Genomic DNA, 57,671 nt, shown 5'->3' with positions numbered 1-57,671 from the left:
CCCATGTTGTACGGACTGTTCTTCGAGGAGATCAACCGGGCGGGCGACGGGGGACTATACGCCGAGATGATCCAGAACCGCTCGTTCGAAGACGCTCGGGGGCCGGTGGCCTGGACACTGGTCAAGGGCGAAGGCGGTGACGGGCGACTCTCCCTCGACAGGAGCGTCCCCCTCAACGACCGAAACCCGACCGCGCTGCAGCTCGAGAGCCTCTCAGCCAGCGGTTCGGTCGGAGCGGCCAACAGCGGCTTCCACGGGATTGCGGTTCGCGAGGGCAAGGCCTGCCGGCTCTCGGTCTACGTTCGCGGCGCGGAAGGCTGGAATGGCGAGCTGACCGCCTACCTGGAGAATACCGACGGCACGAAGACGTATGCCGAGTCAGCGATCACAGGCGTTTCCGGCGTGTGGAAGCAGTTCTCCACCGCACTTCAGCCCACCGCCACCGACCCGGCCGCACGCTTGGTCCTGCGGGTCAAGGGGCCGGGCAAGGTCTGGTTCGACATGGTCTCGCTCTTTCCGAAGGATACCTTCAAGGCCCGCCCGAACGGCCTGCGGGCCGACCTCGCCCAGATGCTGGCCGACCTCAAGCCGGCGTTTGTCCGTTTCCCCGGCGGCTGCTACGTCGAGGGCAACAAGCTGGCCAACGCGTTCCGATGGAAGGACTCGATCGGTGACCTCGCCCGCCGGCCGGGACACTGGAACCTCTGGGGCTATCGCTCCACCGACGGACTGGGCTATCACGAATACCTGCAGATGTGCGCGGACCTCGGCGCCGAGCCGCTGTACGTCATCAACTGCGGCATGGCCCACGAGGACTTCGTGCCCCTGGACAAGATGGGGCCCTGGGTACAGGACGCTCTCGACGCGATCGAGTACGCCAACGGCGGCACCGATACCCCGTGGGGCAAGCTGCGGGCCGAGGCCGGCCATCCCGAACCCTTCCACCTGAAGTACATGCAGATCGGCAACGAGAACGGCGGCCCACGCTACCACGAACGCTACGCCCTTTTCTACGACGCCATCAAGGCGAAGTATCCCCAGGTCACGCTCGTGGCAAACGAATGGCAGGGCCGACCCACCAACCGGCCGATCGAGCTGCTTGACGAACACTACTACAACAACCCTCGCTTCTTCCTGAGCCAGGCCGATCGCTATGACTCATACGACCGCCACTCCCACAGAATCTACGTCGGGGAATACGCCGTCACCCAAGGCTGCGGCCACGGCAACCTGGCCGCCGCGATCGGCGAGGCGGCGTTCATGACCGGCATGGAACGTAACTCGGACGTGGTGGCGATGGCCTCGTACGCCCCGCTGTTCGTCAACGTCGGCTGGCGACAGTGGAATCCGGATGCGATCAACTTCGACAGCGCCCGGGCGTACGGCACGCCCTCGTACTATGTTCAGAAGCTGTTCGCCAACCACCGCCCGGATGTGATCCTCGCCACCGAAGCCACCGCACCGGTCACGACCTCCAAGTCAATGGTCGCAGGGTGCGTCGGCGTCGGCACCTGGTCCACGCAGGCCGAGTTCAAGGACATCCAGGTCCGCCGCGGGGACCAGGTCTTGTACAAGTCGGACTTCAGCAAGGACACGACCGGCTGGAGAACGCTCGGCGGCAAGTGGGAAGTCAAGGACAACGCCTTCCGGCAAACCTCGCTGGACACCAACGTTCGGGCTTTCGCCGGCGATCGCGACTGGACTGACTACACGCTCAGCCTCAAAGCCCGCAAACTGGGCGGCGAGGAGGGCTTCCTCATCAGCTTCCGTTCTCGCGACGAGAACACCAAGAGCTGGTGGAACCTGGGCGGCTGGGGCAACGTTCGCCATGCGATCGAGGGACCCGACGGCCCTGTCGGCGACAGCGTGGCCGGCAGAATCGAGACCGATCGCTGGTACGACATCCAGGTCGAAGTGGCCGGCTCTTCGGCCAAATGCTACCTGGACGGCAAGCTGATCCACGACGTAAAGCTGGGCAGGGCATCGAAATCGCTCTACGCGGTCGCCGGGCGGACAGAGTCATCCAGGGAGGTGATCATCAAGGCGGTCAATGCCGCTGAGCACCCGCTGGATACCCGGTTCGAGTTGCGGGCAGCCAAGGACGGGCCGCACTCGGTGAGTCTCACCGTCCTGACCTCGGCCGACGCGGGCGATGAGAACTCGCTGGAACAGCCGACCAAGGTGGCTCCGAAGAACCAGGCTTTCATTGTTACCGGCCCTGAGTTCCGCCACACTTTGCCGGCCCACAGCGTCCACGTACTGAGAATCAAGGCGGAGTGACACGGGCCGGCAGAAGCTCGCTCATACTGCCGGCTTTCGGGAGCCGGCGAAACGAGTGATGCGGTCGTTTCGACCGGTCACCGATGCGGAGGCAAGCGACGGGCCGATTCCGGGCCCCGTCTGAACGACTTGCCTTCCCGTGTCGCCGGACTGGTGCTAGAATCCCCTCGGTGTGAGATCGGTTGTCCATAGGGTCTTTCAGAGGATTGAACGATGCGCGGGACCATGGGTGCGATGATTGCAGCGGCGACGATGGTGTGGGTGTGCTCCCCGGCCTCGATGGCCGCGCCGGCCTGTTGTGCAAAGGATGCCGGCACGATCAACTGCGGGCCGAGCTGCAGCGGATCTTGTGCGGGGTGCGCGGGCATGAAACTGGGAACGCAGGCCTATACCTTCCGGCTGTTCACCTTCTTCGAGGCGGTCGACAAGGCCAAGCAGCTCGGCCTCGACTTCATCGAGGTCTTTCCCGGCCAGCAGGTCTCGAAGGACATGGGTGACGCCAAGATGGGTCCCGACCTGACCATGGCCCAGATGGCCAGAATCAAGAACAAGCTGGATGAGGCCGGTATCCGGGCGATCGGCTATGGCGTGGCCGGTCTTGGCAAGGACGAAGCCGAGAATCGCAAGGTCTTCGACTTCGCGAAGGTCATGGGGATCACCACGATCACCGCGGAGCCTCCCGAGGACAGCCTCGAACTCATCGACAGACTCGCCAACGAGTATCAGATCAACGTGGCCATTCACAACCACCCCAAGCCGTCGCACTACTGGAACCCGGACACGGTACTCAAGGCCATCAAGAACTGCAGCAAGCGCATTGGTGCCTGCGCGGACACTGGGCACTGGGTCCGTTCGGGACTCGACCCGCTGGAGTGCCTCAGGCAACTTGAAGGCCGCATTCTCTGGTCGCACTTCAAGGACCTGAACGAGAAAAACCCCAACGCCCACGATGTTCCCTGGGGCACGGGGGTCTGCAATGCCAAGGCTTTGGTGACCGAACTGCACCGCCAGGGCTTCAAGGGCGGCGTCATGGCCGAGTACGAGCACAATTGGGAGAACTCCGTGCCCGATTTGGCCAAGTGCGCCGAGTTCTTCACCACGACCTATGGGGAGCTCGTCAAGCAGGCCAAGGCCAAGGAGACCGCCCAGGAGAAGGAAGACGACAAGCAGCAGTAGGATCGCGGCGAGCCTGCTTCTGCACACTCCACGGGATGGAATCACACGGGCCGACCGAGCACGCACCCGGTCGGCCCGACTCGTGCGCCGGCGTTGCGAAACGCATCCGCAGGGGTTAGGCTTCCCCCTTTTGACACGTTCCAGGACCGAGGACGGAGCACCTTCAATGGACCAGCCGATTTCGCCCGCCGGCATGCGGGCCTCCCGGGCCTTGCTTGGAGCAGTGGTCCTGCTCTCGGCGTCTGGGCTCATGTTCGAGTTGACGCTCACGCGGATCTTCTCCGCAACCATCTGGTATCACTACACTTTCGTCGCCATCTCGGTGGCCCTGTTCGGCTGGGGATTGGGCGGGTTCCTGGTCTACATCCTCCGGCTGGGTCGGCACGGCGACACCGTTCGCCAGATTCTGGTTGCCCTCTCGTTGCTGCTGTCGCTCACTCTGGCCTTGTTTCCGTGCGGCATCCTCAAGTTCCCGCTCTCACCCGAGCGGCTCAACTACTACCTCCTGTTGAGTGTGCTGCCGTTCCTGACCGGCGGAGCCGCGTTGAGCCTGGCCTTCGAGTCGCACGGCAAGGACTCCAATCGCCTGTACTTCGCCGACTTGGTTGGAGCGGCACTGGGTACGCTGGCCGTGCCGGCGGCGATCAGTCTGCTCGGGGCCGAGACCGCGGTCATGGCCATCGCGGTTCTGCCGGCCCTGGGCGCGGTGCTGCTCAGCTCCTCGATCGCCACCCGGTCGCGGGGGCCCTGGACCGCACTGGCCGGCCTAGCGGTCCTGGGCACGGCGGCTTTCAGCGTCTGGAACTTCAAGACCCAAACGTTCACGATCAGCAACGCTCCCGAAAAGGCCCTCTACAAGCTGCTCGCCGCCCATCCCGGAGCTCAGATCACCAGCGACAAGTGGAACGTGTACTCTCGGATCACCTCCGTGCAAGGCTTCGATGAGTTCCACCTCGCCCGGTTGTTCATCGACAGCGATGCCGAGACGAGTGTCCTCCGCTGGGACGGATCGTCGGACCAGCCGGAGGATGCCCGCAGCTGGTTCCGAGCCTTTCCCTTCCGCCTGGCGAACGAGCCGGAAGTGCTGGTCATCGGGCCGGGCGGCGGCACCGACGTGGTCATGGCGATCGCGGCCGGCAGCCCTCGCGTCACCGCGGTGGAGATGAACCCGCTGATGATCGACTGCGTCCGCCGCCTGGGCGACAAGGCCGGCAATCTCTACGACCATCCCAAGGTGAATCTGGTCCTGGACGAGGGCCGCAACTTCATTCAGCGGACGGACCAGAAGTTCGACTTCATCGTCCTCGGATTCGTCGACTCGTGGGCCTCGGTCGCCAGCGGGGGGCTCTCGCTGACCGAGAGCTACCTGTACACCCGCGACGCCCTCGAGGCCTACTACGACCGTCTCACCGACAGCGGCGCGCTGGTGATCATCCGCTGGCCGACGGACATCCCTCGGCTGGTCTCGAACTCGGTTTCCCTGCTCTCGAAGCGGGGTATGCCCATGGAGGAGATCGGCAAACACATCCTGGCCGCCAGCATTCGCAAGAGCGAGGGGGCCGAACCCGTCGAGACCGTCTTCATGTTGACGCGTTCGCCCCTCTCGCCCGAGAAAGTCGACCGGTTGCTGGCCGGACACGAGAAGGCCCACATCTACCACGCCACCTCGCGCGTATCAGAGCCCGTTTACGCTGACCTGTTCTCCGGCAGGATTGATTTCGATCGCTACACGGATAGTTTCGATACTCTGGCGACACCGGTGCCGGACGATCATCCGTTCTACTTTGCCACCGACAAGCCGTACGGAATCGCGAGCTTCGTGACCCGATTATTCACCCCGTTCGTGGTGGCGGTTCTGGTGGTCACCGCTGTGATCCTGGGCGGCGGTCGGGTGCTGGGATTCCAGGCGCCGGGTGGACGAGCGGTGGCCTACTTCGGGGCTCTGGGCATAGGATTCATCATCTGCGAAGTCTCGCTCCTGCAGCGACTCATCCTCTTATTGGGCCATCCGATCTACACCCTCGTGGTTCTGCTGTTCACCCTGCTCGTGGCCGGTGGCCTGGGAAGCCTCTTCGCCCGGCGGCTGGACCCCACCCGGATCGGCAAGGCGCTGGGCTGGATCATTCCGGCGATCGTGTTACTCATCGCCTTGGCCGCGTTCGGCTTGCCCACCCTGGTTCGGGCGGCTCTGCCGCTGGACCTGAACACCCGGATCGCGGTGGCGGCCGCGTCGGTGTTCCCGTTCGGCTTCCTGATGGGCATGCCGTTCCCCCTCGGTCTGCGCCGATCGGCCCAAGAGGAGAACGGCCCGGCCGTCTCCGCCCTCTGGGGCATCAACGGCGTCGCCTCCGTGGTCGGTTCCATCGGCGGCACCATGCTTGCCGTGGCCGCCGGCTTCACCTGGGTCTTCCTCGCGGCCGCGGCATGCTACGCGATCGCCTGGACGGCCCGACCGCGCTGAGGCGGCAATAGCGGAACGGCGGCGACGTTAGTATGGAGGTTGACCTTGGCGGCTGCCGCCGGGGTCGAGACGGGGTTGCGCGGGGCTGCGCCGTTCATAACTCTCGAATCCACAAGGAGAAACATGATGTCTCGGGTCACAATTCTGACCGCCGGCCTGTTGTTGACGATCGGCCTGGTGGCGAGCGCCGAGCTTCGGAGCGTCGCACAGGCGGCCGATCAGGCCGCTAAAAGGCGGGACGCCGTTGCCCAGAAGGCCGCAGGACCGGACCGGGTCAAACTCCTCCAGAAACACCCTGAACTGGACGGCAACCATGACGGCGTGCTCACGGACCAGGAGTTGAAGGACGGCCGGGCCAGGATCAGAGATGCTCGCGGCCTGAAAGGGGACAACTTCAAACCCGATCCCCGCATGTTCAACTGGTTGATCGAGCATCTCGCAGAGATGGACCTCGATCGGAACGCGCAGCTGAGCCGCGACGAACTGCTGAGGGCTCGGGATCAGTACGGAGCGATGAACCGGGCTGCCGCGGCCAACCCGGAGGCAATCCTCAAGCAGTTCCCCGAAGCCGACACCAACGGCGACGGCATGCTGAGCCGCGAGGAGTACAAGGCCTTCACCAGCACCAACCCCGCAGCCGCCAAGCTCATCTTCTTGCAGCGACATCCCCAGGCGGACACCAACGGCGACGGCACGCTGAGCGACGAGGAGTATCAGGCTGCTCAAGGCAAGGCGAAGCCCGACGCCAAGGCCGCCAAGAAGCCCGCCAAGAAGAAGAACCGCGACCCAGAAGCCGCTGACTCGACCCAGCCATAGGACTCCGGGACCGACTTCTCACTTGGCGGAAACGACCGTCGATCATCGCCCACCGGGGATCACGCCCCGCCCCGCCCTTCCAGCTTGACGCCCGCCAGCCCGTTGATTGCTGGCAGGGGTCAGCAGGTTCGGCTATCCTTGAGCAGCCTGGGTGGCCTGTTTCATGAGATCGGCAGGCCCGCCGGCAAGGCGGCAGGTCCGGGATCTGCCCCATCTCAGGAGACGGGATGGCTGGAAGTCTGCCCTACGCGTCCGTCACGCCCCCCGACTCTCTGCCCGTGCGCCCACCCAAGTTCCGTCTCCGGCGGGGACGAAACTGGTTCTTCATCGGACTGACCTACGCCTCCTACTATTTCAACCGATACAATCTGGCCATCGCCAAGACGGACTTCTGTCAGGCCTTCGGCTTCAGCAATGTTCACTACAGCTACATCACGGCCGCCCGTAGTTGGAGCTATGCGGTCGGGCTGGTGGTGAACGGCCTGTTGGCCGACCGGTTTGGCGGCAAGACCACCATGGCCGTCGGCGGGTACGGCACGGCCGTCATGAACCTCCTGTTCGGTCTGGCGGCCTACCAAGGGCTCATGGGCCCGATGTTTGGCGTCCTCGGCTGGTTCGTACTCCTCCGCGGGATCGACGGGTATCTTCAGGCGTTCGGCGCCCCCGGCATGGTGAAGACAAACACCGCCTGGTTCGCGCGTCGGGAACGGGGGCGGTTCGCCGGCATCTTCGGGCTGATGATCAACCTGGGGCGATTCATTAACAACACCATCAGCCCGCTTCTGCTGACGGGATTCACGATCTGGAGGTATCAGTTCCCGGCTTGCGGTTGGCAGTGGGTGTTCTTCGTTCCGGCCGGCTTCGTGACCGTCATCACCACGCTCATGCTCCTCCTGACCCGGAACACTCCGGAGGAAGCGGGGTATGTCGGCGTGGTCCAACATGAAGACGGCGCGGACCAGGACCGAGAACCTCTCTCCCTGATCGCCGTCGCCCGCACGATCATAGTCAACCCGTTCATCTGGCTGACCGCCGGGGCTTACTTCTGCACCGGTGTGGTGCGTTATGGCGTGGATGACTGGTTCCCGGCGTACTTTCGGGAAGTCCAGAAGGTCTCCCTGACAAGCTTCGCTTTTCAGCTTGTCGCATGGGGCCTGCCTCTGGTCGCAACGATGGGCTCGATCCTGTCCGGATATGTCTCCGACCTGCTCTTTCAGGGTCGGCGGGCTCCGGTGGCAGCCGCACTTTACTTCATCGAGACGGTCATCATCCTGATCGGAGCTCAGGCCGGATCGAGTTGGAGCATGACGGCATCGCTGCTGTGCATCGCCTTCACCTGCAACTCCACTCACTCGATCCTGGGTACGGCGGCCCCGATGGACATCGGCGGGCGGAAAATGGCCGGCTTCGCCACCGGATTCATCGACGCATTCCAGTACCTGGGGGCAGGCGTAGCGGGGCTGGTCATCGGGTGGCTGATCGACCACTACGGTTGGGGCTCCTGGCTGTATAGTATGGCTGGTTTCGGTGTGTTGGGTGGTATTCTGATGTTGATCATGTGGTCCGGCGAGCGTCGACAGGGTGGTGTGGCATGGACTCGGCCACCGCAGGTCAAGGCTTGACGCTGCCGGCCGCCCAACGGCGTTGAAGGTCCACGCACATGGCCAACCTGGAAGGATTGCGTGTCACTTGCTTTGAGGGCCGGATGGCCTCAGAGATGGTCGGGCTCGTGGAGCGTATGGGCGGTTCGGCACGGTCCGCGCCGGCAATGCGCGAGCTGCCTGTACCCGTCGGGCCGAACATGCGGGCTTTCGCGGGGCAGCTGATCGCCGGCCAATTCGACATTGTCATCTTCCTCACCGGGGTGGGCGCAGGGGCGCTCATGTCACTCGTCGAGCCGTACTATCCTCGCCACACCGTCATCGAAGCCCTGTCCAAGACGGTCAGCGTGGTTCGCGGCCCCAAGCCGCTGGCCGTTCTGCGCGGCTGGCACCTCAAGCCGACACTCCAGGCCGGCGAACCGAACACCTGGCGCGAAGTCGTCGAGGCTCTAGTCAAGGCCGGACCACTGACCGGCAAGCGGATCGCGATCCAAGAGTATGGCGAGCCGAATCTCGCATTGGTCGAGACCTTGGAAGCGCATGGGGCCAGAGTCACTCCCGTGCCGGTTTACATCTGGGGGTTGCCCGAGGATCTCGAACCGCTCCGCGAGGCAATCCGGGCTCTGTGCGACGGCCGGACCGACGTGGTTGCCTTCACCAGCGCCCAACAGGCCCGCAATGTTCTTCAGGTGGCCGCGGACATGGGTGTCGAGAATGGCCTTCGCGAGGCCCTGAAACGCACCGTGATCGGCTCGATCGGCCCCACGGCGAGCGCGGCCTTGCGCCAACTCGGCCTGGGCGTCGATTTCGAGCCGGACCGTACCAGAATGGGCCATCTGGTCCGCGGGCTGGCCCGGTCGGCCACGACCCTCCTCCGGCGGAAAAGGGCGTCGCTTGAAGTCGGAATCGACACGAGCCGAGCCGGTCGGCTGGAGCTCATCTGGCCGGCGGATGAGTGCGGAGGGACGACCGACCCGCTGCACGACAGCGCCTTCCTCCGGGCGTGCCGGCGCGAGAAGACCGAGTACACGCCGATCTGGCTGATGCGCCAGGCGGGGCGGTACCAGCGAGCCTATCGCGAGATTCGTTCCAGGGTCTCCTTCCTGGAAATGTGCAAGCGGCCCGACCTGGCCGCCGAGGTCACGGCGATGGCGGTCGAGCAACTTGGAGTCGACGCGGCCATCATCTTTAGCGACATCCTTCTGATCGTCGAACCGATGGGCGTGGGGCTCAGCTATCAGGAGGGCCACGGCCCGATGATGTCCCGACCGGTGCGGACCAGCCAGGACGTGGACGCCCTGCCGGGCATCGAGCCGGCCGAGTCGCTGGCCTGTGTCTTCGAGGCCATCCGCATGGCCCGGCGGGCGCTGCACCCCGCGGTACCACTGATCGGCTTCTGCGGTGCCCCGTTCACCATCGCCAGCTACCTGATCGAAGGTCGTTCGAGCCGTGACTTCCGCCAGACCAAAACGTTCATGTACCGCGACCATGGCGCCTGGTACGCCCTCATGGACCGACTGGTCTGCGATCATGCCAAGTATCTCAACGCCCAGATCGACGCCGGCGTGCAGGCGGTTCAGCTTTTCGACAGTTGGGTCGGCTGTCTCAACGAGGCCGACTATCGTGAGTTCGTCATGCCACACATGCACGCGTTAATCCATGCGATCAAACCGGGTGTGCCGATCATCCACTTCGGCACCAACACGGCTACCATCCTGAAGGCGATCAAGCAGGCCGGAGGCGACGTCATCGGCCTGGATTGGCGCGTGGACTTGGCCGAAGCCTGGCAGGAACTGGGGCATGACGTGGCCGTCCAAGGGAACTTCGACCCCGTGGCCCTGTTCGCCACGCCGGCGCGAATCCGTAAGCAGGCCCAGGTCATCCTCGACCAGGCCGCCGGCCGGCCGGGACACATCTTCAATCTCGGCCACGGCGTCCTGCCGGACACACCGGTCGATCACGTCATCGCCCTGGTGGATGCGGTCCACGATCTGAGCAGGCGATGAGCGAGCGATGGGCGATTCGTCATGAATGATGAGCATGCGGTGAGGAGTGAGTGGAGAATGCGGAGGTGATTCCCAAACGAGTGATCGTCGTTGGCGGCGGGATTGCCGGGCTGGCGGCCGCTCACCGCATTGTGGAGCGCACCGAACAGGTTCGCCGGCCGGTCCATGTCATCCTGCTCGAATCGACGGGACGACTGGGTGGCAGCATCGTTACTCATCGCCGCGACGGCTTCCTGGTCGAGGGCGGACCGGACTCGTTCATTACCCAGAAGCCGTGGGCCATCGCTCTGTGCAAACGACTCGGCATTGACAACCAGGTCATTCCCACCGACGCCGACCGGCGGCGCGTCTACGTGGTCCGCCGGGGCAAACTCTTTCCCATCCCCGAAGGTTTCCTACTCCTGGCTCCGACGCGAATCATGCCCTTTGTGACCAGCCGCCTGTTCTCCTGGCCGGGCAAGATCCGCATGGGACTCGACGTCATCCTGCCGGCCAAGAGACGACCGCCGGATGGCGACGAGAGCCTGGCCGATTTCGTTCGCCGCAGGTTCGGGCGCGAAGCCCTGGAACGTATCGCCCAACCGCTGGTCGGCGGCATCTACACCGCCGACCCCGAAACCCTCAGCCTGCGAACCACCATGCCCCGGTTTCTGGAACTGGAGGACAGGTACCGGAGCATCATCCTGGGCATGCGGGCCGGGCGGAAGGCGACCGCCGCACCGGGCAGAGGCGATAGCGGGGCCCGATACTCGATGTTCGTCTCCTTCGACGAGGGTATGGCCACGCTCACGGATACGTTGATCGGGCGGCTGCCGCCCGAGACCGCCAGGACCCGCACAGCGGTCGACAAGATCGAACGGGCCGGATCGCAATGGCGAGTCCTGGTCGCCGACGGGTCAACCGAGACGGCCGATGCGGTCATCCTGGCCTGCCCGTCGCACGCCTCGGCCAAGATGGTCGAGGGCATCGATCCCCTGCTCGGGAGTGAATTAGAGGCCATCAAGTACGCGTCGTCAGCCACCATGACGATGGCCTACCGTCGTGACCAGATCCGCCACCCGCTCGACGGCTTCGGCTTCGTCGTGCCGTCGGTCGAGAACCGCTCGATGATCGCGGGCACGTTCGGAAGCATCAAGTTCGCCGGGCGGGCACCGAACGGCTGGGTCCTGATGCGGACTTTCCTCGGCGGAGCGATCCAGCCGCACATCTACGAAATGGAAGACAAGGAGCTGCGCCAGGCGGTGCTCAAGGACCTCGCGGAGTTGATCGGAGCAGAGGGCGAGCCGAGATTCACCGAGATTCACCGCTGGCCGCTGTCCATGCCCCAGTATCCGGTCGGGCACCTGGAACGAGTCAAACGCATCGAGCAGCGATTGGCCGACCTGCCCGGCCTGGCCGTGGCCGGAAACGCGTTCGGCGGCGTGGGCATCCCGGATTGCGTGCAGTCCGGCGAACAGGCGGCGGACAGAGTCCTGAAAAGGATGAGTGACGGACAATGACAGAGTCTGGTGCGGAAAGCCTCGGGCCCCGGGTCGAGAAACCCTGTGGGCGATCTGCCGGTCGTCGCCATAGGATGACTGATCGCTGACTGCTGATCGCTGTGAACACCATGGACACCTACGAAACCATTCGCAGAGAGTCATTCACTTGGATCCGCGAGGCGGGGATGGTCGCCCGAGCTCGGTTCGGGATGGCGAGGACTTCGATCAAGCCGGATGCCTCGCCGGTTACGGATGCCGACCATGCGGTTCAGGCCGCCTTGCTCGACGCGATCGCGTCGCGCTATCCGCACGACGCGGTCCTGACCGAGGAGACCCAGGTCGACCCCCGCCGGCACGCGAACATCGCCACCGCCAAACGATGCTGGGTCATCGACCCGATCGACGGCACCCGGAACTACGCCCGCTCGGTTCCGCTATACTCGGTCTCGGTGGCCCTGGTGGAGAACGGCTACCCGGTGGTGGGCATGATTCTCGACCCGGCCGGCGGGGACATGTACTCGGCCAGCGCCGGCGGCGGAGCATGGCTCAACGAGCGGCGGCTGCAGACCGAACCGCCCTACTCCGCTGACGTGCTGATCGGCATCCCCTCGGGCACTCATCATCGCCTCCCGGCCGTCCTCCACCCCTGGCTGCAGAAGTACCGATTACGGAATACCGGCTCGACCGCCCTGCATCTGGCCTACCTGGCGGCTGGCGGCTTCGATGCCGTCTACCTGGGCGAGTGTCATCTGTGGGACGTGGCCGCCGGCTGGCTGATCGGCAACGAGGCCGGGGTGCGCACCCACAGCACGCTCGACCGGCCAGTGTTTCCGGTCGACCTGGCGATCGATGGCCACAAGGAAGTCGCCTATCTGGCCGCCCGGCCGGCGATGCTGGAACGTCTTTGGGCGGAGATGCAGGCGGCAGGAGAAGAGTAGACCGCCTCAACCACACGCGGGAAGGAGAATGCTCATGATCGTATCACACTTGCTGGGGCTGACCTCGTGTCTGACGCCCCTGGCCGCTCCTGGCGGCGGGGCCGGCCTGGTCCCGTTCGTGCTGCCCTGGAATGACGGGAATGAGGGACCGACCGACCTGAGCTTCCTGAACCACGTTCCCGCCGGCCGGTTCGGACCGATCCGCGCCGGCAACGACGGGCACTTCTATGCCGGCGACCAACGGGTCCGGTTCCTGGGCGTGAACCTCTGCTTCGCGGGGACCATCCCCCGCAAGAACGAGGCCGAGGGCATCGCCGCCCGGATGGCCAAGTTCGGCATCAACGTGGTCCGGTTCCATCACATGGACACCTCGCCATTCCCCAGTGGCATCACCAGGCGAGAGGCGGCCGACAGCGGTGAACTGGTCCCCGAGGCCCTCGATCGCCTCGATTTCCTGATCAGCGAGCTGAAGAAGCACGGCATCTACTCCAACCTGAATCTCCTGGTTGGGCGCCGGTTCCACGCCGGCGACGGCCTGCCCCGCGAGATCGAGGAACTCGACTGGAAGGAACGCCACACCGTGGGCATGTTCAACGCCCGCATGATCGAACTGCAGCAGCAATACGCCCGGGCACTGCTCACCCACCGCAACCCCTACACGCGGCTGACCTACGTGGAAGACCCCACGATCGCGATGGTCGAGATCAACAACGAGAACGGCATCATCCAGCACTACCTGGGCGGCGACCTCGACCGCCTGCCCCGCCCGTTTGCTCATGATCTCGCCCGCCAGTGGAACGTGTGGCTGAGACGGCGGTATCCGACCACCCCGGAACTGAGCAGGGCCTGGGCCTCACGCAACGAACCGCCGGGACGGGAAATGCTCAGACCGCTCGGCGCCCGGACAACCATCGCCCGCCCCGGCTGGAACCTCGAACAGCACGAGGGCGCAGCCGGAAATGTAGTGCTCGAGTCACGCGAGGACGGCAAGCCGCCGGTCGCCCAGGTCACGGTCACCCAGACCGGCAAGCAGGGCTGGCACGTCCAACTGAACCACGCCGGCCTGAGCGTCAAGGAGGGCGATCTCTACACGCTCTGCTTCCGGGCTAGAGCCGAACCGCCCCGCGCCATCGAGGCGGCCTGCGGGCAGGCCCATGAACCGTACGGCAACCTGGGCCTCTCGGCCAGCGTGGCGATCACCCCCGAGTGGAGCGAGCACCGCCTGACCTTCGTCGCGTCCGCCACCGACTCCAACGCCCGCGTCAACTTCAGCGGGCTGGCCAAAGCCACCGGCAAGATCTGGCTGGCCGACACCTCGCTGCGACCCGGCGGCCTGCAGGGACTCCAGCCGGAGGAAACCGTCGAACAGGAGCGAATCCCGTGGATCGGCCGGCACGACGGTCGTGTCTGGTCGCGAGCCGCTCGCATCGACAAGCTGCGTTTCCTGTGGACCCTCGAACGCGACTACTGGCAGACCATGCAGCGGTTCGTCAAGGAAGACCTGAGGTACCCCGGCGTCGTCATCGGCACAATCGTCGGCTGCAGTACGCCAAACCTGCAGGCCCGGTTTGACGCGGTGGACGGCCATGCCTACTGGCAGCATCCGCATTTCCCGAACCGGCCCTGGGACCCGCGGGACTGGACGGTCCAGAATCGCAGCATGGTCAACGAGGCCGGCGGCGTCCTGGCCGGACTCTCCATGCAGCGGGTGGAGGGCAAGCCTTTCACCATCACCGAATACAACCATTCCGCGCCCAATACCTTCAGCAGTGAATGCCCGCTCCTGCTGGCCGCCCATGCCGCTTTCCAGGACTGGGACGGGATCTTCCTGTTCGCCTACAATCACAGCGGACGCTGGGACACCGGCAAGATCGACGGCTTTTTCGACATCGGCCAGCACCCGACCAAGATGGTCAACATGCTCGCCGCGGCCCTCATGTTCCGGACCGGTCATGTCGCTCCGGCCACCGAAGCGGTGCTCAGCGGCCTGCCCCCGGAGCGGGAACCAGAACTCATCCTCCAACAGGGCCGGGCCTGGAAACAGGTCGAACAGGATGCCCTGGGCGTCGACCCGGCCATGTCGCTGCTGCATCGCACCGCCATCCGCGCCGGGGCCAGAAACCGTGAAGAGCCGCCATCTCGGATCGCTCCGCCGGACACCCGATTGCTGGTCTCGGACACCAAGGAGATCACCTGGGACCGCCGGGTGCCCAACCAGGGCGTCGTTACCGTCGATACCGCTCGCACCAAGGCGGTCATCGGCTTCACCGCCGGTCGCTCGTTTATTCTCGGTGATGTCACCCTTTCGCCCGGACGCACCCTTCAGGACTGGTCGACGATCTGCGTCTCCCTCATCGAAGGTCGATCGTTCGCCGGACCCGGCCGGGCAATCATCGTCGCCACAGGCTCCGCCGAGAACACCGACATGCGGTGGACGGACGGCACGCGGTCCAGCGTCGGCCACGAATGGGGTCGCTCGCCGAGCCTGGTCGAGGTCGTGCCGGCCCGCATCACGCTGCCGCTGCCGCCCGAGCGCCTGGAGGCGTTCGCACTCGACGAGAAAGGTGAACGCCGAAACCGCATCCAGCCCAGACCCGACGACCGCGGCGGAAGCACCATCGAGATCGGCGGGCAAGGAACCCTCTGGTACGAGTTGATCCTCAAACGCGATCGGCGGGGACGATCGCTCGACCGGTGATTTCGTGGCCTGCCTCGGCCTGAACACGCCTGGGCGGGCATGCCGCGTCGGCCGGTGCGCGCCGTCCGACAGGTGGACGATTGCAGCCGTGGCTGGGCTCCGGGCATGATGGCGGTCGGTCCGGCCGGCATCCCGGTGACTCGCGGGCAGGTCAGCGCTCGCCTCAGCCAACTCTGCGTGGCGGCTCGACCCGCTCCACGCGAAACGCGAAGCCGTTGCCGTTTTCGAACGGTTCGAGGACACCCGTCGCAGCCAGGATCGGCTGACTCACCGTCAAGTGACCGAAATGCCGGTAGGTGTCGGGAAACAAAATCGCCTCGACGAAACCGGTGCGGTCGGCCAGGGTGACGAACTTCATCATCTCGCCGCCTGACGTGGTATTGAGCCGGTCGGCCACCATCAGGCCGCAGACCGCGACCCGCCGCCGTGAACGAACGCTCAGTTCGCTCACCGGCGTGTAACCCGGCCAGTCAATGTACCGACCCCTGTCGTCGCGGCTCAGGAAAGTCAGCGGCTCCATCGTGATTGGAAAGCCGAGCAGTTCCATCTCCCGCTGGGCAGTCTGCCAGACGTCGGGGCGGGTGAGACGGATCGGCAGACCGGGCGACTGGCGATCGCTTGAGGAAGGGTCCACGGGCGAGTTGCCGCGCCGCGGGTGTGCCGCAAACAGGCTCCCGCCCCGACGGCTCTCCTTGAGCAATCGCCGCATCTGCCAGAACATCGCCGACCGGTTTTCACCCAGTGCATCGAGCGCCCCGCTGTCGAGCAACAACTGGGATTCCGCGTCGCCCGGCCGGCATCGCTCAATGAAATCCGCCAGGTCGATGAACAGGCCTCGTTCTCGCTCGCCGTGGTAGCGGTCCAACCATGCCTCGGACAGACCTTGAATGTGACTCAGCGGCACGCGAATGAACCCCCGGCCATCACTCTCGCTTCGTTCGACGCGGAATCGCGGGCCCGAGCGATTGACGCACGGCGGGCGGAAGCCGACCCCCAATCGCAGAGCCTCGAGCACGTACAGGATTTGCGGCAATGTCGGCGATTGGGCGTAAAAGCCGCGGTAGTTGGAGAGAATGGCCGCCAGATAATGCGCCGGCCAGCGGCACTTGAGCCACGCGCCCTGGAAGGCCTCGACCGCGTACTCGGCCGAGTGGGCCTTGTTGAACATGAATCCGCAGAATCCGCCGACCATGTCCCACACCGCCGCGATCTCGTCCTCGCGACGACCCATCCGGCGGGCGCTGCTCCAGAACTCGCCCTTCAACTCGGCGATCAGCTCCCGCTTCTGCTTGTTCAATGCCCGACGGAGCACGTCCGCCCGGCCGAGGTTCATCCCCGCGAAATCCACCACCACCTGCAGAATGTGCTCTTCGAAGACCATCAGCCCATAGGTGCTCGCCAGCGAATTCTCGATCGCGGGATGCACGTAGCTCGCCGGCTCGAGCCCCTGGTAGCGGCGGGCAAACCGGTCCTTCTTGCCCTGGTTGGCCGCACCCGGCCGGATAATGGCTACAATCGCGGTCAGCGCGTCAATGTCCCGGCAGTTACACTGGCGAATCAGACTGGTCATGGCGGGCGATTCAATGTGATGCACACCCCGGGCGCCGCCACTGGCAATCATCGACCAGGTCCGGTCGTCCGAGTAGTCCACGTCCGTGGCCAGATCGATCGGCTCGCGCTCGGTGCGGTTGATCTCCGCCACACTGTCACGGAGCACGGACAACCCTGCCTGGCCGAGCAGGTCGATCTTGATGAAGCCCAGATCCTCGATCGCGTCCATGTCGTACTGGGCAACCAGCAAGCCGCGCGGTGAACGCTGCACCGGCACCAGCGCGGTCAACGACTCCGGCGATACCACCAACCCGCAAGGGTGCATCGACCAATGATGCGGCAATCCTTCCAGTGCCCCGGCGGTCCGGAGGATGGTGCGGTAGGGCTCCTCGAGTTGCGCGCTGCCTGGGCGAGCGATCGCCCGGTGACGCTCCTCTTGACGATGAGGCGGCGGCCCTCCGCCTATCGCTCCGGCTTCCTCCCGCTCCTCCTCGCCGCCCGCCTGGAAATCCGCGACTCGCCCAAACCAGGGCAATCGCCTCGTAAACTTGTGGATCTCATGCGGCGGAAGACCGTAGACCTTGCCCAGTTCGGCTACCGCCGCCCGCGCCCGGTAAGTGTTGGCCGCCCCGATCATCGCCACTCGATCGTGTCCCCAGCGCTCGTACACCCAGCGCATGACCTCCTCGCGCCGGTCCCAGGGCAAGTCCAGATCGATGTCGGCCATCTTGCTGAACTTGGCTCGCTCCGGGTTGAGGAAACGATCAAACGGAAGGTCAAACCGGAACGGGCAGGCGTGGCTCACACCCAGCGCGTAACAGACCAGCGAGTCGGCCGCCGACCCCCGGGCCAGCGTGGCGATGCCCCGACCGCGGCAGTAGGAGACGATCTCGTGGAAAACCAGGAAGTACTCCGCATAGCCAACCTGCTCGATCACCGCCAACTCGCGATCCAGCCGGCTCAGAGCCTCCGCCATCGACGGCCGCCGTCCACCGATCCCTCGCTGCGGCAGCTCATCCACATACCGCCGCCGGCAGCCGGCCACACACAACTCGCGCAGATACCGCACGGCCGTCTTGCCGTCGGGCGCATCAAACGCCGGAAACCGGTTGCTCGAAAAGTCAAACCGGAAGTCACATTGCTCGGCGATGGCCGCCGTGTTCGTCAATGCGTCCGGCCGGCGACGGAAAAGCCGCGCCATCTCCGCCGGGGTGCGCAGATGCCACCGCCCAAGCGGCTTGTCCGCGTGCGGGACGCCCAATAGGGTCAGGGTGCCGATCGAAGCCAAGGCTCGCAGGATCGGGTTCATCTCCGGCCGCGGACACCGTGACTCGCACGTGGCCACAACCGGCACCCCCGCCTCATCCGCCGTCCGCCCCCGCCGCCGGGCCTCGGCCGCATCGTCGGGATGGTGAATCGCCAACTCAACGTACAGCCACCCCGCGAACGCCTCACGAAGAGCGCCCGAGTTGAGCATCGTCCTCAACCTGCCCACAGCACCCTCTCGCCCTTCTTGCTGACCGCTCACCGCTGATCGCTGACCGCTCCCCAACAAACACCACAACCCCTCCGCATGGGCGCACAGATCCGCAATCCCCAACGGCTCCTCGCGCAGGTGATGCGTCGATACCAGCCGGCAGAGGTGGCCGTACCCGATCGAGTTGCGCACAAGCATCGTCACCGCCGGGCCGTCCCGCAGCATCAGTTCAGCACCGATCACCGGCCGGATCCCCGCCTTCTCGCAGGCCTGCTGAAACGCCACCACCCCGTAAAGCCCGTGCAAATCGGTCAACGCGATCGCGGACATCCCATGCCGCACCGCGAACTCCATCAGCTGCGCCGGCGTGGTCAACGACGACCCGAACGAATGAGCGGAACGATTGTGCAGCGAAAGGAACATGAGTAGCAGTCTGCGATCAGCGGCCAGCAATCCGCAGCAATCAGCTGCTTCGGATTTCAGAATTCACCTCTCGCCCCCAGATCTTGGTCGTCCATTTAAAACTCCTAATGCTTCTCGGCGCCCTCGGCGTTTCGCCAGTTCACCTCTCTTCGCCTATTGCTGATTCTGATCGCTGACCGCTGGTTGCAGATCGCTCTGACTGCTCTGACCACTACTCACCACCCAATCATGAGCCCGCATCAGGGCCTTCCGGCCATGCCGGTCGCGGATTGCCTCGCAAGTCAACGCTAGGTCGCGCTGCCTCTGCTTGACGCCGAACAGGTCCATTTGCCGATACCCATGGTAGACGTTGGTCAACGTGACCTGGACCATGCGGAGCCTTACCCGCCGATCCCACAATCGCTTGAGCAGCTTGGACAGCAGAGGGTACATATCCTGCTCGACGTCGGTCGGCTCGGCCAGGCTGCTCTGCCCCTGGTGCTCGTCCATGTCCGTGTAGCGGATCTTGACGCTGACCGTACGGGCCTGCTTGGCATCCGCCCGCAACCGCACCAAGGCATGGTCGACCAACGCTCGCAGCTTGGCGTCCACGAACACGGCGTCGGCCGTATCTTCGTCGAAGGTCTCCTGGTGCCCGTAGGAAAGGGCCTCCGGCCGATCGGCCACCACTGGCCGGTTGTCGATGTTACGGGCAAAATCGCGGAGCTGCCGGGCGGACGAGCCCATCAGCTCGCTCAGCCAGTCCATCGGCATGTCCGCCACCTGGCCGATGCGGGTCAGGCCCGCCGACTGCATCAACCGCGCCCCCGCCGGCCCGACGCCCGGCAGCCACTTGACCGGCAAAGGGTGCAGAAACGCCAGCTCACGATCCTCGCACGGCGGAATGACCGTCAACCCGTCAGGCTTGTACAGCTTGCTGGCGATCTGGCTGAGCAGCTTGTTGCGGGACAGGCCCTGCGAGATGGTCACCTTGAGCCAGTCTTTGACGTTGGCTCGCAACTCCTGGGCCACCTCTTCCGGATCCTTCCGGAGACACTGCCGCGTGCCGGTCAGGTCCAGGTAGCCCTCGTCCACGCCTTGCTTCTCGACAATCGGAGCCACCTCGCCGGCCATACCGAAGATATGATCCGAAAACTGCTCATACAACTCGAACCGGGGCGGTACGACGATCAAATGCGGGCACCGCTTGCGGGCCTTGGCTACCGGCATCGGAGTGTAAACGCCGAACGCCCGGGCCTCATAGCTGGCCGACGCCACAATCCCCCGGTGCAGCCCCCCCACCACGATCGCCCGCCCGCGCAGCCGTCGATCCGCCGCCTGCTCCACGGAGGCAAAAAACGCATCGGCATCGAAATGGAGAATCGAACGCATGAGTAGCAGTCAGCAACGGTCAGCGGTCAGCGGTTGAATGGTCTGGCTGAATGCTGATCGCTAATCGCTATCCTATCCTCCTAATAACAGTATGTGCCACACCCTGAATCACCAGCTCCTCCAGCGGAACGAGGTTCGGCTGATTGGGATTCTCCGACGCCAGGTACGGCCGTCCGTGACGCGTCACCAGCCGTTTGAGCGTGGATTCGCCGTCGATGAGAGCGATGACGATGGCCCCGGGTCGAGCCTCGGGCGTGAACTCCCCGACAACCACGTCACCGTCGTGAATGTCGGCTCCAATCATCGACTCCCCGCGAACGCGGAGGGCGAAACTCCGCCCGTTGGCCCGCAGGACGGCCACCGGGTCCAGCCGAACACACCCGGCCTCGATCTCTTGCGGCCACCCGGCCGGTATGCTCGCGATCTCCTCCCCGTCGCCAGACAAGTTTTGTGGTTCGATCTCCATGACCCGCATCCTCCCAACATGCCCATCAAGCCAGAGGACCTGGGCCGTGACGCATCATCTAGTATACCCTAACAATAACCAAACATCAAATCGGGGGGCGGAAAAACCTCACAACCCCGACGAGGCACCCTTGAGGAAGTCCTCCCGGCTTGCTCGGCGATGGTAATCATTTGATATTATTGGGGTTAACGCATTCAAAGCCGGATAGACGCGATCCTGGCCGAATCGCTGATTGCCCGAGGATGACGCCCATCGAGCGCCCCCCTATTCCCCCATTCGCGTATTGGTCCTGCCGATCATTCTCCTTCATCCTGCGAGAAGAACGCGACCGTTGCCCCGGAATCATACGCCCTTCGAACTATGATCAAAGGGAACAAGCGAACTTTCCGTCCGGCCAGGGTGACATAACAGGTAGCGACGAGCCCCGGCGGCAAAGGTGAAGTCGGGTCAACCGCTTCGAAAGCCTCGAATCATGCATCAGGAACCGCATTCTATCCCCCGCGATCTGTGCCGGACTCGCGCCACCCCGGGCAACCGCTCATGGCCGCGATCGGGGTTTACCCTCATCGAAGTGCTGGCCGTGGTCGCGATCATCGCCCTCCTGATCGCCATCCTCCTCCCAGCCTTTTCCCACGCACGACAGCAGGCCTATGGCGTCAGCTGCCGATCAAACCTCCGGCAGCTCATGACCGGCATGCTCCTCTACGTCGGTGGCGAAAAGGCCCTTCCGGGTACGCACGGCCTGTTCTGGATGCAGGCCTTGTTCGGCCAGGAGTGGCCGCGGCCCCCGGGCGTGACCTGGGACGGGCCCCGCGACCGGCAGGTAGCCCTGCAGTACGCGCCCGCGTACCGGCAACCTTACCACCTCGATCCCGAGTTCGTCGCCGACACGCCGGGCAAGGGCACACTGTACAAGTACGTCAAGCAAGCCGCGGTCTACGTCTGCCCCTCCGACCGGCCCGGCCCGGCGGACGACACCGATGTCGGCGGCGGGGGCAACGGCCGGCTCAGCTACTCGATGAACGCCTACATCGGCTACCGAACGCCCGAGAACCTCCAGAGCTTCGTCTACGTGGCCGACTCGCTCAACAACCAACTACCCGGCGGCCACAGACGAGTCTCGTTCACCGCCGGTCAGAAGGTCATCTTCCAGCCCTCGCGGTTCATGACCATGTTCGAGGACCACCCGTTCTACCACACGAACCGAAACTACCCCGACGGGAGTTTCAACTGCATCGATCGCATCGCGACCCGGCACGCGCTCACCTCGAAGAGCGGGCGAACCGAGGGCCGGGCCGGCATCGCGTTCCTCGACGGCCACGCGGAGGGCCGCCTCTACCCCGCCAAGACGCTCGGCCGCGAACTCTTCGCCGAGGTCGGCCAGCCTCAGTTCTGGCGCGAATCCGGCCAGCCGGACATCCCCAATTTGTCCGCGTTCATCAAACGGATCCCAGGGCCGTGTCCGTGGTGAGCTGGCGACGCACGGCCTCACCGCCGGCGAGCCACTCCCATCTGTCGTCCGGGCCTATCGCACCCGAAGAATGATCCGGTCCTTCACCCAGTGGTCACGGTACCAGCTGCTGGCCTCGAAGGTGTCCTCCAACTCGCTCATCCGTTTCTTCAGCAGGGCCCGGAAGCGATTCAGCGTCGGGGCCTGCTCGGCGTCGGTGACCAGGTTCCGGAGCTGATACGGATCGGCCACATGGTCGAACAGCAGTTCCTTGCGGTCCTTACGATAAATGGCGTAGGTGTACCGCTTGTCGCGGAGGGCTCGCCACTCGTAGCCATCCTGCCAGATCGCGCACGCCCCGGTGTTCTGCAGGAATGCCGCCTCAGGCTCGGGCCCCGACCGGCCGAACGCGCAGTGGCTGAGGTCCATGCCCTCGACCTTGGCGGGAATGGGCAAGCCGGCCATCGCGAGAAGCGTCGGCATGATGTCCGGCGTGTTCAGGCAGGCGTCGCTCGACTGGCCGGCCGGTGTCTTGCCCGGCCAGCGCACGAGAAATGGCACGCGGATCGCCTCTTCGTAGAAGATGTTCTTGGCCCGCCGACCCTGGGCGCCCATCATCTCGCCGTGATCGGAAGTGAACACCAGGATGGTGCGGTCCCGGATCCCGGCGTCGTCGATCGCCTTGAGCAGCCGGCCGAGGTTCCAGTCGAGATTGGCGGTCATGGCGTAGTAGCCGCGCATCATCGCTGGAATCCTCCGGCGCTCGTCCGGCCCTCTGTATCGCCCCCAGTCGTCAGCGTACGGGTCGTTTTCCGTTTTGTAGTTCGGCGGTAGCGCGAACCGCGGAGTACCGCCCTCGTCGGCGAACATGGCGTAGTACTCGGGCGGCACGTTGTCCTGCCCCCAGGGATCGTGCGGCGTGCCGACGGAGAGGAACACAGCGAAGGGTTTCTCCGAGCGGGCAAAGCGATCGATCAGGCCGGCGGCCATCTCCGTCTGGAAATCAGGCTCATAGCCGTTGACCGGAATCTTCTCCAGGCTGTTCGTGTGGTAGTAGGCCTTGTAGTACTCGTGGTGGAAGTTGTAGGCCGCCCAGAACCCATCGAAACCCAACCGGTAAGGCCCCGGCGGCGTAAACGAGTTCTTGGGGTCGTAGTGGTTCCCCAGCTCGTTGGCCCACAAGTGCCACTTGCCAATGTAGGCCGTGTCGTACCCGTGCCGGGCCAGCACATGGGCCAGGCACTCGTGGTTGGGATTCATGCGCAATTCGTTGATCACCATCCCGGTGGACGTCGTGTATTTGCCGGTGAACAGTGAGGCCCGGTAAGGCGCACAGACCGGATGGCCGGAGATGGCGTTGCGGAACACAACGCTCTGGCTGGCCAGCCTGTCGAGGTGGGGCGTTCTGGCCCTCGAGTCGCCGGCAAAGCCGCAGGACTGGTACCGGAGCTGGTCCGCCAGGACAAAAATCAGATTGGGCTTCGGAAGCCGAGACGCACCCGCCTGTGCACCCCGTTCCGTCTGACTCGCCGCCCCGGCAACGGCGAAGGTGACCAGATTCAACAAGACGATCGGAGCAGGCCAAGTCGATTTCATGAGTGCGCACGTCCTCCCTCTGTCCTGGCGGTATGATAATCCAGGCGGCTCCGAGCCCAAAGCCGGAGACCGAGAAACGAGGCCGGTGGGAAACGAAAGCCGCTCCCCAAGCACCAGCGTCCTGATCCGCAGGACGGGCCGCGAAGCTCACGAGCCAGTTCCGCTGGCCAAGCCGGAAAACGCACGTTATTCTGCCTCCCGTATCTTTTTGACCGGAGGATCACCATGAATCGTCGCGATTTCCTGAGGACGAGTGCGGCCGCGTCGGCGGTCAGTGCATTCAGCGGTTCCTTCGTCCAGGGCGCGGAGCCGAAGGCGGGGCTTCGCGTCGGGCTCATCGGCACCGGCTGGTATGGCAAGTCCGACCTGTTCCGCCTCATCCAGGTCTCTCCGGTCAACATTGTCTCCCTGTGCGACGTGGACAAGAAACAGGTCGATGAGGCGGCCGAGATGGTCGCCACGCGCCAGATCTCGAAGAAGAAACCCCGAGCCTACGGTGACTATCGTGAGATGCTCAAGGAGAAGGACCTCGATATCGTCTTGATCGCCACACCCGACCACTGGCACGCCCTGGCCATGATCGCGGCCGTCGAGGCCGGGGCAGACGTGTACGTGCAGAAACCAATCAGCGTGGACGTGGCCGAAGGCGCCGCTATGGTGGCCGCCGCCCGCCGCACCCGGCGCGTGGTCCAAGTCGGCACGCAACGCAAGAGCACCCCCCACTTGATCGACGCCAAGAAGAACGTGGTCGAGGCCGGCCTGCTGGGCAAGATCGGCCACGTGGAGATGTGCTGCTATTACCACATGCGGGCCAATGGCAACCCGCCGGTCCAGCCGGTTCCCGACCACCTCGATTACGAGATGTGGACCGGCCCGGCACCACTCCGGCCGTACGACGGCATCCCCCACGTACGCTGGTGGCGGACGTTCACCGAGTACAGCAACGGCATCACCGGCGACATGTGCGTGCACATGTACGATACCGTCCGCTGGATGCTGGGCCTGGCCTGGCCGAAGCGAATCACCTCGACCGGCGGGATCCTGGTCCAGAAGGAAGGCAAGTCCAACATCGCCGACACCCAGACGGCCACCTTCGAGTACGACGGCCTGACCTGCGCCTGGACGCATCGCACCTGGGGCAATCCGACCGACCCGAAGTACCCCTGGGCGCTGTTCCTCTACGGCGACAAGGGTACACTCAAGGCCAGCACCATGAGCTACGACTTCTACCCGGAGGGAAAGAACGAACCGTCGGTCCACAAGGACTGCGTCTTCGAAAAGGACCAGTACCCCGAGGACGTCAACGAAAAGGCCATCGAACTCAACGCGGCACCGGCCACACGCCTGCACATGAAGGACTTCCTCGCGGCCATCGCCTCACGCGGCAAGCCGGTGGCCGACATCGAGGAAGGCCACATCTCGACCGCCTCCTGCATCCTGGCCAACCTGTCCATGAAGCTCGGCCGCCCGCTGACCTGGGATGCCAAGGCCGGCAAGGTCGTGGGTGACGACGAGGCGAACGGCTTGCTCAAGCGGCCGTATCGGAAGCCGTGGGTGCATCCGGCGGATAAGGCCTAGGCGGCGGAAGCGGCATGGCGCCCAACCGAGATGCCATCGGGAACAGCCCGCGACCTGAACCCCACCCCCGGGTTCTCGAGGGCCCATGCTGCGGCCTCCATGCCCGGCGGGCGAGGCCGCCGGGGCGGAGCGCGGAGGCAGGACCCCCAGGGACTGTCGCATTTCAGTACCTTGATCGGGGAAATACGCCAAGGTAAAGTGGCCGCGTTGGTGTGGAACCGTCGTACCGTTCGAGAGGAGCGAATCATGTCCGGACAAGGCCGATGCTGTGGTGGGCGTTGCCGAGCGCCGATGTCGACCGAAATGAGCCGCCGCGAGTTCATGGAGAAGCTCACCGCGGGCGTCGCGGCCCTGGCCGTGGCCGAGGAGTACACGCGAGCCGAGAACCTCATGGAGAAGTCGCTTGCCCTGCCGGCCAAGCTCACCGGCTCGCGCACGTATCCGCTGACCCCGGCGCGGGTCTACAAGGGGAAGAATCTCGAGGCGGTCGCCATGCCGATCGGCGGCATCGGCACCGGCAGCATCTGGTTGAACGGACAGGGTGAGCTGGGCGTCTGGCAGATCTTCAACAACTTCACCGAGCATCGCATTCCGGACAGCTTCTTCGCGGTTCGAGCTCGCGGCAAGGACGGCAAGGTCATCACCCGCGTACTCCAGACCACCGAGGACGGCTCGCTCAAGCCGGTCGAATCCCTGGAGTACGAGGGCGGCTACCCGATTGCCCGGCTGACCTTCCGCGATCGGGCTCTGCCCATCGAGGTCCTGCTCGAAGCGGCCAATCCGATGATCCCCCTGGACGCCGCCAACTCATCGATCCCCTGCGCCATCTTCCGACTGATCGCCAAGAACACCGGCCAAGACGCGGTCGAAACGGCCTTCTTCGCCGCCATGCAGAACGCCGTCGGCGGCGGTGGGGACGGCGGCATTCGGGGCGTCAAGTACGGGAAATACGGCGGCAATCGCAACCGCGTGGTCCGCGATCGGGGCCTGGTGAGCGTGGCCATGGACAAGTCGGCCGATCCGGTCGCGTCCGGCCCGGTCAAGGTCCGCGACGCCAAGGGCCTCGAGGTCGCAGGCCAGGAGATGCTCTGGCTGACCGGGGCTTCGAGCCTCACTCGACAGATCACCGAGCCGATCGCCCGGATCGCGTCCGACGGTGGCATTGTCCTGGTCGACGGCGTGTCCAGCGATTTCTTCGACAACCTGGCCAAGCTCCGCGCCGCCGCCAGCGATTTCGCCTCCGTCGCGACGGTCTTCGAGGACTTCGAGAAGGACACCTACGAGGGCTGGACGGTCAACGGCGCCGCCTTCGGCAGCGCACCCTCCCGCGGCACCGAAGCGAACCAGCAGCGGGTGAGCGGCTTCACCGGCAAGCGATTGATCAATACCTACCTCGGCGGCGATGCCACCCAGGGCACGGCCACCTCCAAGCCCTTTAAGATCGAACGCCGCTACATCGGCTTCCTGATCGGCGGTGGGCACCACCCCAAAGAAACCTGCATCAACCTGCTGGTGGACAAGAAAGTGGTTCGCACCGCCACCGGCAAGAACGACGAGACCCTCGATGCCGCGGGCTGGGATGTGGGCGATCTCAAGGGCAAAGAGGCCGTGATCGAGGTCGTCGATCGCCGGTCCGATGCCTGGGGCCACATCAACGTGGACCGGATCATCTTCTCCGACGTCCCGCCGGAAGCCCTGCTGAGCGAGGCCAGCGCCGCAGCCGTCGTCGCCAAGGCCATCGGCGTGACCTTCAAGGGCGCCGAGGACGCAACGCTGGCGGCCGGTACCGGCGCGGTCCCGACCAGGGACGCCCCCGACACGCTCCAGGCCCCCGCCGCTGAATGGAGAGTCTCGGGCTACACCCGCCTGGGCGGTTGCACCGTCGAGCGGGGATATCGCGTCCTGACAACGACGCCGGGCGGCGATCCCCTGGTCATTGAAGGACCGCTCGGCAAGGGACGCATCATTCTGGCACTGGCCCCGCGGCTGCCCTGGAGCTTCGGCAGCGCCCTCCTGGCCGCCGCACGTCCCGAACCGCTCAAGGCCGGTGAGCGGATGGTGCCCGGTGACACCGGCTGGGGAACCATGGCCCTGACGGCCTTCGACCCCACTGCGGCCGCACTTCCCGCCTGGAGGTACGGGGAAGAACTGACCACATTCATGGGGAACCCGGCAAAGGTCGCCGACAAGGAGGCCGTGAGCAAGGCCGGCGAGACGATCAACGCCGCGCTCGGGGTCCCCTTCACACTCCAGGCCGGCGAGTCCCGCACGGTAACCTTCGCCATCACCTGGCACTTCCCCAATGTGCGGCGCTTCCAGCATGCGGGAAACCTCTACACCCGGCGCTGGGCCGACGCCTCCGCTGTCGCCGGTTACCTGGCCACGAACCTCGACGCACTCTGGGAGCGAACCCGGCTCTATCACCAGACCGTTTACCAGTCCAACCTGCCCGAGGAGTTCATCGATGCTATGACCTCGCAGGTCGCCATCCTCCGCGGCCCGACCTGCTTCTGGTCAGAGGACGGCTACTTCGGCGGGTTCGAGGGCAGCTACGGCTGCTGCCCGCTCAACTGCACGCACGTCTGGAACTACGCCCAGACCCACGCCCGGCTCTTCCCAGCCGTCGGGCAGAACATGCGGGTCTCCAATTTCGTCACCTTCCTGCATGCCAACGGGCAGACGTCGCACCGCGAGCACGGGCCGCACGACGCCTTCATCGACGGGCACTGCGCCTGCATCGAGGCCGCCCTGCGCGAGTACCAGCTCAGCCCGGACAGGAAGTTCCTCGATCAGGTCTGGCCGGGCGTCAAGAAGGCCGTGGACTGGATCGTTCAGGCTATCGACAAGAACAAGGAAGGCACGCCCCACGGGCACCAGTGGAACACCTACGATACGGCCGTCTCCGGCGAGAACACGTTCATCGGCTCGCAGTATCTGGGCGCACTGGCCGCCGGCGAGAAACTGGCTTTGATCATGAACGACACCGCAAGCGCCGAGCGCTGGCGACTGGTGCGCGAAGCGGGAATGAAGACCCAGAACGAGAAGCTCTGGAACGGCGAATACTACATCCAGACCCCTGAAGCCAAGCCGGCCCACGACTACAACACCGGCTGCCACGCCGATCAGCTCCTCGGCCAGTGGTGGGCCCACATGCTTGGGTTGGGTTACCTGTTCCCGGTCGATCGGGTCAAGAGCGCCCTTGCCGCGGTCGCCAAGTACAACTTCCGCGAGAAGCTCGAAGGCTTCAAGCAGATCCCGCGACGGTACGTGCCCGATGACGAGGGCGGGCTGATCATCTGCACCTGGCCCAAAGGCGGGCGGCCTGACCCGTTCATTCTCTACGCGGACGAGGTCTGGACCGGTATCGAGTACGCCGCCGCCGGGGCGATGGTCTACGAGGGCTTGATCGACGACGCGAGGAAGATCGTGCGCATGGCACGAAGCCGCTATGACGGCCGGCGCCGTGACGGCCTCAACTCGGGCCCGGGCGGTAATCCTTACAACGAGCTGGAATGCGGCAAATTCTACGCCCGGGCGATGAGCTCGTGGTCGCTCCTCATCGCCAGCCAGGGACTCGTGCTCGAAGGGCCGAAGGGCATCCTCGGCTTCAAGCCCAGGTGGCAGCCGGAGGACCATCGTTCGTTCTACACCGCCCCCGAAGGCTGGGGCCTGTTCATGCAGCAGCGCAAGGACAAGGAGCAGACCGCCCGCATCGAGGTTCGCCACGGGCGATTGAAGGTCAGCGAGCTGGTCTTCGCCGTACCGGACAAGGCCCCGGTCAAGGCTACCGTGACCGCCGCCGGTCAAGCGATTGCCGCCGAAGTTCAGCAGACCGAAACGGATGTGCGGCTCGTTCTCGAGCATGAACTGGCCGTCACCGAAGGCTCGGCGATCGAGGTCACCCTGCGTCAGGCGTGAGCGCCCCTCTGGAGGTCCACGATGCCACAGAGCCTATCCCGCGCGGTGTAGGACCGGCATCTTGCCGGTCATGGAACAGAGTGGAAGCCTGTCCCACACTCCCAAGTGAGATAGGCTCTTTGCCCGGCGAGGACATGCATCACGCGGAGGTCATGGCCCCGGCCATGGAGTCGATCATCCAAGTCAACGGCCGCCCGGACGCACCGGCCAGAGACATCACCCTCCGCGGACTGACCCTGTCGATCACCAACACGCCGCTGGTGGCCGGTGGCTTCGGGCCGGCGCTTTCCAGGGCGCCGCCGCCCTCCACATGGCCGAGAACTGCCGGCTGGAGGACCTGACCGTCACCAACGTCGGCGCGATCACCACGGCCAAGCACAACGTCCTGTTCAGCGCCGAGGGCGACGTGAAAATGGAAACCATGAAGGACTATCAGACGACCGGCGAACTGAAGGTCGAATCGGGCGACAGCTGGCTCCTCGCGGACCCGATGCTGACCGAGTACGAGAAGGGCAAGGTCACTTTCGCGAAGGACTCGCCGGCCCTGAAGCGAGGGATCCATGCCATCGACGTCAGCGCCGCGGGACGGAAGGCGATCCCCCAGCCGGAACACGGACCTGTGGATCGCGAGTGAGGATTCTCGTAACTCGTTGCCTTGCCGCGGGAAGGATAGCGTATGCCGGTCGTGCCCACGATAGACGCGATCAAGATCTACCGGCTGAAGATGCCTTTGGTCTACCCGTTCCGCACTGCCTACGGCAGTGATGACGCGGTCGGTTCCGTGGTCGTGAAGCTGGTTTCCGGCGGCAGCTACGGCTGGGGGGAGTCGCAGCCGTTCCGATTCCCGACCTACGGTCCGGAGTACTCCGCGGGCGTGTTCCTGACCGTTCGCGAGGTCCTGGCTCCGGTTCTGCTCGGCCGGGAGATCGATACCGGTGAAACCCTCCAGGAACTGCTTTCGTGCTTTAAGGGCAACTTCTTTGCCAAGGCCGCCCTGGACATGGCCTGGTGGGATCTGCACGCCCGCCTGACCGCACGGCCGCTCTGGCAGGCCATCGGCGGGCGGGGCGGAGCCGTCGATGTCGGCGCCGACTTCGGAGCCATGGAAACGATCAACGCCCTGCTGGCCATGATCGACGAAGCCGTCAAGGCGGGCTTCAAGCGAGTCAAGCTGAAATACGCGCCCGGCTGGGATCTGCACATGGTGGATGCCGTCCGCCGGACGTTCCCCAAGACGGTCTTCCATATCGACTGCAACAGCGGATACTCGCTCAAGGACGTAGATATGTTCCGGCGGCTCGATCGTTTCCACCTCGCGATGATCGAACAGCCGCTCATGCACGACGATCTCGTGGACCATGCGACCCTGCAGAAGCAGATCGAGACGCCGATCTGTCTGGACGAGAGCATCACCTCGCCGCACCGGGTCCGCCAGGCAATCGAGATCGGCGCCTGCCGGTGGGTCAACATCAAGCCCTGTCGCGTCGGCGGGCTCACCCCAGCACTGAGAATCCAAGACCTCTGCCTGCAGGCGGGTGTCCCTTGCTGGGTCGGCGGCATGCTCGAGTCCGCCCTTGGGGCACGCCACTGCATGGCCATGGCCTCGCTGCCCAACATCCGGTATCCCTCCGACATCTTCCCCAGCAGTCGGTTCTTCCGGAAAGACATGGCTCGCCCGGAGATCGTGCTCTCGGGCCCGTCCCAGGTCACCCTGCCCGATGTCCCCGGCGTCGGGGCCGAACCCGATCCGACGGAACTCGAACACCTCACCGTCGAAAGAGCCTGCCTCGAACTCGAACGCGGCCCGAAATCGGGAGGCGCCTGACCCAACGCCGAGGACCGTGAACCACGCCGTCGCGGGCGACCAACTCGGCTTCCGGCCATTCACTTCCACCCCTGCCCGACTCAGAGATTCTCTACACCGCCCCCTCCGCCCCACCGCCGTCGCGACCTGTCGGGCAGACCGGCCGCAGGTCCGGAGAGAATCCGCCCAGACCGCCCTTCCGGCCCGCCAGATCGCCAAATTCCTTGACTTGGACCCGTGCGCGCGGTACATAGGAGCGTAGATTCGCAGCTGAGCGCGGAGCGGCGCGACGCCGCCCCCATCCTGAGAATTGCCTTGGCACGAGAGGGTGCGAAGAACACAGAAGTCGTAACCCGGGAAACCACGTTCGGGGGTGACAAAGGCCAATCTTCCTGCCTCTGGACAGTCCGTTTCGGGATTCGCTCCTGACGCATGCGCGCCTCTTGAGCGTGGCCAGATCGGGTCGAAGCAGAAACCTCGCAAAGAACGCGGGGCCATATCTACAGACGGAAGGAGGAAGTTATGCGCTCCAAGGGTTCGCAGATCCGGATCAGTCGGTGTCGTCTGGCTTGCGGCGCCGCCGCCCTCATCCTGGCCATCCCGCTCGGCGGTAACGCACAGCTCATTTCCTATGTGACCGACGTCAGTTCGGATGCGCCGGTTCTGAACGGGGTCACCACCCAGCGGGAGAACGACCTCGGCTACTATGCCGCTCTGCCCCCGGTGGATCCGGGCATCGTGCTCTTCGGGGAGGACGTTCCCTGCTACACCGACCGCACCCACGAATACAACGCCCCGAGATTCAACTCGGCCACCGGCCTGCTCTCCACGACCGGTAACACGATCGGCATCATGCCGCCTTACCTGGTGGGCGGCGAGTACGTCGCTTCCCTCAACACCAACCGGGACAATGCCGCGCCGTTCGGTATCAACGTGACCATCGGAGCACAGAACGTCACCGCTTACCTCCTCATTGACAACCGGAATGGCAACGGCGGCTACACGCTTCCCCCCGCGTTGGGCAGCGGTGGCACCGGGTTGCTGCCCTGGGTGGCCGACGACGGCTGGGTCCAGGTGAACACCGGCCTGTCGCCGAACGGTCAGCCGGACTTCGTCGGCTACGACGAGGGTTCGTCGATCACCGACTTCTCGGCTCGACCCCACGCGACCACCCCTGGAGGCTTGGCGTATGGCCCCGGCGAAGGACTCAACCAGTTCGCGACCGTCTACCGGAAGGACTTCAGCGCCGGTTCGGTGATCAACCTGAAGGAGCAGGCCACGGGCAATAACATGTACGGCCTGGTCGTGGTGCCGAATCCCCGAGCAGCGGTCTGCGCGCTGCTCGTGTCGCCCTCGTCCGTTTCGGCACAAGGTTTCGCCAACAGCACCAACCCGGCGGGCTCGCCCATCACCCTCACGGCCTACGGCGACGCCGGCCCGGTCTCCTACACGGCCCAGGAGATGATCGACGCCACGACACCCGGCGACGTGAGCTGGATCTCGCTCAGCAAGACGGCGCCGGCCAGCCCGCTGGCCCCCGGAGCAACCGACACGGTGACCGTCAACTACGCCATCGCGGGCCTGTCGCCCGGCGCCTACACGGCCTACGTGCAGGTGACCAGTACCTGCGCTCCGGCCACGGCGCATCTGGTCAGGGTGAACCTGGTTCTTTTGGATGCGACCAAGCTAATCCTTTCGGTGACCGATTCCGGCTCCGACGGGCCGATCACCAACGGCGGCACGTACAGCTCCCAACGGGAGAACGACCAGACTGGCGTCGTCGTTCCCTTCGGCGAGGAGGTATTCTGCTACACGGACCGCACCCACCAATACAAGGGCGCCGTGTTCACCTCGGCCGGCAATCTGACCTTGTCGACCGGTGATCCCGCGGCGGGCAGTATCGTGGCCGGATTACCCACCTACCTGACCGTGCCCGGCAGCGAATACGTCAGCACCCGCAATGACAACAAGGACAACGGCTCATTCCAGATGGAAGTGACGCTCAACCAGCAGGACGTCACCGCTTACCTGCTTGTGGACAACCGGACGGGCGACAGCATCAACACCGACCCCGCGGTGATCGGGCCCGCGAGCATGGACTGGGTCCTGACCGATGGGTGGCGGCGGATGAATACCTGGGACTACGCGAACCGCGCCCAGATGCCGGCGCGAAACGCGCAGCCCGACTACGTCGGCATCGACGAAGGCGGCTCGATCGCGGACTTCGCGCTCCGGGCGACTACCACCACGAATCTGGTCCCCGGACCGGGCAAGAGTGTCCAGAACGCCTACGTGATCTACCGCAAGGAGTTCCTGGCCGGCGAGGTGATCCATTTGAAGCCGGGTCCGCCGTTCGGCGGCAACATGTACGGCCTGGTGGTCACGCCGCGGGCCGAATGCGACCTGTCCATCCCCACCGAGACGCTGGCCGTCGGCCTGCCTGACGGCACCAGTCCGGCCCCGATCACGCAGACCATCGATAACGTGGGTGCGGCCAACCTGCCGGCCACCTACACGGTGGCCGAATGTGACGCCAATCTGAATGCGTATGACTGGGACTGGCTCACGCTCGACAAGGTCGGTGGGACGGTTCCCGGCGGCGGCAGCGACACGTTGACCCTCAGCTTCGACGCCACCGGTCTTCCGGCCGGCAGGTACACGGCCTACGTCAAGTTCGTCGATAGCTGCGGTCGAACAACGGTCCACACGGTGACCCTGGCGATCGGAGCCATCACCTATGTCTCGATCTTCAACTCCGACGGGGCGCCCGGCGGCATCGGGCCCACCGCCCAGCGCGAGAACGACTTCGCCAACACGGTGGTGTACTTCACCGATTACGTCTTCGCCCTGATCGACCGCAATCACAGGTACATGGGCGCGAGATTCGACGCGACCGGAACGCTGGCCAACACCGGGGCGGTCCGCCCGGGCCTGCCACCCTACCTGCTCGGGGGTGAGTATGTATCCACCCTCCAGTCCAACCGCGACAACGCCACGGTACAGCTGAACGTGACCGTCGCCTCCGACGTCCTGGCCTATCTCTTGATCGACAATCGGGTCGGTGATGCCACCGCCACCAACACCGATCCGCCCACGCTCGGCAGCGGCACGACTGGGACGATGCCCTGGGTGGCAAACGAGGGATGGCTCCAGCTCGATACCGGGCTGTCGCCCGACAGGGATGGCTTGCGGCAGCCGGATTTCATCGGTATCGACGAAGGCAGCACGCCGGCCAACATCACCTTGCGCGGGACTGGCGGCCTGGACGGCAACCCCAACCAGTACTTCACCGTCTACCAACAGACCTTCACCGCCGGCTCGACCATTACCCTCAGGCAGCAGAATGCGGGCAACTACAACATGTACGGCCTGGTGGTCGTCCCCCAGGTGCCCTGCCGGCTCACGATGACGCCCAGCGCAACCACCGCCACCGGCATCGAGTCCGGCTCGAAGCCGGCCAACGCGACGGTCGCGATCACGAACACCGGGGTGTCAGGAGATCCGACCTCGTACACGGTGACCCTGCTGGACGAGAACAAGGTGCCGGCGACGGTAAGCTGGCTCTCGATCGACAAGACCGCCCCGGCCCAGCCGATTCCCGCTGGCGAAAGCGACACCCTGACGCTCAGCTTCGACACGACCGGCCTGTCGATGGGTGACTATGTCGCCTATCTGCGGCTCATCGATAACTGCTCGCCGGCCAAGACGATGCTCCACAAGATCACGCTGGCGGTTCAGCCGCCCGATCTGCGTATCGCCCAGCGAATGGCCCCCAACGGCATGTACGTCGAGCGGGTCGGGAGCATGACCTGGGACGAGGCCCGGGTGCATTACATGGCCAACTACCAGGGCAACCTGCCCGCCTTCCACGGCGCCACCGGCGACTGGAAGCCGCCGATCGACCGGTATGTCGGCACGGTCATTGGCAGCCACGCCGACCTGTGGTTGCCGGGCACCGACGCCGACGGGGTCAGTTCGCTGGACGGCGTCAACCTGGGCGCGCTCCTGGGTACGGCCGAGGGCACTTTCAAGTGGCTGGATGGCAGTGCGGTGCCGACGGGCGATGTCGGCTCCGGCGGCCTCTGGAACACGGACGAGCCCAACGATTACGACGCTGGCGTGCCCGGCGAGGATGGAATGGAGATCTACGCCGGCGGGGTGTGGAATGACGACGGCACGGGACCTACCCTGGGCGCACAGAGTACCACCGTGCAGCCCTATTACCTGTTGTACGACAACGTCGATCTGACCGGCCAGGGCACGTTCAAGGTCTTCTACCGGCCTGGTATGACCGCCAGTCTGGCCGAGGCCATCACCCTTCTGCAGGGCCCGGCCGTGGTCGGGGATGCCCAGGGTCGGTACTACGCGATCAGCATGGGCGATCCGGGAACCGGCGGCGGGGGCAGCGGCAGCGGCGGCGGATGGCGTGACTGGCCCAAGGTGCCCTGGCCGACCGATGATCCGGCGGTCAACAACCTGGACGACGACAACTTTGTCAGTCGGTCCATCGGCGTGCTGGTGATTCCCGAGGCTGGACCCTACACCTTCGTAGTCGCCCACGATGACGACTGCCAGTTCACGATCGGGACCCAACTGGAGATCGGTGGGGCTTGCGATCCATCGAGCCCGGTCTGTGTCCAGTCGCAGTTGGCCGGAGCCACCGTCCACTCGGTGCTGGTGACCTTCCCCGCGCCAGGCGAGTACCCGATCGAGCTGATCCAGCGGGAAGGCACTGGGAGTTCGTACCTGCAGCTGTTCGCCGCCAAGGGTGACGAGACCCTCTCGTTCACCCGGGGCTACCGCCAGGTGTTCCGGCTGGTCGGCGACGTACTCGGGGGCGGGCTGGCGGTCAAGACACCGCTCGATGTCTGCGGGGCGGTGTTTGCCGATCGGGACAATGATGGCGATGTGGACCAAGCCGATTTCGGGCAGTTCCAGGTCTGCTTCAGCGGCAGCGGCTTCAGCGCCCCCGCCGAATGCGCTTGCCTGGACCGCGACGGCGAGAACGCTGCGGGAGACGGCGACATCGACGCCGTGGATCTGCAGGCGTTCACGAACTGCTACACGGGTCCGGCGATCGCATGGTCCCAGGCGCTTCGGCCGGATTGTGTGGCCGAGCGTCCGTAGGCGATCTGTACCTCCAAGGGGGGGTGGGTCAAGGGCCGGTCCGCAACCGAGCCTTTGACCAGCGGACGGCATGCCGCACTCGATTCGGACAGGCGGTCGCGCCGGCTTGATCCGACCGCGGCCAGTTCGGGACGAGGTGAGGCGAGGGGCGGGGTCATGATCCCAGGGGCTGCCTGGCCGCGACGACCCGGGGGATTGGGGCGACCAGGTCGGCCGTGGGGGTATAATAGGTGTGGGCGCGGCGCTGTCCGAAAGTTGGATGGCGGCGGGGCCACAGTCGCGGAGACAACGTCGATGGATCCAAGGGTGGCTGGCCGTGTCTGCTTCCGGCTATCACTGCTCGTGCTCGGAGTCTGCGTCGCTTGCGGACGGCCGGTGCTGGCATCGGGCGAAGCGTGCTCCACCTGCGAGGCGACCGGCGACCAGAGGATTGACGCGGCGGACCTGGACGTTTTCGTCGGCTGCGTGACCGGGCCCGCGCTGGGCCCACCCGCCGCCGCCTGCGGCTTCGCCGATCTGGATCAGGACGGCGACGTGGACCAGGTCGATTTCGGGTTGTTCCAGAACTGCCTTGGCCTGGATATCGGACCGAGCGCCGTGTTCATCAGCGAGTTCATGGCTGAGGACAACCGTGTTCTGCCCGATGACCACGGCGACTGGTCCGACTGGATCGAGATCTACAACTCCGGCTCTTCCGCTGTCAACTTGGGGGGCTGGTATCTCACCGACGATCCTGCGGTCGCGACCAAATGGCGGTTTCCGGAGGTAGAGCTCGACGCTTTCAAGCACCTGGTTGTCTTCGCGTCGGGACAGAACCGAGTCGGCCTCAACGGCGAGCTGCACACCAACTTTCAGCTCGATGCCAGTGGCGAGTACCTTGCCCTGGTCAAACCGGACGGCCTGGTCGTCGCGTCGGCGTTCGCTCCGGCGTATCCCAAGCAGAAGGCCCGGGCCTCGTATGGCTTGCGGGCCGAGACCCTGCCGACGACCATCCAGCTGATCGGGCCGGGTGCCGCTTGCCGCTACCTGGTGCCCGCGTCCGATCTGGGCCTGGCCTGGACGGCCACGGACTATCCGGCGGAAAGCGCCTGGACGCAGGCCCACACCGGCATTGGGTATGAGCGTAACAGCGCCGGCACCTACGACCCGCTGATCGCCTCCGACGGAGACGTCGAGCCGCTGATCTACAACCAGGGCAAGTTCACCATCTACATTCGCATTCCCTTCACGGTGGACGGTCCGCTCACGGTGACCAAGCTGACCCTCAAGATGAAGTACGACGACGCGTTCGCGGTTTACCTGAACGGTACCTACCTGCTGAAGACCTCGAACGCGGCCAACACGCTGGCGTTCAACTCGAGAGCCAAGAGTTCGCACACCGCGCTTCCCAGCGTCTACGACGAGTTTGACATCACCGCGTTTGCCGGCGCGCTCCGGGCGGGCCAGAACGTGCTGGCCATCCACGGCATGAACTACAGCTCGAGCGACCTGGACCTGAGTTCGGACCTGATCTTCATGCCCGAGCTGTGGGTCCAGGGTGCGAGCGAGGGCGAGTACCAGGCCGGGGAATTCCGGTACTTCTCGCCGGCGAGCCCGAAGGCCATGAACGGGGCAGGTTACGCCGGTTACGTGGCGGACACCAAGTTCGATTTCAATCGCGGCTTCTACGATACTCCGGTTGCGGTGCAGATCACCACGGAGACACCCGGAGCCACGGTCCGGTACACGACGGACGGCAGCCCGGTGAGCGAGACGACCGGCATGGTGTATAGCGGTCCGGTTGCGATCAGCACGACCACGACGCTGCGGGCCGCGGCGTTCAAGGCCGATCATCTGCCGACCAACACTGACACCCACACGTATCTCTTTCCCGGTGCGGTGTTTCAGCAGCCCGCCCTCCCGGGAGGATTCCCCGACCACTGGGGTAATGATCCGTCCTTGCCGGTTGCCGGGGCGAGCGATACCTGGGTTCCCGCCGACTACCAGATGGATCCGCGAGTGATCACCGACTCCCGTTACAGCGGCGAGTTGATGGCTGCTCTGACCGCCCTGCCCTCGGTGTCGCTGGTGATGCCCACCTCCAACTGGTTTGACCCGAGGGTTGGCATCTACTCGAACAAGCTGGACGAAGGCCTTGCCTGGGAGCGTCCGGTCTCCGCGGAATTGATCTACGCGGACGGGCGGGAGGGCTTCCAGGTCGATTGTGGTGTCCGCATCCAGGGCGGCACGAGCACCGCCAACTCCAGCAGCACGCTGTGGAAGTGCATGAAGCAGTCGATGCGGCTGCTGTTCAAGGACAATTATGGGCCGCCGAAGCTGCGGTTCCCGCTGTACGCGGACTCGGTGGTTCAGGAGTTCAACACCCTGGTGCTCGACGCGCACATGAACAACAGCTGGGTTCATTCGACGGACTCCAGCCAGCGCCGGAGGGGCGATTACGCGCGCGACGCCTGGATGGCCAACATGCAGACCGCGATGGGGATGATCGGTCCACACAACATCTTCGTCCACCTGTACATCAACGGCCTGTACTGGGGCGTGTACGAGCTTCACGAGAAGCCCGACGAGGACTTCAGCGCCGACTACTTTGGCGGCTCGCCGGAGGACTACGACGTCCTCAAGCACCAGTACTACACCATCGTCAACGGTGACAACACGGCCTACCGGGCGATGATGACTCTGGCCGACTCCGGTCTGGCCGACAGCGCCAGGTATGAAACCCTGCAGGAGCAGTACCTTGATCTTGACTGGTTCATCGACTACATGCTGCTCAACTTCTACGCCGGCAACAGCGACTGGGCCCACCAGAACTGGTATGTGTGCCGCAGCCGGCAACCCGGGGGGCTGTTCCGATACCTCAGCTGGGATGCCGAACACGTGATCGAAGACAGTGTCAGCTACATCGGCAAGATGGACGCGGATGACTCCGGTGCGCTTGGTCCGACGCACCTTCACCAGAGGCTGATGGCGAACGCCGAGTACCGGCTGCGGTTTGCGGATCACGTTCATCGGCACATGTTCAATGGTGGGGTGCTGTCGATTGATTCGGCCAATCCGGTCTGGACGCCGGACCATCCGGAGCGTAACCGTCCCGCCGCCTACTACAAGGAGCGAAGCAACAGCATCCAGTCGGCGGTGATCATGGAGTCTGCGCGCTGGGGCGACATTGCCCGACCGACCCAGCCGTACACCCGGGACTTGGAGTGGCTCACCGAGCAGAGTCGGCTGGTGAACACCTACTTCCCGGCCCGGTGGAATGTCATGAAGCAGGCCCTGGAGAGCCGGGGGCTGTATCCGACCTTGAGCCCGCCGGTGTTCAGCCAGCATGGTGGAGCTTACTCGCCCGGTTTCCAGCTGACGATGACCGGGCCGGGGGACATCTGGTTCACGCGGGATGGTAGCGACCCGCGTCTGCCCGGCGGGGAGGCCAACGGGGAGGCGATGATCTACACTGGCCCGATCTCGCTGACGGGCACGGTGCGGGTGAAGGCCCGGACCCTGTCGGGGGCCACGTGGAGTGCCCTGAACGAAGCGCTGTTTGCTCCGGCGGGTCTGCCGACGATTCGCATCACGGAGATCATGTACCATCCCCCCGCCGGCGGCTCGTTCGACGAAGACGAATACGAGTATCTTGAGATCCAGAACATAGGAACCTTAAACCTCCAGCTAGAAGGATTGACCCTGAGCGGCGGGATTCAGTTCGTATTCCCGAGCCTGACCCTGGCCCCGGGCGGGTTCATGGTCGTGGTCGAGAACTTGGCCGCCTTCGCGGAACGCTACGGAGCCACCGCCACGGTGGCCGGGCAGTACACCGGCAAGCTCAAGAACAGCAGCGACACGGTGCGGCTTAGCGATGCGGTCGGCCAAGTGATTCACGATTTCACTTACAGTGAGAGCTGGTATGCTTCGACGGACGGGCTGGGTTACTCGCTGTGCATTCGTGACCCGGAGGGTGATCTGTCGACGTGGGGTGATCCGGCCTATTGGCGGGCCAGCGGGGCGGTGCTGGGATCCCCTGGCAGAGCCGAGCCGTGACCGGTTTCGCACCCTGGCGGGTGAGTTTCTCCGGACTCGGTGCTGTCGGTCCTGATGGTAAGGGCGCGGTGTAGCGGCGGCGGGCGCCGGGGTGGGCTCTGAAATGCCCAGCGCCAAACGAAGCCAATGAGACACCGAATCAGTCAATCTTAACTTACGTCTTAGTATAGAGTTATAGCGTTTCTGGCACAAATCGGCGTTCTCCGGTTCTATTCAATCTAGGAAAGATAGATGGTTAGGGTAATTGCGCCCAAGGCCTGTGCGCCTTTTATTTGGGGCGCCATTCATGAGGGGGCATGCGTTTGTTGAGCGTCGCAGGGCCGCTGCATGAGCAGAGGGATCCTCCGGTTCAAGAACGTGGCGGGTGTTCCGCGGAGGAGTGTTCAGGATCGCGGTCAGACTGAACGGGATGGCCATCGCTACTGCCCCACGGCAGGCGTATGGTTCTGGGGGAGAATCTGCTTGTTTTGGGTCAAATGTCCAGCGCGTTGGCGTCAGGTGATGGATTTGGAGGGTTGGCGATGGGCCATGCGGTTCATTTTGAGGACCAGGAGGCCGGCCGTTCCGAGGAACACCAAGGTGAAGGGATCGGGCAGGCCGTTGTGTCGGGGGCATGGATGGGTGGTGCTGGCGGGTGGCGTGGCGGAGACGATGGCAGCCGGAGGGGGCATGGCCGCCCGGGCCTGGGCGGGGCCTGGTGAGCCGCCGGGAGCCCATTCCCTGAAGGCTCCCAGGGCGGCCAATCCCAGGCAGAAGACCGCTATGGCCGCGGTCAGCGACCAACCCACCTTAGCCTGCCTTCGTGTTCGTCCCAGCATCGTGTTCCCTTGCGACCGGCGGCGGTATTGGGAATGCCCCCGGCCGCGGCGGTTGGAGGTCAACTTCCTGAGGGGAATGTCGAATTCAAATCGCCGTTGGGCCAATGGGGTGGCGTGACGGGTGGTCCGATATGGTTTATCATGCCCGGTGTCCGGGAGGGTCGGCCCGGTGGAACTTACTTGCAGTGAAGGAGTTGCGCATGCCCAAGGGTCGGTCGAGCCAATCGTCCATACCTCGTCGCGATTTTCTGAAGAAATCCGTAGCCACGGCGGGGGTGATTGGAGCCTCGGGGACGGGGGGCTGCGAGGACAGTGGTGGGGCCGCGGGTGGTCGGGCGGCACAGGATCGGGCGGCGGGGCTATTCGCCCAGGGTACGGGGGGGCACCGGTACAACAGTGTCTATACCGGCGAGCATCTGGACCGCGTGGCCTTCCCGATGGGTGGGATGGGTGGGGGCATGGTTTGTCTGGAGGGTGCTGGGGGCTTCTCGCACGTATCGCTGCGTAACCAGCCCGAGGTGTTCAATGATCCGTTCATGTTTGCGGCCGTCTGTGTGAAGGATCAGCCGAATACGGCTCGGGTGCTGGAGGGACCGCTGGCGAAGTGGAAGTTATTTGGTCTACCCGGCTCGGGCAACGGGCTGGGGGGCAAGACGTACGGTCTGCCGAGATTTGGATCGGCGACGTTTCTGGCGCGGTTTCCATTTGCGAAGATCGAGCTCACGGACGACAAGGTGCCGCTGGGGGTGGAGATCACCGGCTGGAGCCCGTTCATTCCCGGGGATGCGGACGCCTCGAGTTTGCCGGTGGCGGGTCTGGAGTATCGGTTCAGGAATCCGACGAACCGGCCGATCGAGGCGGTGTTCTCGTTCAACGCCAAGAACTTTCTTGCGAGCGATAACAAGTTCGCCCGGGGCACGAAAGCGGCCCAAGGGGGCTTCACCGTTTACCAGGAAGGCAGCGACCAGGAGCCATGGGCGGCCTCGGCCTTCTGCGCCGCGGTGACGGATCCGGGGGTGAAGGTGAACCTTGCCTGGTTCCGGGGCGGCTGGTTCGACCCGTACACGATCTGCTGGAAGGACATCCAGGAAGGCGCATGTTACGATCGGCCGGCACCGAAGGAGGGTGATCCCGCGTCCGGCGCCAGCCTGTTCGTGCCCTTCACGGTCGCTGCCGGCAAGGACAGGACGATTGTCCTGGAGTTCAGCTGGTACTCCGGGAGAAGCAACCTGCGGATTGGCAAGAACACCCCGGAGGAGGAGAAGTCGGCCGCCAAGCTGACGTATTCGCCCTGGTATTCCGGGCGGTTTGCGAACGTCGAGGCGGTAGCCAGGTACTGGCGGGAGAGTTACGACTCGCTCCGCCAGAGGAGTGCCCAGTTCAGTGAGTGTTTCTACGACTCGACGCTGCCTCCGGAGGTCATCGAGGCGATTGCCGCGAATCTGACCATTCTGAAGTCGCCGACCGTGCTGCGCCAGACAGACGGGCGTCTATGGGCCTGGGAGGGCTGCGGCGACAACAAAGGCTGCTGTCACGGATCCTGCACGCACGTGTGGAACTATGCCCAGGCGCTGCCGCACCTGTTCCCGGCGATCGAGCGGATGCTGCGTGAGACCGAGTTCAACGTGACCCAGGCGGACACCGGGCACCAGACCTTCCGCGTCTCGCTGCCCATCCGCCAGCCCGAACACGATTTTCACGCCGCGTCCGATGGCCAGCTGGGCGGGATCATGAAGGTCTACCGGGAGTGGCGAGTGGGCGGCGACACCGACTGGCTCCGCAAGCTGTGGCCGAAGGTCAAGTCGAGTCTGGACTACTGCATTGCGACCTGGGACCCGGGCCACAAAGGGATTCTCGAGGAGCCGCACCACAACACCTACGACATCGAGTTCTGGGGCCCGGACGGCATGTGTACCAGCTTCTATCTAGGGGCGCTGGCGGCGGCGATCAAGATGGGCAAGGCGCTGGGCGAGGAGAACGAGCTTTACGCCGAGCTGTTCGAGAAAGGCGTCAAGGTTACCGAGGCCGAGCTGTTCAACGGCGAGTACTTCATTCAGAAGGTCCAATGGGAGGGCCTGAAGGCCAAGAGCCCGCTGGAAGTTCAGACGTTTCAGGGCGGGTACACGCCGGAGGCCCTCGAGCTGCTGAAGAAGGAAGGGCCGAAGTACCAGTACGGCACGGGCTGCCTGTCGGACGGTGTTCTCGGGGCCTGGATCGCGATGGTCTGCCATGTCGGTGAGATCCTGGACTCCAAGAAGGTTGCCAGCCACCTGAAGGCGGTGCACCGCTACAATCTGAAGCGCAGTCTGGCGGAGCACGCCAATCCGCAGCGTCCGACCTTTGCGGCGGGCAGCGACGGCGGTCTGCTGCTATGCACCTGGCCGAAGGGGGGGGCGTTGAGCCTGCCGTTTGTTTACAGCAACGAGGTCTGGACGGGCATCGAGTACCAGGCGGCCTCGCACATGATGATGATGGGGCTGGTTGAAGAGGGGCTCGACGTAGTCCGCGTCGCCCGGGACCGCTACGATGGGCGGGTTCGCAACCCGTTCAATGAATATGAGTGTGGGCACTGGTATGCCCGGGCGATGTCGAGCTACGGTCTGTTGCAGGGGCTGACCGGCGTGCGCTATGACGCGGTCGAGAAGGTGCTGTACGTCGAGCCGAGCATTGGGGGCGACTTCAGGGCCTTCCTGGCGACCGCGACCGGCTGTGGTACCGTTGTAGTCAAGAACGGCAAGGCGTCGCTGGAGGTCAAGACGGGTATCATCGAGGTCAAGGAGACCCGGTACACGCCCAAGGCGTGAACGGTCCTGGTGAAGTGAAAGGTTGAGACGTCGCGAGGGTGACTGATCTGGGGAGTTTGCACATGAGAGTGATCCGGTCAGCGGGGCTGAGGGCCTTGTGCCTTATCCTGGGCGCCTGCTTGGGCTGCCAAGCTCCGCCGCAGCCGACTGGGCCGACCTTCGAGCGTGTGTCGGTCTCGCAGAAGGAGGACTTCGAATCGCTTTGGCAGACGGCCGGCGAGGCGTTGCGCCAGCACTGGTTTCGGATCGACCGGGAGGACCGGGCGAGCGGGGTTCTGAGTACTCACCCGGAGACCAGCGCCCAGGGCCTGGAGTTCTGGCGCCAGCAGCCGAGGCCGGCGTACTACTGGACCGAGGCCAATTTACAGACGATTCAAAGGAAGGCCACGATCCAGATCACCCCGGTGGATTCGCAGGGCGAGTACAGTATCGACGTGAAGGTTGAGCGGTTGCGCCTGCGACTGGAAGAGCGGCAGATTGACAACCCGGCGGCGGCCCTGCGGCTGTACAGTGCCGAAGCGCCGACCATGTCGGGGCAGATGATCCGGCCGAGTCAGCAGATGCAGTGGATTCCGCTGGGGCGGGATGAGATCCTGGAGCAGACCATCCTGGGCGAGATTCTGCAGCGTTTTGGCCGTCCGACGACGGTCACGACTGCCGCGGAGACCGCGCCGAGCTGACGAGGGGGCCGTCATCGAGTTTGATCTTCTCGTTTTCCGTTCGTTGGTGTTGCCTTGCTTGCCCGAGTCACCGAGAGCCGATAGACTTCAAGCATCCTGCGAAGCGATGAGCGAGACGAAGCCGACTCGTCAGGGTGCATTCTCCGATGCTTGATCTCATTCAGCACTTCAAGGAACGGGCCGCATCCTATGACAAGGCGGAGTGGGTGCATGATCCGGGGATCATGAGGGTCACGCTCGACTTTCTGGGCCTGGCCGCGGGTCAGCGGATCCTGGACGTGGGTGCGGGCACGGGAGCGGTGTTGGCGGCCGCGTTGGCGGCGTGTCCATCGCTCGGTCCATGTGTTGCCGTTGATCTCTCGCAGGAGATGCTGGCCCAGGTCCGGAATCCGCGCATCCTGACGTGCGGTGGTGATGCCGAGGCACTGCCGATGGTCGACGGTTTCTTCGATGCCGTGGCCTGCCGGCAGAGTCTGCATTACGTCGAGGATCTGGATCGGTGTCTGCGGGAGATCCGCCGGGTGCTGGCCGCGACCGGCATTCTGGTGGTTGGGCAGATGACCCCGTTTGGAGAAGCCGACGAGGAGTGGTGGAAGGTGATCGTCAAGACCCGTCAGCCGCTGAGGCGACGCTGTCTGACACTGCACGAGCTGCTGGTTGCCCTAATGCGGACCGACTTTGTGGTGGTGCGGATCGTGCAGATTCGAGCGACGGAATCGCTCCATGCCTGGCTGGAGCGCTACCAGCGTTCCGCCGCCCAGGTGGAGGAGGTTCGGCGTCTTCATCTGGAGGCTCCAACCGCGTACAAGGAGCTGCATCGTTTCCGGCATGTGGAGGGTGACACGCTGGTGGACAACTGCTGGACGTTCGTGCGGGCCCGCAAGTCGTTGCCACAGTCCAAGGGGGCGGTGTGTCTGCCGGGCGGGAGGGCAGGCGGCGCCGGGTGAGTGTTCCGAGCCGCTGGTTGCCATGGCCGCCGCCCGTGCCGGTGAACCGGAGCTCGCGGTTGGTGCCCTGCTGATGGAGGTGGCCAAGAACCGCTATCATCCCAACGGTCACAACTATCAGCGTCCCGGTCTGACCGCGTACCTACCCGGGAACGGGGGCTTGCCGGCCGCGGTGGCGATGATGGCCGCCGGTTGGGAGGGCTGTGTGAGCCAGCCGGGGCCAGGATTTCCCAGCAACGGTCGATGGGACGTACGTTGTGAGCGGTTGAACTCCTGGATGTAGAGGGCTTTCGGCGGAGTTGTATCGGACCGGGCCGGGCCGACTTGAGAGGGTGGGCGGAACATGGGAATGACGCCGGGGCGATCATGGCACGTGCTTGTGATTCTGGTGGGGATGGGTTCTCCGGCTTGGGCCGCGGATGAGCCGCCGACCGAGTGGATGGAGCCCTCCACGGGCCACCGGGTGATTCGCCTCTCGCGTGAACCGGGCAGCGCGAGTCTCTATTTTCACCAGAACGGCTACACGGCTTCGGGAGACAAGCTGGTGGTTTCGGTGCCCGGAGGGCTGGCCGCGATCGACCTGGAGACGCTGGGGATCGCGCCGGTCGTGGAGGGGCGTGTAAGCCAGGTTGTCGTTGGCCGGAAGAGCCGGCAGGTGTATTACCTGGGCGGTGGCGGGGTGTACGCCACGCATCTCGACACCCGTGCCACGCGGCAGATCGCCCGAATTCCGGTGGGGCTGCGACCCGGCTCGGGCTTGGCGGTCAACAGTGACGAGACGCTACTGGCTGGCAGTTGTACGGACGCGGAGGCCCGGCCTGTGGACACGAGGCCGGCGGGGACGCGGCCTGCCGGGCCGAGGAGCAGTCTGGAGGCGCGCTGGGCCGCCCGGGTGCCGATGCGTCTGTACACAATCGACACTCGGACGGGGGATTTGAAGACCTTCCACCCCAGCAACGACTGGCTCAACCACGTGCAGTTCTCGCCGACGGACCCGGGGCTGATCATGTTCTGCCACGAGGGGCCCTGGCACAAGGTGGATCGCATCTGGACCCTCCGCAGCGACGGGGCCGGTCTGAGGAAGATCCACACCCGGGCGATGGACATGGAGATTGCTGGACACGAGTTTTTCAGTCCCGACGGCAAGATCATCTGGTACGACCTGCAGACGCCGCGTTCGCGGGTTTTCTGGCTGGCCGGCCTGGTGCTCGCGACCGGCGAACGGATCAGGTACAAGGTGCGGCGCGAGCACTGGTCGGTGCACTACAATGTCTCTCCGGACGGCCGGTTTTTCGCAGGCGATGGTGGGGGTCCCAGGAGTGTTGCCGCCCCGGGAAATGGCCAGTGGGTTTATCTGTTGACGCCCAAGGACGGCGAACTCGAGGCCGAGCGGCTGGTGGATCTGGGCAAGCACGACTACGCCCTGGAGCCGAACGTCAGCTTCACCCCCGATGGCCGGTGGATCGTCTTCCGGTCCAACATGCACGGGGCGACCCATGTCTACGCCGTGGAGGTTAAGGCTTCGCGGTAGCCGGGTTTGCGTTGCCCTGAGGGGTTTTCCTGGTTCTCGGTCCGGCGTCTGCCCGACGAAGGACGGACCATCTACCGGGGGCTGCGGGGATCGGGCTTCGGGGAATCTGGTAGTGGTGACTGCGTTGAACCTGCGGTGGCAGCCGCACGCGTGGGCGACGCCCGAGTAGGTGACGGCCGTGACTCCTACCTTGTTGGCTGCACACCCGCGGGCGCCGGCCTGGAAGTCAGGGGTGGTGCCGGTGTGGAAGTCAGGGGTAATGTGACTCGCTTGGCTCCGCGCGAGGGTTGGCAGGCTCTGGGTCCTTCGAGTGTCCACTCCAGCGGATCGAGGCACATTTGCCGTTTGTTGCGTTCGGCATTCCAGGCGTGGTACGCGATGAACCAGGTCTTGTTGTCTGGCCCCAGAATCACGCCGTTGTGGCCGGGACCGATCAAGTTGCCGGGGATGCTCTTGAGTACGGCCGGGCCATTGAGGTCCGCGGTATCCTGGAACGGTCCCGTCACAGAGTCGGAAACCGCGAAGCCGACGCCATAGCCGGGCGTTTGCCAGTTTCCACCGGAGTAGAAGCAGTAGTACCGCCGGTCATGGAAGAGCACGGCCGGGCCCTCGACGGTGTGCCAGTCGAACACCCGGCCGTACATTTGGCGATGGCGCTGGTAGATTTGCCAATCCGCGACGGCCCGCAGCACGGTCTTGATGGGGCCGGTGGTTGAGATCATGTCGTCCTGGAGTTGGGCGACGGCCAACGCGGTGCCGACGCGTCCATCGAGGAAGTCCTTGGCGAAGAACAGGTACCATTTCCCGGATTGGGGGTCCCGGAAGGGATTTCCGTCGATGGTAAACGGCTCGTCAGGAAAGAGGACTCTGCCCGTATCCTTGAACGGTCCGGTAGGGTTTTCGGAGACGGCGACTCGCATTTTTCCGTCGCCGGCGTAGTAGAGGAAGTATTGGCCTCCGCGTTCGGCGACTTCTGGGGCCCAGTAGTCCTTGATCTTGGGTTCCGCCACTGTTTCCATCGCATTGCCGACGAACTCCCATCTGACGAAGTCCTTCGAATGCAGCACCGGAAACTGTTTGCCGCCCAGTTCCTTTCCGGTTCCGTAGGCGTAGTACTCGCCTCGCGTCTTGATCACTTGTGGGTCAGCCAGGTAGCCGTCCCAGACCGGGTTGTGGTATTCAATGGTCAGCGCCTTGCCGGCAGGGCTGTCCTCGGCATTGGCTGCGGGGATGGCGGAAGCCGCAGCGAGCACGAGCCAACGCCCGACCTGGGTCAACCGCGGTGCGCGAGTGCAGCTGGTCTTCAACACAACGCTCTCCCATCTGACAGTGTCAAAAAGATCCCAATGGCTCGCGAACAACGATTACACAGCGCCCTGGTGACGATTTCACGCTTCCGGGAAGTCTATCATGGCCAGCGGGCGGTGGAAACCGCGTGTTTGGACTGCTGCATCGATCAGTCCGGCGGCGTAGCGGGTGCCGCCCGCGATCGGGCTTAAGCCTGTAAGCGGAGCACGCTCACGGTGCCGGTCGCTTCAGGGCCCAGTACACGGCGTTGACCAGGAGTCGGCGAAACGGAGGCTGCTCGAAGTCGGTGGGGAAGCCCAGCGAGGTGTAGAATATCCGGCTGGAGCCGCACATCCGGGTCCAGGCGACGGGCTCGGTCTTGTCTCCGGCCGATCCCGTCAGCAGCACCGTGGCGTTCGGATCGGCTAACGGCTTGACCAGGTAGAGTGAACCCTCCGCGTGCCACCTATCCGGCCTGACCTCCTTGAGAACGGGATGTCGGGTCGCGTCGGATACCACGGTCACCTCGGTGCCGGACGCCTCCGGTCCGTAGCCGCGGTTCTCGCAGCCCAGCACCTGCGGGACGAACTCCCACCATTGGTCATGACCTGCGGCCACGTCGCCTTGCACGGAAAACGCGTGGTTGGCGGTGCGGATCCCGATCAAAGGTCGGCCCGCCTGCAGATGAGATCGTATCCACGCGAGTTGCTCCGAGGGCAGAGCTCGGCGACGGAAGAAGATGACGACCAGGTCGGCTTCGCGAATGGTCTCCAGGCCGGGGAACCGGAATGCCTGGGGTTCACCCTCGCCCCGGATCACGGTACACTTGAATCCGCACTCCTTCTGGAGGACGTCGGCAAAACGGGGGATGGTCTCGTGGGCCTTGTAGTTGCTGGGGTCCTCGCTGACCAGGAAGAGGATCACGGGCGTTGGTTTGTCGGCCGGCCGGCTTGCCGGGCCGGGGGACTCTGAGGTGCAGCCGAAGCAGGCCAACAGGACGACAGTGGATGCAAGCGTTTTCATGCTGGATCTCTCCTCAGCAGTTGCGGGCTCTCCTCAGCAGTTGCGGGCTTCCGGGGACGGCACTCATCCGAGTCCATCGACATGCCAGCCATCGCGATAGGCGCGGCGAAGGTACTTGTTGGCCTCCGGCTTGTTGGTGAACTGCAGCCCCTTGGCATCCCAGATCAGTTTCTCCATTGGGAAACGGTTGACCACCGTGCCCATCAGCACGCTTTCGGTCAAGAGGCCGGAGTAGGCGAACGGCGTGGTGGTTTTTCCCTTGCCCAGGCAGGCATCGATGAACTGGTGATAGTGATCGACCTCGCGTCCCTTCACCGGACCGACCTGTTTATTGAACTGTTCGGCAGCGCCCTTCAATTCATCCCCGGGCAGAAGCTGGGGCGAGCCGGAATGCGGCAGGAACATGTAGCCCTTCTCACCCACGAACATCGAACCGTCCTCGGGGAGTTCCTTGCTCTGGTCAATCGGCCAGCTGCTCTTGGCGTCGACAGGGCCCGTGTCGTACCAGTAGTAGTCGATGTCGCCGGTAGTGTACTTTGTCCTGGGGAAGTGGTATTGCACCTTGTTGTTCGGGGCGAAGGTTTCCTCGTAGGGAGGGCTTCGATGGCTCAGGACCCACATCGGCGAAGTCAGCTCCAAGGCGGTGAATACGACGTCCATCATGTGGCCGCCCATATCGCCATGGGCGCCGCCGCCGAAATCATGCCAGCGGCGCCAGAACCGGGTGTGGTAGATGTCCTTGACGTAAGGCCGTTCGGGGGCCACGCCCAGCCAGAGGTTCCAGTCCAGCGAATCCGGGACTTTGTCCACGCGATCGGGGCGGCGCCGCATCGGGGGGTTGGTGACGGCGCCGGTGTAATGATACCTGACGATATCCCACGAGTGCACCTCCTTGACCTTACCGATGATCCCGAACTGGATCATGGCCACTGCGGTGCGGTATCCCCCGCTTGAATGGGTTTGGACGCCCATCTGGGTCACCAGTTCAGGCCTGCGGGCCGCCTCTTCGGCGAGCCGGCGCGACTCGTAGATGCTGTGAGTCAGGGGTTTCTGGCAATAGACGTGCTTGCCCATTTGCATTGCGGTCATCGAGATTGGCGCGTGCATGTGGTTGGGGACGGTGGCGTTGATGGAGTCAATCCGGTCACGTTCTTTCTCCAGCATTTCCCGCCAATCGCGGTACCGTCTTGCCTTGGGGTAGAGCTTGGCAGCCTCTTCCAGGTAGTTCTGGTCGACATCGCAGAGGGCCACGATCTCGATGCCCGGATGGCTTGTGAGCGCGGCCAAGTCCTCGGCGCCTCTTCGGCCCACGCCGATGGACGCATGGCGCAGTTTCCGGTCGTTTGCAGCGTGGGCTTTGCCGGCGAGGATCAGGGGACCGACCGCTCCGGCCACCGCAGCCTGCTTGATGAACGTTCGTCGCGTTGTTCTCGCTGTTCTCATCGGAAATCCTCCACAGAATGACGGTGTTCCTCAGGTACGCCGACCCGCCGGTTCCGGGCACGAGACGGCGGGCGGTGATATGGCGGTGAATCCGTAGGGTGACTCGGAGGCTTCTTGGGATGAGCGCCGTTCGGACAGCGACCTTCCTGGCATGTTCGCTGAGGTGGCGATGCGTCATGCTGTCCGGCATCCGGGTTGACTCCTGGTTGCCAGTGAATTCAAGATGACATGATAGCGGTTTGGTCGCTGAGCTCAATGGGGATTGGCTGGCGATGGTTCCACGGGCCCGGCGATGAGTCACTTCCGTGTTGGGGGCTCGTTTTTGGCTCTTGGGCCTGCTACTGCCCATATTCCGGGGGAGGAGGTAGAATAGCACGGGATGCGACGAGGTTTGGTACAGCTTGTATTGGTTGCCGCGTTCGCCGCCAGCGTTGGGCAAGCCCTGGCCGAGGGCTGGAAGGCTGGCACGGCGAAGGCCAACATTACGCCGCGGCAACCGATATGGCTGGCTGGCTACGCCAGCCGCAAGCACCCGGCTGAGGGGACGTTGCACCCCCTATGGGCGAAGGCTCTGGCGATCGAGGATGGCTCGGGGCGGCGTGCGGTCATTGTGACGGCGGACGTTTGCGCGTTCTCCAAGGTCATGTACGAGGCCATGTACGCGCAGATCCAGCGGCGTTACGGTCTCGAACGATCTCAGGTTGCCATCACCTGCACGCACACGCACACGGGCCCGGTGGTTCGCGAATCGCTCATGGCCTGCTACCCCCTAGATGAGAAGCAGGCGGCCCTGATCGACACGTACTCCCACGAGATTGAAGGCACGATCGTTCAGGCGGTCGGTGAGGCTCTGGATCGCAGGGTGCCGGCGGCTCTCTGGGCCGGCGAGGGCACCGCGGCTTTTGCGGTGAACCGCCGCAACAATCGCGAGGCGGAGGTGCCGAGGCTGCTGGAGCAGGGTGCGGTTCTGAAGGGTCCGGTCGATCACAGCCTGCCCGTGCTGGCGGTCCGTGGCGAGGACGGCCAGTTGCGGGCGGTTCTGTTCGGTTACGCCTGCCACGGCACGGTACTCGATTCGTATCAGTGGTCTGGCGACTATCCTGGCTTTGCCCAGCTTGCCCTGGAGAAGAACCATCCGGAGGCCATGGTGATGTTCTGGGCGGGCTGCGGGGCCGACCAGAATCCGTTGCCTCGGCGGTCGGTCGCGTTGTGTGAGAAGTACGGCGGTATGCTTGCCGCCGGCGTGGAGGACGTCCTTGGCCATGCGATGCGGGCGGTTCGTCCCACTCTGCGGACCGCCTTCGAGTTCGTGACGCTGGATTACGAGAGGAACCCCACTGTGGCGGAGCTGGAGGCCATGGTCAAGAAGGAGGGGCTCTTCGGCCGTTGGGCGAAGGAGATGCTTGGGCAGGTCCGGGCGGGCAAGTCGTTTGCGAAGGGGTATTCGTATCCTGTCGAGGCGTGGCGGCTCGGCGGGGAGCAGTTGTGGGTCATGCTCGGCGGCGAGGTTGTGGTGGATTACGCGCTCCGATTCAAGGGTACGTACGGGAAGGGCACCTGGGTCACGGCATACGCGAACGACACCATGGGATACATCCCCTCGCGGCGGGTCTGGGAGGAGGGAGGCTATGAGGCCACCAGCCTGGAGGAGTACGGGCACCCCGCCACCCGCTGGGCGAAGGATGTGGAGGACCGGGTAGCGGCCGGCGTGAATCGGGTCGTTGAAGCGGTCGGCAGGTGAGTTGCGAGCCGGCCGTCGCGATCTGAGACCGGGCAGGGTGCGGCGGGTCCGACTTCAGGTATTGCAGGCGGTGGGTCAGTCGCTCCGAGACAGCTGCTGGAGGGCTACCGATTCGCTTTCGGCGAAGAGGGTGTTCGGGGCGTGTTCGAATCGCGTTCGACTCGGGGTGAGGTTCTGACGATTCTCGCTCATTTTCCCTCGGGGCACAGCCGACGAGGCACCCGCGTGCATGCCCTGCCCAGCCTGGAAAGGTATTGAACCTGACACAATGCGAAGCCGCGGGGTCTGCAACCACTGTATCTGAGAGACATTGCAGACGCCTGCGGAGCAGGGAACGGGGGACACGTCGGCATGTTGTCCGCACCGATTGACGGCCTGAGCACCTGTCGCTAAGATGAGGCACCATGTCAACATAGTGGCGTGTGCGTTTTGCACGGGGTCCGGAGTTGGCGTGCCGTGACGGGCGGTGGCTAACGTTCTTTCGGCGCGTTGTCGGGTCCTTCGCGAAATCGCTCCATCATTTCTCGAGCAGACGTCGCGAGCGCCGCGAAGGCGGTGCCGGGATGAGAATCCGCAGGCTACCCTATAAGGTTCTTGCCTCAGAGCGAGCCCGGGTGGTTTTCTGCCGAGCGGGCTTGCGTCAGCTGATCATCACGCTGGGGAAGTGTTGCCCACACTCTGGGGAGCTGGTGGACCTGCCGTTCCGCGGCCTGACCTGATGCCGCGGGAGCACGCTTGGTGGGGGGCAGTCGCGAAGGAGGACCGATGATGAGTTCGCTTTTGCGTTTTCGTGCGGCCCGAGCTTTCACCCTGATTGAAGTCCTGGTCGTGGTCGCCATCATTGCCCTGCTCCTGGCTATTCTCATTCCTTCGCTGAACCGGGTCAGGGCCCAGGGTCGCACGATCAAGTGCCAGACCAATGAGCGACAGTTTGGCGTGGCGGCCAACGTGTTTGTGGCCGAACACAGAAGCCGTATTCTACGGGCCTTCGGCACCTACAACGTGCCGGTGGGGGCGAACCTATACAACTGGGTGAATCACGTTGCGCGTCTGATGGGTGACAAGCGGGCCCGGGACGGCGCCTACATCACTGAACTGGTGGAGAAGTACGAGGTTTTTCAGTGTCCCGAGCGTACCATCACGCACCCTGATGATCGGTTCCTGGATTATGCGATCAACGGTCTGGATCACCGCGGTCCGCTGACGCGTGCCGGAATACCGGATCCCGTGGGGGGGATGTGGATAGAAGTAGAGGGTGTTTCCAGGATCGATCTATGGAAACAGCCGTCGCGCGTGATTTACATCATGGACGGGGCATCGGAACTGGAGAACCCGGACCTAGCCGCGGCCCGCAGGAGCCATGAACCCACAGCGTTTGACGTCTGGCATGCGGGGCATCTTCCGGTTTACGGGGAAGACCGGATCGGGGAGCGGGCGAGACCGAGATCGGCATTGCAGATGCACCCGCGCGGCTCGAGTGCGGTGTTTGTGGACGGTCATGTTGAGCAGGTCCGGCCGCCCGCCCGACCGGCGGGGGTGAAGGACCCCGCGGACTATATTTGCCAGTGGTACATGAAGAAGTTCGGCGTCGAGCGTGCGTCTACGGAACAGCCGGTCATCAAGGCGATCATGGGCGCCCCTTACGGGTCGGGTTGGGAATCGTGGTACTACCGGATCAGCGTGGGCGACCCATTTTACAGGCCATGAGCCACCGTGGTTACGCACCCGGCGCATGCCGGTGGCGGACCGTTCCTCCCGGGCAGGAGTCGGAACGTCGTTTTTAGGGATCATTGTCTTCTCGGAGGTGAATCATGAAGCGCACAAGGACCTTATTGGGTTGTGTCGTGGCGGCGGCGCTGATGGCCGGGAGTTCTGGCGGCGCGTTTGGGGTCAACGTATGGCTTTCGTTCGAGGGTGATGGGGCTACCGGCCCGGCCACGGACAAGCTGATCGGCGACGGTGCCCAGAATGCGGTGGTGTATCCGGACTCGGTGATTGTGGCGGATTCCCCGATCTTCGGGGGGCAATCTCTGAACGCCCCGAGTGCCACGCAGACGTTCAACGGTCTGCAGTTTGAGGGTCTCTCCGGTGACATGGGGCCGCAGGTGACGTTCGCTGTTCACGTCCGGAACGTACCCGCCGGCCGGCGGAAGCTGTTCTCCAACTACGACGGGCAGTATGGGAATGCGGGAATCGAGTGGGTGTTCGACTCCGCCGGTCAGAACGCGGACGGTGTGGCCACGTGGCTTTACGTGCTGGATCCCGCGAGTGCCGCCGGAGCGGAGTGGGACGTTCCCCGGGGTGCTTTTGACATCAGCGCGGATGGTCAGGTCCATCATATCGCCGCCACGTTTGACCGTGGTGTCGTGAAGATCTTCCTGGACGGCAACGAGCTGCCGGGAAGCTGGTATCAGGGAGCTGAGCCCTGGTTCGAGCGTTTCAACCTGAAGGGCAACCCCCTGCGGTTCGGCGAAGACGTTCCCCCCACCGATCAGAGCAGCACCCCGTTTCTGGGTTACGCCGACGACCTCCTGATCCTGGACCGGGCTCTGTCGCAGGCGGAGATTCAGACGCTTGCCAGCCAGGGTGCCGCCGCGTTCATGGAGCTGTCGGGAGCATGCTGTCTGCCGTCGGGTTCGTGCGCGGACGGCACGACGCAGAGCAGCTGTCTTGCCCAAGGCGGGATCTGGAAAGGCCCGGATTCGATGTGCGCGAATGTGACCTGTGAACTACCGGTCAAGGCCTGCTGTTTCGACAACGGCACGTGCAGCGACCTGACCGAGAACGAATGCCTGGCTCAATCGGGAAGCTGGAACATGAGCGCCAGCTGCGATCAGAACCCTTGTCCACCCGCTGGGGCCTGCTGTTTCGACGACGGCACCTGTAGCGACCTGGTGGAAAGTGTTTGCGTTGCGCAGAGTGGTCACTGGACAGCGGGAGCCACGTGCGCCGAGAATCCCTGCCCGCCGGGCGGGGCTTGCTGCTACACGAACGGGGTGTGCGTGCAGCTGACCGAAAGCGTATGCCAGAGCACTCGTGGCCAGTGGAATGGGGCCGGTTCGGATTGTGCCTCGATCACCTGCTCGACTTTTGCCCCCCAGATCTGGTTGTCCTTTGAGGGTGATCCGGAAACGGGCCCGGCCGTGGACAAGCTGACCGACGACGGGGCTCAGAACGCGGTAGTGTTCAACGCCCCGGCTCCGCCGCTGCCGGCGGTCCTGGTCACGGATGCCGAGGCGATCTTCGGGACGTCGCTGAAGAACACGGCGCTGATGAGTTTCCCGCTCCCGGGGACGCAGAACCTGGGCGAGAAGTTCACCCTGGCGGTGAGTCTCAAGCAGGTTGCGCCCGGCGAGATCCACCTGTTTACCAACCACGACGGCGGTTCTATGGACCAGGAGTTTCTGGTGACGATTGACGCCGGTGGCAGCATTCCCTGGAATCCCACGATTGGGATCGCGGCCGAATGGCAGTCGGATCCGGGCAATCCGAGCACTTACTTTCTGGCCGGAGCCCCAGCGATGGCCAGCTGGGCGGACAGCGATACGCCCCACCATGTGGCCTGGACGTTTGAAAGAAAGACGGTCGATGAGACGGACGGCATGGAGGTGAAGATCTACTTCGATGGTGTCATGGTGGGGGATGCTTTCTGGGCGGGGGTAACGGGCATGCCGGGTCGGATCGGCGACCTGCTGTACGGGGAGGACTACCCGCCGAGCGTGGCGAACAGCGAGCTGGTGGGTACGTCTGATGACATTCTGGTCCTGCGTCGAGTGCTGACCGCGGATCAAATTGCCCTTCTGGCGGCCAGTGGGGCGGCGAGCCTGAACTTGACCGAGCAAGTAGCTGGGGAGATGCTCTACACGATGGAAGGGGATACACTCCCACGGATCACCGACAAGCTGGCCCAGATCGGTGCCCAGGACACTGCCGTTCCCATTCCGACTCCCCTGGGATCGATCATCACCGACGGTTTGCCGATTTTTGGCCTGCAGTCTCTGCACGCTCTGAACAGCGCCCTGCCGTTCAACGGGCTGGAGTTCCCCGAGGTGCGCTACTTGGGAGCTCAGGCGACGCTGGCGGTGCACGTGCGAGAGGTTCCCGCGGGTCGGCGAAAGTTGTTCTCCAGCTACCATGGCGACTACACCACTCCGGTGATCGAATGGGTGTTTGATTCCGGCGGGCAGCAGGCGGACGGGATGGCGATGTGGTTGGTGGTGTCGGATCCGGTGAACGGGCCTCCTTACTATGAGTTTGACGTTCCTTCGGGGGCGTTCAATATCAGCGCGGACGGTCAGGTTCACCACATCGCGATGACCTACGACCACGGTGATCTGAAGGTTTACCTGGACGGCAGCAAGTTGCCCGGCGGCTGGGTAGGGGCCGGGGGAGCGCCGCCTGCGACCATGGTCCTCGACCTGACGCGCGAGCTACGTTTTGGCGAGGACCAGGTGGGAACGAACACGAACAACCATCCTTTCCTGGGCTACGCTGACGACATCCTGATTCTGCCTCAGGCCCTGGACGGGGCGGAGATGCAGTACCTGGCCAAGTTCGGCGTCGAAGCGCTGCTGGTGACGCTGGGCAAGAAGTACGCGGACTTTGACAACGACGGGGACGTGGATTTGGCGGACTTCGACTCCTTCCAGAGCTGTTTCACCGGCGCGGCGGTTCCGCTGGGCGACCCGACAGGGGCGTGTTCGGGGGCCGATTTCGACGAGGATGGTGACGTCGACCAGACCGATTTTGGGATCTGGCAGTTATGTTTCAGCGGAGACGGCATTCACGCCACCGCCGACTGCACGCCCAGACCGTGACGGGGAGACGATGGCTGAGGGCCTGACCGAACGGCACAAGTCTGCGGCTGATTCCTCGGCGACGTTGCCGGGCGGGGATGATCCTGGGCGAGAACCGCTGAGGATCGCCCTCTTCCAGGCCGATGTCACTCCGCCGCTGGGCAGCCCGCTGTGTGAGGCTCTGGTCAAGCCGGCCAGGAGGATCGTCGATCCGCTTTCGGCTCGCGGGGTGATTCTGCTGACCCGGGAGAAGCCGATTGTTCTGTGTGCGATTGACTGGACATCCATTCTGAACGGCGGTTACCGGGTCTGGCGGGAAGTCCTGGCACAGGCAGCGGGGACGACGCC

At 64.4% G+C, this 57,671-nt stretch carries 36 protein-coding genes (1 of these 36 running past the window's edge); 28 read left to right on the top strand and 8 right to left on the bottom strand.

Translation table 11 applies throughout. The annotated features are described in order from the left end of the window. The 9 genes from KA354_09810 to KA354_09770 all read left to right on the top strand — a co-directional run. Window positions 1–2,280: the 3' portion of an alpha-L-arabinofuranosidase gene (locus KA354_09810; GenBank protein MBP7934927.1), read on the top strand. The gene continues 126 nt to the left of window position 1, outside the view; 2,280 of the gene's 2,406 nt are visible here — the last part of the coding sequence; the start codon falls outside the window, past its left edge; the stop codon is at window positions 2,278–2,280. Between the two features lie 213 nt (window positions 2,281–2,493). Then, window positions 2,494–3,456, top strand: a complete 963-nt coding sequence (locus KA354_09805) for a sugar phosphate isomerase/epimerase (GenBank protein MBP7934926.1) — start codon at window positions 2,494–2,496, stop codon at window positions 3,454–3,456. A gap of 166 nt (window positions 3,457–3,622) precedes the next feature. Next, window positions 3,623–5,917: a hypothetical protein gene (locus KA354_09800; protein MBP7934925.1), complete on the top strand. Its 2,295-nt coding sequence runs from the start codon at window positions 3,623–3,625 to the stop codon at window positions 5,915–5,917. A 126-nt stretch (window positions 5,918–6,043) separates the two neighbouring features. Then, window positions 6,044–6,733, top strand: coding sequence for a hypothetical protein (locus tag KA354_09795; GenBank protein MBP7934924.1), 690 nt, complete (start codon window positions 6,044–6,046; stop codon window positions 6,731–6,733). A 227-nt stretch (window positions 6,734–6,960) separates the two neighbouring features. Next, window positions 6,961–8,355, top strand: a complete 1,395-nt coding sequence (locus tag KA354_09790; GenBank protein ID MBP7934923.1) for an MFS transporter — start codon at window positions 6,961–6,963, stop codon at window positions 8,353–8,355. A gap of 95 nt (window positions 8,356–8,450) precedes the next feature. After that, a complete protein-coding gene (hemE, locus tag KA354_09785; GenBank protein ID MBP7934922.1) occupies window positions 8,451–10,340 on the top strand; it encodes a uroporphyrinogen decarboxylase in 1,890 nt (629 codons plus the stop codon). An 83-nt stretch (window positions 10,341–10,423) separates the two neighbouring features. Then, a complete protein-coding gene (gene hemG, locus KA354_09780) occupies window positions 10,424–11,839 on the top strand; it encodes a protoporphyrinogen oxidase (protein MBP7934921.1) in 1,416 nt (471 codons plus the stop codon). Between the two features lie 110 nt (window positions 11,840–11,949). Further along, window positions 11,950–12,759 (top strand): inositol monophosphatase, encoded by an 810-nt coding sequence (locus KA354_09775; GenBank protein MBP7934920.1) that lies wholly within the window; start codon window positions 11,950–11,952, stop codon window positions 12,757–12,759. A 34-nt stretch (window positions 12,760–12,793) separates the two neighbouring features. After that, a complete protein-coding gene (locus KA354_09770; protein ID MBP7934919.1) occupies window positions 12,794–15,457 on the top strand; it encodes a carbohydrate binding domain-containing protein in 2,664 nt (887 codons plus the stop codon). Between the two features lie 163 nt (window positions 15,458–15,620). Here the strand turns inward: KA354_09770 and KA354_09765 are convergent, their stop codons facing one another. The 3 genes from KA354_09765 to KA354_09755 form a co-directional block, all read right to left on the bottom strand. Beyond that, window positions 15,621–18,908: a DNA polymerase III subunit alpha gene (locus KA354_09765; protein MBP7934918.1), complete on the bottom strand. Its 3,288-nt coding sequence runs from the start codon at window positions 18,906–18,908 to the stop codon at window positions 15,621–15,623. 153 nt (window positions 18,909–19,061) lie between these two features. Further along, window positions 19,062–20,279 (bottom strand): DNA polymerase IV, encoded by a 1,218-nt coding sequence (dinB, locus tag KA354_09760; protein ID MBP7934917.1) that lies wholly within the window; start codon window positions 20,277–20,279, stop codon window positions 19,062–19,064. 67 nt (window positions 20,280–20,346) lie between these two features. After that, window positions 20,347–20,754, bottom strand: coding sequence for a hypothetical protein (locus KA354_09755; GenBank protein ID MBP7934916.1), 408 nt, complete (start codon window positions 20,752–20,754; stop codon window positions 20,347–20,349). A 463-nt stretch (window positions 20,755–21,217) separates the two neighbouring features. Between KA354_09755 and KA354_09750 the strand changes: the two genes are divergently transcribed. Then, entirely contained in the window at window positions 21,218–22,216 is a 999-nt protein-coding gene (locus KA354_09750; GenBank protein MBP7934915.1) for a prepilin-type N-terminal cleavage/methylation domain-containing protein, read from the top strand. A gap of 54 nt (window positions 22,217–22,270) precedes the next feature. On the opposite strand, the gene KA354_09745 is transcribed toward KA354_09750, so the two are convergent. Then, window positions 22,271–23,791 carry a sulfatase gene (locus KA354_09745; GenBank protein MBP7934914.1) on the bottom strand — a complete coding sequence of 507 codons (1,521 nt, stop codon included), beginning with the start codon at window positions 23,789–23,791 and terminating at the stop codon, window positions 22,271–22,273. A gap of 225 nt (window positions 23,792–24,016) precedes the next feature. Here KA354_09745 and KA354_09740 point away from each other — a divergent pair, with 225 nt between their 5' ends. The 7 genes from KA354_09740 (at window position 24,017) to KA354_09710 (ending at window position 40,253) form a co-directional block, all read left to right on the top strand. Continuing rightward, window positions 24,017–25,369 (top strand): Gfo/Idh/MocA family oxidoreductase, encoded by a 1,353-nt coding sequence (locus tag KA354_09740; GenBank protein ID MBP7934913.1) that lies wholly within the window; start codon window positions 24,017–24,019, stop codon window positions 25,367–25,369. Window positions 25,370–25,615: 246 nt separating this feature from the next. Then, a complete protein-coding gene (locus KA354_09735; protein ID MBP7934912.1) occupies window positions 25,616–29,287 on the top strand; it encodes a hypothetical protein in 3,672 nt (1,223 codons plus the stop codon). A gap of 134 nt (window positions 29,288–29,421) precedes the next feature. Further along, a complete protein-coding gene (locus KA354_09730) occupies window positions 29,422–29,628 on the top strand; it encodes a hypothetical protein (protein MBP7934911.1) in 207 nt (68 codons plus the stop codon). Beyond that, the gene (locus KA354_09725; protein ID MBP7934910.1) at window positions 29,598–29,921 is read left to right on the top strand and encodes a hypothetical protein; all 324 of its coding nucleotides are present in this window, start codon (window positions 29,598–29,600) and stop codon (window positions 29,919–29,921) included. Before KA354_09730 ends, KA354_09725 begins: the two co-directional genes overlap by 31 nt. Window positions 29,922–29,963: 42 nt before the next feature. Beyond that, entirely contained in the window at window positions 29,964–31,112 is a 1,149-nt protein-coding gene (menC, locus tag KA354_09720) for an o-succinylbenzoate synthase (protein ID MBP7934909.1), read from the top strand. Between the two features lie 501 nt (window positions 31,113–31,613). Continuing rightward, window positions 31,614–36,218: a hypothetical protein gene (locus tag KA354_09715; GenBank protein MBP7934908.1), complete on the top strand. Its 4,605-nt coding sequence runs from the start codon at window positions 31,614–31,616 to the stop codon at window positions 36,216–36,218. 294 nt (window positions 36,219–36,512) lie between these two features. Further along, window positions 36,513–40,253 carry a lamin tail domain-containing protein gene (locus KA354_09710; protein ID MBP7934907.1) on the top strand — a complete coding sequence of 1,247 codons (3,741 nt, stop codon included), beginning with the start codon at window positions 36,513–36,515 and terminating at the stop codon, window positions 40,251–40,253. 494 nt (window positions 40,254–40,747) lie between these two features. Here the strand turns inward: KA354_09710 and KA354_09705 are convergent, their stop codons facing one another. Further along, window positions 40,748–41,071: a hypothetical protein gene (locus KA354_09705; GenBank protein MBP7934906.1), complete on the bottom strand. Its 324-nt coding sequence runs from the start codon at window positions 41,069–41,071 to the stop codon at window positions 40,748–40,750. A 200-nt stretch (window positions 41,072–41,271) separates the two neighbouring features. Here KA354_09705 and KA354_09700 point away from each other — a divergent pair, with 200 nt between their 5' ends. The 5 genes from KA354_09700 to KA354_09680 all read left to right on the top strand — a co-directional run bounded on the left by KA354_09700 (window position 41,272) and on the right by KA354_09680 (window position 47,033). Then, entirely contained in the window at window positions 41,272–43,875 is a 2,604-nt protein-coding gene (locus KA354_09700; GenBank protein ID MBP7934905.1) for a hypothetical protein, read from the top strand. 62 nt (window positions 43,876–43,937) lie between these two features. Then, on the top strand, window positions 43,938–44,555 hold the full coding sequence (locus tag KA354_09695; protein MBP7934904.1) for a hypothetical protein: 618 nt from the start codon (window positions 43,938–43,940) through the stop codon (window positions 44,553–44,555). 146 nt (window positions 44,556–44,701) lie between these two features. Beyond that, the gene (locus tag KA354_09690; protein MBP7934903.1) at window positions 44,702–45,502 is read left to right on the top strand and encodes a methyltransferase domain-containing protein; all 801 of its coding nucleotides are present in this window, start codon (window positions 44,702–44,704) and stop codon (window positions 45,500–45,502) included. A gap of 22 nt (window positions 45,503–45,524) precedes the next feature. Further along, the gene (locus KA354_09685; protein ID MBP7934902.1) at window positions 45,525–45,785 is read left to right on the top strand and encodes a hypothetical protein; all 261 of its coding nucleotides are present in this window, start codon (window positions 45,525–45,527) and stop codon (window positions 45,783–45,785) included. A gap of 66 nt (window positions 45,786–45,851) precedes the next feature. Then, window positions 45,852–47,033, top strand: a complete 1,182-nt coding sequence (locus KA354_09680; GenBank protein ID MBP7934901.1) for a PD40 domain-containing protein — start codon at window positions 45,852–45,854, stop codon at window positions 47,031–47,033. 185 nt (window positions 47,034–47,218) lie between these two features. Here the strand turns inward: KA354_09680 and KA354_09675 are convergent, their stop codons facing one another. After that, window positions 47,219–48,223, bottom strand: coding sequence for a glycoside hydrolase family 43 protein (locus tag KA354_09675; protein ID MBP7934900.1), 1,005 nt, complete (start codon window positions 48,221–48,223; stop codon window positions 47,219–47,221). Window positions 48,224–48,379: 156 nt separating this feature from the next. Between KA354_09675 and KA354_09670 the strand changes: the two genes are divergently transcribed. Then, complete coding sequence (locus tag KA354_09670; GenBank protein MBP7934899.1) at window positions 48,380–48,532, top strand: hypothetical protein; 153 nt, start codon at window positions 48,380–48,382, stop codon at window positions 48,530–48,532. Window positions 48,533–48,551: 19 nt separating this feature from the next. Here KA354_09670 and KA354_09665 read toward each other — a convergent pair whose 3' ends face one another. Together KA354_09665 and KA354_09660 are read right to left on the bottom strand one after the other, a co-directional pair. Continuing rightward, window positions 48,552–49,343 (bottom strand): ThuA domain-containing protein, encoded by a 792-nt coding sequence (locus KA354_09665; GenBank protein ID MBP7934898.1) that lies wholly within the window; start codon window positions 49,341–49,343, stop codon window positions 48,552–48,554. A 63-nt stretch (window positions 49,344–49,406) separates the two neighbouring features. After that, window positions 49,407–50,786: a Gfo/Idh/MocA family oxidoreductase gene (locus KA354_09660; protein ID MBP7934897.1), complete on the bottom strand. Its 1,380-nt coding sequence runs from the start codon at window positions 50,784–50,786 to the stop codon at window positions 49,407–49,409. A 379-nt stretch (window positions 50,787–51,165) separates the two neighbouring features. Between KA354_09660 and KA354_09655 the strand changes: the two genes are divergently transcribed. The 5 genes from KA354_09655 to KA354_09635 form a co-directional block, all read left to right on the top strand. Next, window positions 51,166–52,527, top strand: a complete 1,362-nt coding sequence (locus KA354_09655; protein MBP7934896.1) for a neutral/alkaline non-lysosomal ceramidase N-terminal domain-containing protein — start codon at window positions 51,166–51,168, stop codon at window positions 52,525–52,527. Window positions 52,528–53,090: 563 nt separating this feature from the next. Further along, window positions 53,091–53,246, top strand: a complete 156-nt coding sequence (locus tag KA354_09650) for a hypothetical protein (GenBank protein ID MBP7934895.1) — start codon at window positions 53,091–53,093, stop codon at window positions 53,244–53,246. 46 nt (window positions 53,247–53,292) lie between these two features. Further along, a complete protein-coding gene (locus KA354_09645; GenBank protein MBP7934894.1) occupies window positions 53,293–54,234 on the top strand; it encodes a prepilin-type N-terminal cleavage/methylation domain-containing protein in 942 nt (313 codons plus the stop codon). Window positions 54,235–54,338: 104 nt separating this feature from the next. Next, window positions 54,339–57,344: a laminin G domain-containing protein gene (locus tag KA354_09640; GenBank protein MBP7934893.1), complete on the top strand. Its 3,006-nt coding sequence runs from the start codon at window positions 54,339–54,341 to the stop codon at window positions 57,342–57,344. Window positions 57,345–57,354: 10 nt separating this feature from the next. Beyond that, the coding region (locus KA354_09635; protein MBP7934892.1) for a hypothetical protein at window positions 57,355–57,671 on the top strand (317 nt) is incomplete at its 3' end.

The sequence above is a fragment of the Phycisphaerae bacterium genome (assembly GCA_018003015.1).
Lineage (GTDB): Bacteria > Planctomycetota > Phycisphaerae > UBA1845 > PWPN01 > JAGNEZ01.
The sequence above is the reverse complement of the archived record's forward strand: the minus strand, read 5'-3'. Positions and strand labels throughout refer to the sequence as shown.

Coding starts and splice junctions, on each gene's coding strand:
- KA354_09805 (MBP7934926.1), top strand. CDS start 2,494: ATGCGCGGGACCATGGGTGCGATGATTGCAGCGGCGACGATGGTGTGG.
- KA354_09800 (MBP7934925.1), top strand. CDS start 3,623: ATGGACCAGCCGATTTCGCCCGCCGGCATGCGGGCCTCCCGGGCCTTG.
- KA354_09795 (MBP7934924.1), top strand. CDS start 6,044: ATGTCTCGGGTCACAATTCTGACCGCCGGCCTGTTGTTGACGATCGGC.
- KA354_09790 (MBP7934923.1), top strand. CDS start 6,961: ATGGCTGGAAGTCTGCCCTACGCGTCCGTCACGCCCCCCGACTCTCTG.
- hemE (MBP7934922.1), top strand. CDS start 8,451: ATGGTCGGGCTCGTGGAGCGTATGGGCGGTTCGGCACGGTCCGCGCCG.
- KA354_09775 (MBP7934920.1), top strand. CDS start 11,950: ATGGACACCTACGAAACCATTCGCAGAGAGTCATTCACTTGGATCCGC.
- KA354_09770 (MBP7934919.1), top strand. CDS start 12,794: ATGATCGTATCACACTTGCTGGGGCTGACCTCGTGTCTGACGCCCCTG.
- KA354_09765 (MBP7934918.1), bottom strand. CDS start 18,908: ATGTTCCTTTCGCTGCACAATCGTTCCGCTCATTCGTTCGGGTCGTCG.
- dinB (MBP7934917.1), bottom strand. CDS start 20,279: ATGCGTTCGATTCTCCATTTCGATGCCGATGCGTTTTTTGCCTCCGTG.
- KA354_09755 (MBP7934916.1), bottom strand. CDS start 20,754: ATGCGGGTCATGGAGATCGAACCACAAAACTTGTCTGGCGACGGGGAG.
- KA354_09750 (MBP7934915.1), top strand. CDS start 21,218: ATGCATCAGGAACCGCATTCTATCCCCCGCGATCTGTGCCGGACTCGC.
- KA354_09745 (MBP7934914.1), bottom strand. CDS start 23,791: ATGAAATCGACTTGGCCTGCTCCGATCGTCTTGTTGAATCTGGTCACC.
- KA354_09740 (MBP7934913.1), top strand. CDS start 24,017: ATGAATCGTCGCGATTTCCTGAGGACGAGTGCGGCCGCGTCGGCGGTC.
- KA354_09735 (MBP7934912.1), top strand. CDS start 25,616: ATGTCCGGACAAGGCCGATGCTGTGGTGGGCGTTGCCGAGCGCCGATG.
- KA354_09730 (MBP7934911.1), top strand. CDS start 29,422: ATGCATCACGCGGAGGTCATGGCCCCGGCCATGGAGTCGATCATCCAA.
- KA354_09725 (MBP7934910.1), top strand. CDS start 29,598: ATGGCCGAGAACTGCCGGCTGGAGGACCTGACCGTCACCAACGTCGGC.
- menC (MBP7934909.1), top strand. CDS start 29,964: ATGCCGGTCGTGCCCACGATAGACGCGATCAAGATCTACCGGCTGAAG.
- KA354_09715 (MBP7934908.1), top strand. CDS start 31,614: ATGCGCTCCAAGGGTTCGCAGATCCGGATCAGTCGGTGTCGTCTGGCT.
- KA354_09710 (MBP7934907.1), top strand. CDS start 36,513: ATGGATCCAAGGGTGGCTGGCCGTGTCTGCTTCCGGCTATCACTGCTC.
- KA354_09705 (MBP7934906.1), bottom strand. CDS start 41,071: ATGCTGGGACGAACACGAAGGCAGGCTAAGGTGGGTTGGTCGCTGACC.
- KA354_09700 (MBP7934905.1), top strand. CDS start 41,272: ATGCCCAAGGGTCGGTCGAGCCAATCGTCCATACCTCGTCGCGATTTT.
- KA354_09695 (MBP7934904.1), top strand. CDS start 43,938: ATGAGAGTGATCCGGTCAGCGGGGCTGAGGGCCTTGTGCCTTATCCTG.
- KA354_09690 (MBP7934903.1), top strand. CDS start 44,702: ATGCTTGATCTCATTCAGCACTTCAAGGAACGGGCCGCATCCTATGAC.
- KA354_09685 (MBP7934902.1), top strand. CDS start 45,525: ATGGCCGCCGCCCGTGCCGGTGAACCGGAGCTCGCGGTTGGTGCCCTG.
- KA354_09680 (MBP7934901.1), top strand. CDS start 45,852: ATGACGCCGGGGCGATCATGGCACGTGCTTGTGATTCTGGTGGGGATG.
- KA354_09670 (MBP7934899.1), top strand. CDS start 48,380: ATGGCTCGCGAACAACGATTACACAGCGCCCTGGTGACGATTTCACGC.
- KA354_09665 (MBP7934898.1), bottom strand. CDS start 49,343: ATGAAAACGCTTGCATCCACTGTCGTCCTGTTGGCCTGCTTCGGCTGC.
- KA354_09660 (MBP7934897.1), bottom strand. CDS start 50,786: ATGAGAACAGCGAGAACAACGCGACGAACGTTCATCAAGCAGGCTGCG.
- KA354_09655 (MBP7934896.1), top strand. CDS start 51,166: ATGCGACGAGGTTTGGTACAGCTTGTATTGGTTGCCGCGTTCGCCGCC.
- KA354_09650 (MBP7934895.1), top strand. CDS start 53,091: ATGAGAATCCGCAGGCTACCCTATAAGGTTCTTGCCTCAGAGCGAGCC.
- KA354_09645 (MBP7934894.1), top strand. CDS start 53,293: ATGATGAGTTCGCTTTTGCGTTTTCGTGCGGCCCGAGCTTTCACCCTG.
- KA354_09640 (MBP7934893.1), top strand. CDS start 54,339: ATGAAGCGCACAAGGACCTTATTGGGTTGTGTCGTGGCGGCGGCGCTG.